General features: G+C 44.7%; 51 protein-coding genes and 4 pseudogenes (1 of these 55 running past the window's edge). 33 read left to right on the top strand and 22 right to left on the bottom strand.

Annotated elements, in window-relative coordinates; all coding sequences use genetic code 11:
* Positions 1 to 202, top strand: partial view of a formate transporter FocA gene (gene focA, locus AK965_RS00275; RefSeq protein ID WP_099077718.1) — the 3' portion only. The gene continues 1,250 nt to the left of window position 1, outside the view; the window shows 202 of its 1,452 coding nt (coding positions 1,251-1,452); its start codon lies beyond the left edge, outside the window; the stop codon is at positions 200 to 202.
* 91 nt (positions 203 to 293) lie between these two features.
* Here the strand turns inward: focA and AK965_RS00270 are convergent, their stop codons facing one another.
* The 3 genes from AK965_RS00270 to AK965_RS00260 all read right to left on the bottom strand — a co-directional run bounded on the left by AK965_RS00270 (position 294) and on the right by AK965_RS00260 (position 1,814).
* Positions 294 to 863 carry a YceI family protein gene (locus AK965_RS00270; RefSeq protein WP_099077717.1) on the bottom strand — a complete coding sequence of 190 codons (570 nt, stop codon included), beginning with the start codon at positions 861 to 863 and terminating at the stop codon, positions 294 to 296.
* On the bottom strand, positions 860 to 1,399 hold the full coding sequence (locus AK965_RS00265) for a cytochrome b (protein ID WP_099077716.1): 540 nt from the start codon (positions 1,397 to 1,399) through the stop codon (positions 860 to 862). The genes AK965_RS00270 and AK965_RS00265 overlap by 4 nt, the downstream gene beginning before the upstream one ends.
* Before the next feature lie 172 nt (positions 1,400 to 1,571).
* Entirely contained in the window at positions 1,572 to 1,814 is a 243-nt protein-coding gene (locus AK965_RS00260; protein WP_099077715.1) for a DUF2164 domain-containing protein, read from the bottom strand.
* Between the two features lie 130 nt (positions 1,815 to 1,944).
* Between AK965_RS00260 and AK965_RS00255 the strand changes: the two genes are divergently transcribed.
* Both AK965_RS00255 and AK965_RS00250 read left to right on the top strand, forming a co-directional pair.
* Positions 1,945 to 2,577 (top strand): hypothetical protein, encoded by a 633-nt coding sequence (locus tag AK965_RS00255; protein WP_099077714.1) that lies wholly within the window; start codon positions 1,945 to 1,947, stop codon positions 2,575 to 2,577.
* A 195-nt stretch (positions 2,578 to 2,772) separates the two neighbouring features.
* On the top strand, positions 2,773 to 3,561 hold the full coding sequence (locus tag AK965_RS00250; RefSeq protein ID WP_099077713.1) for an EAL domain-containing protein: 789 nt from the start codon (positions 2,773 to 2,775) through the stop codon (positions 3,559 to 3,561).
* A 30-nt stretch (positions 3,562 to 3,591) separates the two neighbouring features.
* Here AK965_RS00250 and AK965_RS00245 read toward each other — a convergent pair whose 3' ends face one another.
* Both AK965_RS00245 and AK965_RS00240 read right to left on the bottom strand, forming a co-directional pair.
* Positions 3,592 to 4,845, bottom strand: a complete 1,254-nt coding sequence (locus tag AK965_RS00245) for a DEAD/DEAH box helicase (protein WP_172438023.1) — start codon at positions 4,843 to 4,845, stop codon at positions 3,592 to 3,594.
* Positions 4,846 to 4,920: 75 nt separating this feature from the next.
* A complete protein-coding gene (locus AK965_RS00240) occupies positions 4,921 to 5,517 on the bottom strand; it encodes an ACP phosphodiesterase (protein WP_099077711.1) in 597 nt (198 codons plus the stop codon).
* 658 nt (positions 5,518 to 6,175) lie between these two features.
* On the opposite strand from AK965_RS00240, the gene AK965_RS20870 reads away from it, so the two are divergent.
* Complete coding sequence (locus AK965_RS20870; RefSeq protein WP_099077920.1) at positions 6,176 to 6,391, top strand: hypothetical protein; 216 nt, start codon at positions 6,176 to 6,178, stop codon at positions 6,389 to 6,391.
* Between the two features lie 24 nt (positions 6,392 to 6,415).
* Here the strand turns inward: AK965_RS20870 and AK965_RS00225 are convergent, their stop codons facing one another.
* Together AK965_RS00225 and AK965_RS00215 are read right to left on the bottom strand one after the other, a co-directional pair.
* Entirely contained in the window at positions 6,416 to 7,084 is a 669-nt protein-coding gene (locus AK965_RS00225; RefSeq protein WP_099077710.1) for an HAD-IA family hydrolase, read from the bottom strand.
* Between the two features lie 1,020 nt (positions 7,085 to 8,104).
* Positions 8,105 to 8,614, bottom strand: coding sequence for a flavodoxin (locus tag AK965_RS00215; RefSeq protein ID WP_099077708.1), 510 nt, complete (start codon positions 8,612 to 8,614; stop codon positions 8,105 to 8,107).
* A 199-nt stretch (positions 8,615 to 8,813) separates the two neighbouring features.
* On the opposite strand from AK965_RS00215, the gene AK965_RS00210 reads away from it, so the two are divergent.
* From AK965_RS00210 to glgC, 4 genes are all read left to right on the top strand, one after another.
* Entirely contained in the window at positions 8,814 to 9,287 is a 474-nt protein-coding gene (locus AK965_RS00210) for a CreA family protein (protein ID WP_099077707.1), read from the top strand.
* A gap of 130 nt (positions 9,288 to 9,417) precedes the next feature.
* The gene (locus tag AK965_RS00205) at positions 9,418 to 10,722 is read left to right on the top strand and encodes an inosine/guanosine kinase (protein ID WP_099077706.1); all 1,305 of its coding nucleotides are present in this window, start codon (positions 9,418 to 9,420) and stop codon (positions 10,720 to 10,722) included.
* A 237-nt stretch (positions 10,723 to 10,959) separates the two neighbouring features.
* The gene (locus AK965_RS00200; RefSeq protein WP_099077705.1) at positions 10,960 to 12,708 is read left to right on the top strand and encodes a formate--tetrahydrofolate ligase; all 1,749 of its coding nucleotides are present in this window, start codon (positions 10,960 to 10,962) and stop codon (positions 12,706 to 12,708) included.
* A 371-nt stretch (positions 12,709 to 13,079) separates the two neighbouring features.
* Positions 13,080 to 14,294, top strand: a complete 1,215-nt coding sequence (gene glgC, locus AK965_RS00195) for a glucose-1-phosphate adenylyltransferase (RefSeq protein ID WP_099077704.1) — start codon at positions 13,080 to 13,082, stop codon at positions 14,292 to 14,294.
* A gap of 82 nt (positions 14,295 to 14,376) precedes the next feature.
* On the opposite strand, the gene AK965_RS00190 is transcribed toward glgC, so the two are convergent.
* Complete coding sequence (locus tag AK965_RS00190; RefSeq protein ID WP_099077703.1) at positions 14,377 to 17,529, bottom strand: glycosyl hydrolase family 18 protein; 3,153 nt, start codon at positions 17,527 to 17,529, stop codon at positions 14,377 to 14,379.
* A 274-nt stretch (positions 17,530 to 17,803) separates the two neighbouring features.
* On the bottom strand, positions 17,804 to 18,688 hold the full coding sequence (locus AK965_RS00185) for an AraC family transcriptional regulator (RefSeq protein WP_099077702.1): 885 nt from the start codon (positions 18,686 to 18,688) through the stop codon (positions 17,804 to 17,806).
* Between the two features lie 180 nt (positions 18,689 to 18,868).
* On the opposite strand from AK965_RS00185, the gene AK965_RS00180 reads away from it, so the two are divergent.
* The 5 genes from AK965_RS00180 to AK965_RS00160 all read left to right on the top strand — a co-directional run bounded on the left by AK965_RS00180 (position 18,869) and on the right by AK965_RS00160 (position 23,569).
* Positions 18,869 to 20,017 (top strand): iron-containing alcohol dehydrogenase, encoded by a 1,149-nt coding sequence (locus AK965_RS00180; RefSeq protein ID WP_099077701.1) that lies wholly within the window; start codon positions 18,869 to 18,871, stop codon positions 20,015 to 20,017.
* Positions 20,018 to 20,219: 202 nt separating this feature from the next.
* The gene (locus AK965_RS00175; protein ID WP_099077919.1) at positions 20,220 to 20,954 is read left to right on the top strand and encodes an amino acid ABC transporter ATP-binding protein; all 735 of its coding nucleotides are present in this window, start codon (positions 20,220 to 20,222) and stop codon (positions 20,952 to 20,954) included.
* A 3-nt stretch (positions 20,955 to 20,957) separates the two neighbouring features.
* On the top strand, positions 20,958 to 21,755 hold the full coding sequence (locus AK965_RS00170) for an amino acid ABC transporter permease (protein WP_099077700.1): 798 nt from the start codon (positions 20,958 to 20,960) through the stop codon (positions 21,753 to 21,755).
* A 10-nt stretch (positions 21,756 to 21,765) separates the two neighbouring features.
* Complete coding sequence (locus tag AK965_RS00165) at positions 21,766 to 22,584, top strand: transporter substrate-binding domain-containing protein (protein ID WP_099077699.1); 819 nt, start codon at positions 21,766 to 21,768, stop codon at positions 22,582 to 22,584.
* A 64-nt stretch (positions 22,585 to 22,648) separates the two neighbouring features.
* Positions 22,649 to 23,569 (top strand): amino acid ABC transporter permease, encoded by a 921-nt coding sequence (locus tag AK965_RS00160; RefSeq protein WP_099077698.1) that lies wholly within the window; start codon positions 22,649 to 22,651, stop codon positions 23,567 to 23,569.
* Positions 23,570 to 23,600: 31 nt separating this feature from the next.
* On the opposite strand, the gene AK965_RS00155 is transcribed toward AK965_RS00160, so the two are convergent.
* Positions 23,601 to 23,960, bottom strand: coding sequence for a hypothetical protein (locus tag AK965_RS00155; RefSeq protein ID WP_182852624.1), 360 nt, complete (start codon positions 23,958 to 23,960; stop codon positions 23,601 to 23,603).
* Between the two features lie 240 nt (positions 23,961 to 24,200).
* Between AK965_RS00155 and AK965_RS00150 the strand changes: the two are divergent.
* The 4 genes and pseudogenes from AK965_RS00150 to AK965_RS00135 all read left to right on the top strand — a co-directional run.
* A pseudogene (locus AK965_RS00150) lies at positions 24,201 to 24,710 on the top strand (calcium:proton antiporter); the annotation flags it as partial.
* Positions 24,688 to 25,017 carry a hypothetical protein gene (locus tag AK965_RS20570; protein WP_253252635.1) on the top strand — a complete coding sequence of 110 codons (330 nt, stop codon included), beginning with the start codon at positions 24,688 to 24,690 and terminating at the stop codon, positions 25,015 to 25,017. The pseudogene AK965_RS00150 and the gene AK965_RS20570, both read left to right, overlap by 23 nt.
* Before the next feature lie 160 nt (positions 25,018 to 25,177).
* Positions 25,178 to 25,348: a MarC family protein gene (locus AK965_RS00140; protein ID WP_253252634.1), complete on the top strand. Its 171-nt coding sequence runs from the start codon at positions 25,178 to 25,180 to the stop codon at positions 25,346 to 25,348.
* A gap of 320 nt (positions 25,349 to 25,668) precedes the next feature.
* Positions 25,669 to 26,646 carry a LysR family transcriptional regulator gene (locus tag AK965_RS00135; protein WP_099077697.1) on the top strand — a complete coding sequence of 326 codons (978 nt, stop codon included), beginning with the start codon at positions 25,669 to 25,671 and terminating at the stop codon, positions 26,644 to 26,646.
* 52 nt (positions 26,647 to 26,698) lie between these two features.
* On the opposite strand, the gene AK965_RS00130 is transcribed toward AK965_RS00135, so the two are convergent.
* From AK965_RS00130 to AK965_RS00115, 4 genes are all read right to left on the bottom strand, one after another.
* On the bottom strand, positions 26,699 to 28,483 hold the full coding sequence (locus AK965_RS00130) for a mechanosensitive ion channel family protein (protein ID WP_099077696.1): 1,785 nt from the start codon (positions 28,481 to 28,483) through the stop codon (positions 26,699 to 26,701).
* Positions 28,483 to 28,686, bottom strand: coding sequence for a hypothetical protein (locus tag AK965_RS00125; protein WP_099077695.1), 204 nt, complete (start codon positions 28,684 to 28,686; stop codon positions 28,483 to 28,485). Before AK965_RS00125 ends, AK965_RS00130 begins: the two co-directional genes overlap by 1 nt.
* Before the next feature lie 75 nt (positions 28,687 to 28,761).
* A complete protein-coding gene (locus AK965_RS00120; protein ID WP_099077694.1) occupies positions 28,762 to 29,805 on the bottom strand; it encodes an alpha/beta hydrolase in 1,044 nt (347 codons plus the stop codon).
* A gap of 395 nt (positions 29,806 to 30,200) precedes the next feature.
* The gene (locus tag AK965_RS00115) at positions 30,201 to 30,740 is read right to left on the bottom strand and encodes an RNA-binding S4 domain-containing protein (protein WP_099077693.1); all 540 of its coding nucleotides are present in this window, start codon (positions 30,738 to 30,740) and stop codon (positions 30,201 to 30,203) included.
* 137 nt (positions 30,741 to 30,877) lie between these two features.
* On the opposite strand from AK965_RS00115, the gene AK965_RS00110 reads away from it, so the two are divergent.
* Positions 30,878 to 31,831, top strand: coding sequence for an endonuclease/exonuclease/phosphatase family protein (locus AK965_RS00110; protein WP_099077692.1), 954 nt, complete (start codon positions 30,878 to 30,880; stop codon positions 31,829 to 31,831).
* On the opposite strand, the gene cra is transcribed toward AK965_RS00110, so the two are convergent.
* Positions 31,828 to 32,820 (bottom strand): catabolite repressor/activator, encoded by a 993-nt coding sequence (cra, locus tag AK965_RS00105; protein ID WP_099077691.1) that lies wholly within the window; start codon positions 32,818 to 32,820, stop codon positions 31,828 to 31,830. The genes AK965_RS00110 and cra overlap by 4 nt on opposite strands.
* Positions 32,821 to 33,157: 337 nt before the next feature.
* On the opposite strand from cra, the gene fruB reads away from it, so the two are divergent.
* From fruB to fruA, 3 genes and pseudogenes are all read left to right on the top strand, one after another.
* Positions 33,158 to 34,291, top strand: a complete 1,134-nt coding sequence (gene fruB, locus AK965_RS00100; RefSeq protein ID WP_099077690.1) for a fused PTS fructose transporter subunit IIA/HPr protein — start codon at positions 33,158 to 33,160, stop codon at positions 34,289 to 34,291.
* An 11-nt stretch (positions 34,292 to 34,302) separates the two neighbouring features.
* Positions 34,303 to 35,304 carry a 1-phosphofructokinase gene (pfkB, locus tag AK965_RS00095; RefSeq protein WP_099077689.1) on the top strand — a complete coding sequence of 334 codons (1,002 nt, stop codon included), beginning with the start codon at positions 34,303 to 34,305 and terminating at the stop codon, positions 35,302 to 35,304.
* 19 nt (positions 35,305 to 35,323) lie between these two features.
* Positions 35,324 to 37,057, top strand: a pseudogene (fruA, locus tag AK965_RS00090) (PTS fructose transporter subunit IIBC).
* Between the two features lie 182 nt (positions 37,058 to 37,239).
* Here the strand turns inward: fruA and AK965_RS20185 are convergent.
* Positions 37,240 to 37,339: pseudogene (locus AK965_RS20185) on the bottom strand (AcrB/AcrD/AcrF family protein); the annotation flags it as partial.
* Positions 37,340 to 37,526: 187 nt separating this feature from the next.
* Between AK965_RS20185 and AK965_RS20565 the strand changes: the two are divergent.
* A pseudogene (locus AK965_RS20565) lies at positions 37,527 to 37,727 on the top strand (TetR/AcrR family transcriptional regulator); the annotation flags it as partial.
* Between the two features lie 178 nt (positions 37,728 to 37,905).
* Here the strand turns inward: AK965_RS20565 and gcvT are convergent.
* Together gcvT and AK965_RS00080 are read right to left on the bottom strand one after the other, a co-directional pair.
* On the bottom strand, positions 37,906 to 39,024 hold the full coding sequence (gene gcvT / locus AK965_RS00085) for a glycine cleavage system aminomethyltransferase GcvT (protein ID WP_099077688.1): 1,119 nt from the start codon (positions 39,022 to 39,024) through the stop codon (positions 37,906 to 37,908).
* Between the two features lie 260 nt (positions 39,025 to 39,284).
* Positions 39,285 to 39,908, bottom strand: coding sequence for a helix-turn-helix domain-containing protein (locus tag AK965_RS00080; RefSeq protein ID WP_099077687.1), 624 nt, complete (start codon positions 39,906 to 39,908; stop codon positions 39,285 to 39,287).
* 380 nt (positions 39,909 to 40,288) lie between these two features.
* On the opposite strand from AK965_RS00080, the gene AK965_RS00075 reads away from it, so the two are divergent.
* From AK965_RS00075 to folM, 7 genes are all read left to right on the top strand, one after another.
* On the top strand, positions 40,289 to 41,584 hold the full coding sequence (locus tag AK965_RS00075) for a serine hydroxymethyltransferase (RefSeq protein ID WP_099077686.1): 1,296 nt from the start codon (positions 40,289 to 40,291) through the stop codon (positions 41,582 to 41,584).
* Between the two features lie 51 nt (positions 41,585 to 41,635).
* The gene (gene gcvH / locus AK965_RS00070; protein ID WP_099077685.1) at positions 41,636 to 42,016 is read left to right on the top strand and encodes a glycine cleavage system protein GcvH; all 381 of its coding nucleotides are present in this window, start codon (positions 41,636 to 41,638) and stop codon (positions 42,014 to 42,016) included.
* Positions 42,017 to 42,141: 125 nt separating this feature from the next.
* On the top strand, positions 42,142 to 45,006 hold the full coding sequence (gene gcvP, locus AK965_RS00065) for an aminomethyl-transferring glycine dehydrogenase (RefSeq protein WP_099077684.1): 2,865 nt from the start codon (positions 42,142 to 42,144) through the stop codon (positions 45,004 to 45,006).
* A gap of 547 nt (positions 45,007 to 45,553) precedes the next feature.
* Entirely contained in the window at positions 45,554 to 46,069 is a 516-nt protein-coding gene (gene folK / locus AK965_RS00060; protein ID WP_099077683.1) for a 2-amino-4-hydroxy-6-hydroxymethyldihydropteridine diphosphokinase, read from the top strand.
* 42 nt (positions 46,070 to 46,111) lie between these two features.
* Entirely contained in the window at positions 46,112 to 46,507 is a 396-nt protein-coding gene (gene folX / locus AK965_RS00055; protein WP_099077682.1) for a dihydroneopterin triphosphate 2'-epimerase, read from the top strand.
* Positions 46,501 to 47,139, top strand: coding sequence for a GTP cyclohydrolase I FolE (gene folE, locus AK965_RS00050; protein ID WP_099077681.1), 639 nt, complete (start codon positions 46,501 to 46,503; stop codon positions 47,137 to 47,139). The genes folX and folE overlap by 7 nt, the downstream gene beginning before the upstream one ends.
* Entirely contained in the window at positions 47,136 to 47,852 is a 717-nt protein-coding gene (folM, locus tag AK965_RS00045; RefSeq protein WP_099077680.1) for a dihydromonapterin reductase, read from the top strand. The genes folE and folM overlap by 4 nt, the downstream gene beginning before the upstream one ends.
* Positions 47,853 to 48,523: 671 nt before the next feature.
* On the opposite strand, the gene AK965_RS00040 is transcribed toward folM, so the two are convergent.
* Positions 48,524 to 49,018: a YcxB family protein gene (locus tag AK965_RS00040; protein WP_099077679.1), complete on the bottom strand. Its 495-nt coding sequence runs from the start codon at positions 49,016 to 49,018 to the stop codon at positions 48,524 to 48,526.
* Positions 49,019 to 49,227: 209 nt separating this feature from the next.
* Complete coding sequence (locus AK965_RS00035; RefSeq protein WP_099077678.1) at positions 49,228 to 49,488, bottom strand: DUF5062 family protein; 261 nt, start codon at positions 49,486 to 49,488, stop codon at positions 49,228 to 49,230.
* Between the two features lie 358 nt (positions 49,489 to 49,846).
* Between AK965_RS00035 and AK965_RS00030 the strand changes: the two genes are divergently transcribed.
* The 4 genes from AK965_RS00030 to AK965_RS00015 all read left to right on the top strand — a co-directional run bounded on the left by AK965_RS00030 (position 49,847) and on the right by AK965_RS00015 (position 55,722).
* On the top strand, positions 49,847 to 50,461 hold the full coding sequence (locus AK965_RS00030; protein ID WP_099077677.1) for a PolC-type DNA polymerase III: 615 nt from the start codon (positions 49,847 to 49,849) through the stop codon (positions 50,459 to 50,461).
* 405 nt (positions 50,462 to 50,866) lie between these two features.
* Complete coding sequence (locus AK965_RS00025) at positions 50,867 to 52,483, top strand: NAD(P)/FAD-dependent oxidoreductase (RefSeq protein ID WP_099077676.1); 1,617 nt, start codon at positions 50,867 to 50,869, stop codon at positions 52,481 to 52,483.
* A complete protein-coding gene (locus AK965_RS00020; protein WP_099077675.1) occupies positions 52,456 to 53,715 on the top strand; it encodes an FAD-dependent oxidoreductase in 1,260 nt (419 codons plus the stop codon). Before AK965_RS00025 ends, AK965_RS00020 begins: the two co-directional genes overlap by 28 nt.
* A 246-nt stretch (positions 53,716 to 53,961) precedes the next feature.
* The gene (locus AK965_RS00015; RefSeq protein WP_099077674.1) at positions 53,962 to 55,722 is read left to right on the top strand and encodes an ABC transporter ATP-binding protein/permease; all 1,761 of its coding nucleotides are present in this window, start codon (positions 53,962 to 53,964) and stop codon (positions 55,720 to 55,722) included.
* Positions 55,723 to 55,808: 86 nt separating this feature from the next.
* Here AK965_RS00015 and AK965_RS00010 read toward each other — a convergent pair whose 3' ends face one another.
* Complete coding sequence (locus tag AK965_RS00010) at positions 55,809 to 56,495, bottom strand: glutathione S-transferase (protein WP_099077673.1); 687 nt, start codon at positions 56,493 to 56,495, stop codon at positions 55,809 to 55,811.
* A 44-nt stretch (positions 56,496 to 56,539) separates the two neighbouring features.
* Positions 56,540 to 57,544 carry a metal-dependent hydrolase gene (locus AK965_RS00005; RefSeq protein WP_099077672.1) on the bottom strand — a complete coding sequence of 335 codons (1,005 nt, stop codon included), beginning with the start codon at positions 57,542 to 57,544 and terminating at the stop codon, positions 56,540 to 56,542.
* Between the last annotated feature and the right edge of the window lie 127 nt (positions 57,545 to 57,671).

Genomic DNA, 57,671 nt, shown 5'->3' with positions numbered 1-57,671 from the left:
GGGCATGGCTACTCGCTTTACCTCTCTTTCTCTAGAAGAACGAGTGAAAAGCATGAAAGTAAGCAAGCCACAAGTACTGCCTGTCCTAGAAAATGGCCACATGGTCGGTGTCATTACTCGTAACGAGGTTCTACAAGCACTACGCCCTGTTTACGGAGAGCGTCTAAATCTAGTTGAAGAAAAAGTCCTAGAAACGGCATAAACACGACAAACTATCAAAACAAGTTGGTACAAAATAAAAAGCGCTCTTGGTTATGAGCGCTTTCTTCGTTTAAGCGATAAAAGATGAAGAATTACTTTTTGATACCTTCAATATGCAGTTCCATATCAACGTAGCTTGAAGACCCCATTACTGGGATTTTAAAATCAGCAAGCTCTAGACGAGTTTGGCCGATAAAACCAGCACGCTCTCCCCCCCATGGGTCGTTACCTGCACCAACAAACTCAGCTTCAATGGTAATTGGTTTCGTTACACCGTGTAGAGTCAGGTCGCCGGTTACATCGAGTTTACCATTACCCTTATCGGTCACTTTAGTGCTCTTAAACGTTGCTTCGCTGTATTTGCTCGCGTCGATGAAATCATTACTACGAATGTGCTTATCACGTTCTGCGTGATTAGAATCAAGGCTAGTTGTGTCTACTACTACGTTTACTTGCGCATCAGCAATGTTGTTTTCATCGAAAGAGAAATCACCAGAGAATGTATTAAAACGTCCCTTGATGAAACTGTAGCCTAAGTGACTAACTTTAAAGTTAATCGATGCGTGAGCACCTTTCGTATCGATAACATAATCCGCAGCATTTGCACCGAATGGTAATGCAAGTGCGAAAGCTAATCCTGTAGCAAAAAGTGACTTTTTCATTGTGAAGCTCCTAGCATTTTTCTTAATGTGTTGTCTTTATCGATAAAGTGATGTTTGAGTGCAGCGACGGCGTGTACACCAGCCATTAGTATCAGAGCCCAAGCGGCATAAAAGTGAATTTCCCCAGCGATGTCTGATTGTCCCGGAAATAACTCTCCTACCCCAAGTATCGTAAACCAGTTAAACACATCGATACCACGACCGTCAGAGGTTGAGATGAGGTAACCTGAAATAAAGATAACAATAAGTAGCAGATACATCACACCATGAACCGCTTTTGCAGCAACCACTTCATAAGGTTTCCCTTCCACTTTAGGTGACGCTGTCACACACTTCCATACGATGCGTGCCAAAGTGAGTATGGCTAATAGAATGCCCACAGATCGGTGATAATGTGGTGCGGTTCGATACCACTCGCTGTAATAGCTAAGGTCCACCATCCACAAACCCACAGCAAACAAACCGATGATGCAAAGTGCAGATAGCCAATGCATAAATCGTGCAGTTAGGTTGTAATTCTTTACTACTGTTCCCATTTCATGTTCCTAGATATCTTTCTAAGTTAATATTATTCGAAAACATAACATTAACTTACCAACCTTGAATGAAACAGATTATTTACCATCATTTACACCCAGCCAACAACCCCCGTTCAAACAACTTGTTCGAAAAATTAGAAGAAGACACAAATTATCTAGAAACCGATAGTTAGAGTTGAACATCTTGCTCGATTTCATACAGTTCATCGGCCATTTCAAGCATCCGTCGTTCAATGAGCGCTTTTGCATCGTCAACCCCTTTATTGTAATAAAGTGGTGCTAGTTTCTCGGTGATAAAGTCTATTAAAAACTCGCTATCAAATTGACCGATATCGATACTCAACTCATCTTGCATGTAATCTTGAATTGCATTTGCAAGCGCCTCTTTTTGTGCTCTCTCTAGTTTTATCATGTCATCCCTCTTATGTAATAGTGCCAAAATTGTAGTTTAGATCAAGAAGTTGCCTAACTAAATTAGTCTATCCTCAAAGGACTATGCTAACCTTTTGCAGTTTATATTATTAACTGTGAAGGTATATTCTTTGCTGCTCGACTTAGTCATCCAAAGTGTCAATGATTTTCAAGACGATTGTCTTAAACTGTGCGAGAAGCATTATCCTGCGGTTCATAATCAAGGCATGAGTGAACATCACTTAGGCCTCGCTTTTTCCAGACGTATGGAGCATACCTTTCGACATTTTGGGTATAACAGTATCATCAAGCCTATTGAGGTGCTTAATGCGCCAGATCTACCTCATCACTATCGTATCTCTTCTGAAATAGGCACAGTTTGGGTTCTGAGTCATCATATGGTCAGCGCAGGTAATTCTTGTCGTGAGAATCTATTGTCTTCTATCACAGAATGGCAAAGTGAGTATGGCTATGCGTTACAACCAAACGATTTGTTGTTTTTGGTGACTGATCACTGGATAAGCCGCAGTAAAACCAGTCGTGAGTTACTGCATTGGTGGATGGGGGAACTACCCGTACCCATCGATGAATACACAGAACAAGGCATCACTTTGTATACCAGCGAGTCTCAGTTGACCAATTCACTTGATACACGCTTCGGTATTAGCCCGTGTTACATAAAGTCAGGCCATCCATTACGGCGTTCAAATAAGCAACAGTTGGTTAGAAAGTATCTTCAATTGTATGCCGTGTTACAATGGTAGTCTGCAAGTTCGCTGGACCCGTTATTAACTTATTTATCGATTTGTTTGATATGGGTCGACTATTCTATTTAACTAACACAAACTCTCTTGCTTTTGGTGTATTCGTCAGCGAAAATTTTCTACTCCGTCGTAAAACTAATTGCAAACAATCAGTAAAGTAACGAATGAATAGCATTAGTCTAGGTTGTAACAATAATGATGAGCATCTCGCAGTTGCTTGACTGCATTTTAAAGCAAGTAGATGGACAGTACATCGCACAATACAAGCATCTGACATTGCGAAGTGTCTTCCAGCCTATCTATCATAAAGATCTTTCCATTGTCGGACTCGAAGCATTGGTCCGTATCAGTAATCAAGATGGGTTATTGATAAGACCAGATCAATTTTTTCAGTCCAACTGCATTCCAGCCGAAGACCAAATTAATGTCGAACGTCTAAGCCGTTTGATTCACATAAACAATTTCAGTCAATCAAAATTCAATAACAATAAGCTGTTTCTCAATGTATTGCCGACAGCGGCAGAATTACTAGCGCAAGATATCGCTTATCGTAACTTACTCAATCGTACGATCTTTCAAGCTAACTTACGAAGGGACCAGATCGTGATTGAGTTGGTTGAGCTGGATGCCCGTAATGAGACACTGCTGTATAAAGCAACCAGAGACTTAAGTAACAATGGCTACTTACTGGCAATAGATGACTACGGCATTGATGCTTCAACAATTGAGCGAGTAAGATCGGTGAAGCCGAACATCATTAAGATCGATCGCTCCTTACTTTTAAGATACGAAAACGGAGATCTTTCTTGCTTGATGGAAGCATTGGCTCTCGCTCAAGAAACCTCCTCAAAAACAGTCATGGAAGGAATTGAAACCGAACATCAACTAAATTTAGTTAAAAAGCTCGGTTTCGATATGTATCAAGGCTACTTATTAGCCATGCCGCAAGCACTTGAAGCATTTCAAAAAGCAAAAACGGCTTAATCAACATTGTTGATAGCCATCATCACCTTTTTATCGGCGCTTTTTCCCACGATTTTTGTGAATCGCGAGTTTCGCCTTTAGCTTACGCTTTTCTGATGAGCGACTCTTACGTTGTCCTAAACCATTGAGTTCGGGCTCAATATCTTCGATCAAACTCGGCTCAAAGCCTTCTAACCACTCTTGAGGCAGGCGCTGATCGAGTAAGTTTTCTATTGCGTGCAACAGGTACTCTTCATCACGACTCATCAATGAGATGGCTAAACCTGACTTACCTGCACGTCCAGTACGGCCAATTCGATGAACATAATCTTCCGCCTTGAATGGCATATCAAAGTTGACTACCTGCTCTAACTCTTGAATATCTAAACCACGCGCTGCGACGTCTGTTGCAATCAAAGCACGAACTTTACCCGCTTTGAACTCATCCAGTGCACGTTGACGGGCACCTTGAGATTTATCCCCGTTTATTGATACCGCTTTAATACCGTCAAGCTTTAACTCTTTCGCAAGCTCATCACTACCTTGTTTCGTCTTAGTGAATACCAACACTTGTTGCCAGTTGCGAGAGCCAATCAAATACGCAAGTAATTCACGTTTGCGCTTCTTATCCACTGGATAAACCATTTGCTTCACAGTTTCAGCTGTGGTATTCGCCGGGGAGACTTCTACTTCTACCGGAGAATCCATCAATTTGTACGCGATCGTTTTGATGCGCTTTTCAAACGTCGCAGAGAAAAGCATGATCTGCTTGGTTTCTGGTAAGCGACGAAGAATGCGCTGTAAGTCAGGCCAAAAACCCATGTCTAACATTCGATCGGCTTCGTCAAGAACAAGAATGCCTGTTTTTGAGATGTTTACATTGCCGTTAAACAAATGGTCAAGCAAACGACCAGGGGTCGCTATAAGGATATCCGCCCCTTCTCTCAGATTCTTCTTTTGTACACCAATGCTTGTACCACCATACACAGATACGATGCGAAGCTCTGTATTAGCTGCATATTGCGCTAGATTATCAAACACCTGTTGTGCAAGTTCACGAGTCGGAACCAGTATCAACGCTTGTGGGGTTCCGTTAAGTTTCTTTTGCTGTACCGCTTGAATAATAGGCAATCCAAACGCCGCCGTTTTACCGGTTCCCGTTTGCGCAGCAGCAAGTAGATCTTTTCCCGATAATACATGCGGAATCGACTTTTCCTGTACAGGTGTTGGCGACACAATATTCAAACCACTTAGGGTTTCTACCAACTGTTGATCAATGCCAAGATCAGCGAAATTAACGGACATGATAAACCTCATAAATTTTGGAGCGCAGAGTTTACCAGAGCCACCTTAGTCATACTACTTTTAGAAACCGTCAACCTAAGATTTGTTCAGTTGTTGATGGTATTCGTACGCTTGGTTCAGAACATCTTGATAAAGCGACGGAAACTTCGCCTCTAAACTCATATATTCATTTTCTAGCACTTCAAATGTTGTGGTTAAATCCGCCATTCGAGGGCTTCTCTGAGACATTCGATGTAAAGCAAACTCAATATTCTCAAGTGCTCGATACGATAGAAGCCATCCCTCCCTCCACATACGGCTGTGAAGCAGCAAAAAACGAGGTGGTAATGTGTCAACCACTTGAGCGTTGACGTTTTGAAAAGCGAAATAGACAAACTCGTCAAGCGAGTCAGGATGGAATGCATTCCAGTGTTTTGCTAAGCAATGATCCCAAAACATATCAAGGGCGATGGGAGCAAAGCGGCGTGCAACGCCAGTAAAGTGTGGTTTGCACTCTTCGACAATGGCGTGTTGATCGGTAATACGATCGACAAAGCGATGAAGTTTTATGCCATTGGAAATTTCAGTTTGATACTGCTTGCTTGGATCTCCCTTTACGAAATCTCCAAGCAAGTTTCCCATTAAATGGCTATTACAGTGATCTGCAATATGCAGGTGGGCTAGAAAGTTCATTAGACGCTGTGAGTGGTCATTTAGCTCGTCTTACATGAACTTAGTATAACGTCTGTTGTGACACGGGGGAGTACTAATTGTACTTATTCGTCTTCTGAGCCAATGTAATCCGACAAGATATACCGTTCTCAAGTGCATCAAGCATCTCTAGGCATTCATCCTTTTGGTATTGATCGCTCATTGTGACCTGCTGTATTTTACATCTCCTGAAGCAAATCTGCTTCACACTTCACTGCCACAATTCCTAATTTTCAGTGACAGCAACTCCTATTTTATAGCCTTTATATGACACATATATAACAGTGAGAAATAAAAATTTAAAAAGCTATAACAGGAGTCATAAGTAAACGAATGCATTGTATTGACGACGAATTGCCACCGTTTTATTACACAACGTGAGCAAGTGGCAGGCACGAAGGTAAACCGTTAGTCCAATCCACTCTCAACGAAAAGACGCCACACTGGCCCTTTTCGTTGCTAGTAACATTAACTCACCTTTGATGTGATACCTGTTCTCAATCATGTGAGCTGCCCTGCTTGCACATTTTATTTTGAAGTGAATCGAAATAATTTTCTGTATTTGATGAAAAAATGTCTTAAAGGTAAGCCTTCAGCTATTCTTGATGATGCCAAATCCATTTTGCTGCTAGTGAATAATATGAATAATTACAACAACACAAAAAATACTGACGACCTTCAATGCCCACTCTGTCAATGTGATGAGTATATGATCTCATCCAATGGCGAAAAATTCACATGCGCTTCATGTGGGTTCCATACAAAACACTTTTCTTCCATCCAACGTGTACATCACACCCCCTATCTACAAACTAAATTCAAACATGTTCATAGTTTGAGTAACGTGTGCCATTAAACGAGATTAAGAATTAGCGCATCGCTATACCGAGCAGCCTAACAGCTGCTCTTTTAGTTCGTGCAAGTGGTTAATACGAATGACTCGTTCATCGTCAACAAGATTAATAAGTACACCGTTATACAACTGAACCGTCTTAATGCCTGCATTAAGGCCCGCTTCAACGCCTTTTGGTGTATCATCAACGTATAAGCAATCACTTGGCAGGAAGCCCATATTCATCGCACTGTACATGATGAGATCCGGCTCAGGCTTCCAACTGTTTGCATCAAACGCAGAAAAAACCTTACCTTTAAAAATATCAAGTAAGCCCGTTAATTCAAGTGCATATTCAACTTTATCTTTAGGTCCATTCGACGCTACGCAGTATTCAATATGGTGTGAGTCGAGAAAATCGATCAACTCTTTCACGCCTTCCATTGGCTTCAAGTGACGCACAAATAGCTTTTGCACTTCTTCTCGATATTGTGGCTCGAGTACATCGATTGACACATCCATTGCCATTAACTTTTTAGCATCAATCAAGATATCTGCTAATTTACCGCCTTTGAAATGGACGATACAGTCATCGATGGTCATTTCTGTTCCGTGCCGACCGAATACGTTAACTAAGGCCTGGCAACACAAACGCTCACTGTCAACCAATGTTCCGTCACAGTCAAATATGATGCATTTAATCTCGTTAATAGCCATGGCATGCCCCCAAACCTTAATTTTTGTGTCAACCAATCATCTTGGTCTTTTCCACCTGCTGCTCAGATTTCAACATGATATTAAAGTTTAGGTCGCTTTAAACGAGAGAGTTGGCATTTCTCAAAAATGACAAAGAGCAATTCACTTTTTTTCGCACAAGATCACCGAAAGCGCCCTCAAGCTCAAAAAAGATGCGATATAAAACAACATAACCTTATCGTTAGTCTTCACAACCTGGATATAAATAACGCTCCTAAACGAAACGTTCTAAATAATCAAACACGAGTTGACACAAGGCATGGTCAAATGTTGGCCCCTTCCACGTAACAAAAGCTCTGCCGCTTCTGATAAACTTTCATCCCGAATTTCGACAAAATTAATTTGAGGAAACTTCTCCATTTCTACGGTCACGCGCTGGCGAATTAATTCGGAAGTCATACTTCGAACGGCAAGATAATATTGATTTTTAATACTTGGTCGTAGAAGATTAATCAGTTTAATATTTTCCTCTACACGATCGCATTCATACAATACCGTGCCTGTGTGTCGTATTGACTAACGACGCTTGTTCGTCATTTATTCCTACAGCAATCCACTGAGCAACACGTTGAAAATTAGGTAGATAACGCTGAAAAAATGGTAGCGCCGTATCGTCTGAAATGATAATGCCATCAAAAATATAGTCTTGAGATTTGAATAACATGTACTGAGCTATTTACGGTAAATAGCCATCAGAGTGGATTCGCTGTGCATCTAGATATTCGATAAACAGCTTGACTTCGTTATCGGTTTGCTCGAAGCCTTTTACATGACATTGGTCCATTGATAAGATGGTTCATAGGCATATAGAACCAGTATTCGTTTGAGTTCCCCTTTCAGAGTCGTGAACATTGACTACTGCCGTCCCTAAGCACAACAACAGCGCCATTACAGGCTCAAAACGCTTAATCGTGTTTTACCCAGCTTAAGAGAAATGTTGCGTCGATGAAATGTTGAATTCCGGACAGAACTCCACAAAAATCAGTGTTCTAACACAATCGTCTCACACATTTTTTTATCTCTATCGAGTTTTTTAGCTAAATCTGCTGCAAACTGCTGCTTGTCTAAGTGTTGAGAAACAGCAATATCCGAAATTAGGGTGTTCCCTTCCAGATGACTCACAATGGCCGCACCGACCGCCTCTCCATCACTAAATCCGACATACAACTCAAACTCAGGAACCAAAATTATCTGGGTCAAATACTCAATGATCATTTCTTGATCGCGCTGCTCGTCCCAACGTTGTGACTGAAGGATAGAGAACATCACCGTCAGCCTATGAAAATCGACAAGGAAAATATCCTTTGCTTCCAGCACATTATCTTTAGTAAGTAACAGTGATTTATCGATAACCTCATGGCTTAGCGTTTCAAGAGTTTGGAAGTAAATTTCACGCCCTTCGAGACTTTCTTTTGTCGGAAACTCCACTTCGACTAAATCATGTAGCCATGCGTTTTTTCGTTTTATGATATCTAACTGTTGTTCATTCATTTTGTTACCTTAAGTGCCACATTCATCAACCTGCAGCGAGTAAATACGGGACTTTGATTACACTACCCGTTATTGAGAGGTACATTAGCATGAAGCCTCTAACAAACCTAGCTAAACTCCTGAGGTAACGCCAAATTTTGTTTTCAGTTCGTCTGTCTGATAAATTGAACTAATAACTTGCCGATTTTAAGGATATAAAATGAAAAAACGCTTGCTTGCTTTAAGTTTAGTTACCGTCTTAGCGGGATGTGGCGATAACGAGGTTGGTGATGTATCGCTAGGTATGTTCACGATGAAAGATATTAAAATCGGCCACCTACAGGATGAGGAAGTCACTGGTGTTACTTGCCATATCGCCTCTATCGAAGCGAATTTAAGCTTATCCGATCCAAGTGACAGCTCCATATCTTGCCGTCAAACCGGTGATATTACCCCAGAAATGATAGCCAAAATCGACAAAAGTAAATCAGGAGAAGTGGTGTTTAAAAAATCAAAGAGCATCTTCTTCAAAACAATGAAAGTAAGACGCATCTTTGATCCAGAGAGCCAAACATTGCTGTATTTGTCTTACACAACCAAAGAGACCGACGGTAGCTTTAAGCACAGCTTATCAACGGTTCCACTATGGGGCACTAAAGCTTACGTAGAACCGGCTGTAACACAGGAAAAGTAATCCTAAATCGCTTGTAATAACATCAGCCCGCTGCATTTTTCAGCGGGCAAATTTCTTTGTGATTTAGGTAATGAATTTCATTTTTTTGTGATATAATTTCGTCTCTTTTTTTTCTCATTAAAGAACAAGCATGAAGTTTCCTGGTCAGCGTAAATCTAAACACTACTTCCCAACTCACGCTCGAGATCCATTAGTTAACCAAATTCGACCAACTCCGAAATTGTACCGTCCAACGGTTGTTGGTGTTGGTCAAACCATCGTAGATATCGAAGCACGCGTTGACGATGCGTTTTTAGAAAAATACAAACTAAGCAAAGGACACTCGCTCGTTCTTGAAGAGAGCAAAGCGGATGCACTATACGAAGAGCTAGTCGAAAAAGGCCTGATTACCCATCAGTACCCTGGTGACACGATTGGTAACACGCTGCACAACTACTCAGTATTGGCAGACAGCAAATCGGTGCTTCTAGGTGTGATGTCTAAGAACATCCAAGTTGGTTCATTTGCATACCGCTACCTATGCCGCACATCTTCTCGTATGAACCTAAACCACCTCCAAACGGTTGATGGTCCGATTGGTCGTTGCTATACACTCATTACTCAAGATGGTGAACGAACTTTCGCGATTAACGAAGGTCACATGAACCAACTGCTTCCTGAAAGCATTCCAGAAGAAGTATTCAAAAAAGCCTCTGCTCTTGTTGTTTCTTCTTACCTTATGCGTGGTAAAGAAGAAGATCCAATGCCAAAAGCGGTTCAGCGTGCAATCAACTTCGCTAAGAAGCATGACGTTCCTGTAGTTCTGACGCTTGGCACAAAGTACGTCATTGAAGGTAATGCTGAGTGGTGGCAGGAATACATCCGTGAAAACGTGTCTGTTGTCGCGATGAATGAAGAAGAAGGCGCGGCGTTAACCGGTGAATCTGATCCTCTTACTGCCGCCGACAAAGCACTAGAATGGGTTGATCTTGTACTGTGTACCGCTGGGCCTGATGGCCTATACATGGCAGGCTACACCGACGAGATAGTAAAACGCGAAACGACACATGATATTCTTGAAGGCTCCATTAAAGAGTTCAACAAATTCGAGTTTAGTCGCGCGATGCGTCAAGAAGACTGTAAGAAGCCAATGAAAGTGTATTCTCACATCGGCCCATACCTTGGCGGTCCACTTGAGATTAAAAACACAAATGGTGCTGGTGATGCAGCACTGTCTGCACTTCTTCACGATATGGCAGCAAACTCTTTCCACCAGAAGGAAGTACCAAACTCTGAGAAACATGAAGTACGTTGTCTAACTTACTCTTCTCTATCCCAGATTTGTAAATACGCAAACCGCGTAAGCTACGAAGTGCTTACTCAGCACTCTCCTCGTCTATCTCGAGCGCTACCAGAGCGTGAAGATAGCCTAGAAGAGACCTACTGGGATCGCTAAAAACTAAGTGCTTAGAGCAAAAAATTGGTAAAGGCCACCATTTGGTGGCCTTTTTGTTTTGATCTAACGCAGTATTTAGTGTTTTTTGTTATCATGTAGCACGCTACCGCGCATGAACTGCTTTACAGCTTTTATTTTACCAGTATCATCCCCACGCAAACGTTTGCGCAATAACAATACTGTCTATTCGATTGTTTATGTTGAAAGCGACGTGTTAGCCATTTTTTTGGAGTATCCATGCAGTCTGATATTGAAATTTGCCGAAACACACCGTTGTCTTCTATTGTGACCGTTGCTGCAAATGCTGGTCTTTTGCCGCACGAGTTCGATACACACGGAAAACACAAAGCTAAAGTTCATCCCCAATGTCTTGAACGCTTAAATACCAACCAAGATGGTAAATTGGTGCTGGTCACTGCAATTACACCTACCCCTTTGGGTGAAGGAAAAACCGTAACAACCATCGGTCTTGCGCAGGGCCTATCAAAAATCACCCCATCAGTGATGGCGTGTATCCGTCAACCATCCATGGGGCCGGTATTTGGTGTGAAAGGTGGTGCTGCGGGCGGTGGCTACTCTCAAGTTGCGCCAATGGACGAACTTAATCTTCATCTTACTGGTGACATTCATGCTGTCACAGCCGCCCATAACCTTGCCTCTGCAGCGCTTGATGCTCGCTTATACCACGAGCAACGTGAAGGCTACGATGCATTTGAAGCGCGTACCGGGCTCAACGCACTAAAAATAGACGTTGAGCGCATTACGTGGAAACGCGTAATGGACCATAACGACCGTGCGCTGCGCATGGTTAAGATTGGCCTGAACGAAGAAGGCAAAACCATCAATGGTTTTGAGCGCGAAGAAGGTTTCGATATCTCAGCGGCTTCAGAGCTAATGGCGATTCTTGCGCTGTCGCAAGACCTAAAAGATCTCCGCCAGCGTATCGGTCGTATCGTTGTTTCTTACGATCTAGATGGAAAACCTGTCACAACAGAAGACCTGCAAGTTGCTGGGGCAATGGCAGTAACACTCAAAGAGACGATTGCACCAACCTTGATGCAAACACTTGAAGGCGTCCCTACTCTTATTCACGCAGGTCCGTTTGCCAACATTGCTCACGGCAACTCTTCCATCATCGCAGACCAGATTGCACTTAAACTTTCTAGTTACGTTGTCACTGAGGCTGGTTTTGGTTCAGACATGGGCTTTGAAAAAGCGTGCAACATTAAAGCGACGGCAGCCAACCGTGCACCTGACTGTGTGGTGATTGTCGCAACATTACGTGGTTTAAAAGCGAACTCGGGTCACTACGACTTGCGACCGGGAATGGCCATTCCCGATACCATATTCAATCCGGATCCTGCAGCGTTAGAAGCTGGGTTTGAAAACCTTAAATGGCACATCAATAACGTACATAAGTATGGTATCCCTACCGTTGTCGCGATCAACCAGTTTCCACAAGATTCCGCAGATGAGTTGGCGGAGCTAACATCCCTAATCAACAGCTTCAATCCTGGTGTTAAAGTGGCAGTAAGTACGGCGTTCGGCCTAGGTGGTGAAGGCGCGATTGAACTGGCACAACATGTGATCGAGACTTGTGAGCAACCTTCTGAGTTTCGCCCTCTTTACACCAAAGACCAATCTTTAAAAGAGAAATTGATGGCCGTGTGTGAAGCAGGATATGGTGCATCGAGCATTGAGATGAGTGAGTTGGCTAAAAAGCAACTGGCAGATTTTGAAAAACTAGGCTTTGATGATCTCGCCGTGTGTATTGCCAAAACACCATTGTCTATCACCACAGATTCTGCGATTAAAGGTGCGCCAAGCGGGTTTACTGTGCCTATCCGCGAGCTACGCTTATGCGCTGGTGCAGGTTTTATTTATGCGCTTTCCGGTAACGTGATGACCATGCCAGGCCTTCCAGATAAACCTGCATTTATGAACCTTGACCTAGACGAGCATGGCAATATTGTTGGTTTGTCATAATCTATCAGAGAAGATCACTAGTATTTCTTTCTTCCATTCATTCTCCTTTTAATAGTTCATACTAAAGGATAGCTTTGTACCCAAGTGGCTTCATCAAGGCACTTGGGTACTGATCGTCATAACACAGACTTCCTCACCAACTATCGCCCCAATACAGTGCAAGACAAGGTGGTCACCCCCTAAATTAGTGCAATTGCCTGATGTCCCCTCTCTACCACATTGATTTTGCTTAATACACTCTATGGCTCGATTCTTGAACTAAAGTTTAAGAAATGGACATTCGATTACCAATTCATCGTGCAGATTTAGGATAAACCCACTCCCCGGGTTTAATGCTGTTTCGAAAATAATACAAGGGAAAGGGAAGATTTATGCAAGATGCACTCGCAGTAATTTTGGCCGGTGGAATGGGCTCTAGGCTAAGCCCCCTTACTGATGACAGAGCCAAGCCTGCCGTACCATTTGGTGGTAAGTACCGAATCATTGACTTCACACTGACTAACTGTCTTCATTCAGGTTTACGAAAGATTCTCGTCCTGACACAGTACAAATCACATTCACTGCAAAAACACCTTCGTGACGGTTGGTCCATATTCAACCCTGAACTTGGTGAATACATCACGGCCGTACCTCCGCAGATGCGCAAAGGTGGTGCATGGTATGAAGGGACGGCCGATGCGATCTACCACAATATGTGGCTGTTATCTCGTAATGATGCGAAGTACGTCGTGGTACTTTCTGGTGATCATATCTATCGAATGGATTATGCAGCCATGCTAGAAGAGCATAAAGAGAATGGTGCAAAACTCACGGTTGCCTGCATGGATGTTCCTGTAGAAGAGGCCTGCGCCTTCGGCGTCATGGGGATCAATGAAGATGGTCTGGTCCAGTCCTTTGTAGAAAAACCTGATCAACCACCAACTCTCCCTGAGGACTCAACGAAAAGCCTTGTTTCTATGGGAATCTACATTTTCGATATGGACGTTCTGCAAGTTGCACTGGAAGAAGATGCCAAATTGGAAACTTCAAGCCATGACTTTGGTAAAGACATCATTCCGAAATTGATCGATACCGAGTCCGTTTACGCCTACAAATTCTGTGGTAGTAAAGGTCGAGTAGACAAAGATTGCTACTGGCGTGATGTGGGCACTCTTGATTCTTTCTACGAGGCGAATATGGATCTACTAGAGCCAGTCCCACCAATGAATCTCTATCAGCCCAACTGGGCAATTCGTACCTACGAGGGACAATTTCCACCAGCACGTACCGTCTCTTCCGCTACGGGGAATGAAGGTATTTTTATTAACTCCATTATTGCAAATGGTGTGATTAACTCCGGAGGCTCTGTGCAACATTCTGTGATTTTTTCAGATGTTAGTATCAACGACAGCGCTACTATTGTCGATAGCATTATCTTTGACAACGTTGAAGTCGGAGAAGGTTGCCAGCTGGTTAGCTGCATCATCGACAAACATGTGAAGATACCACCTCATACCCAAATTGGAATCAATAAAATTGAAGATGCTAAACGCTTCCATGTTTCCGAGAAAGGCATTGTTGTAATACCAGAGGACTACGAGTTTTAGCGCTTCAGATGCCTGAATTAAAGCAGCAAAAATAAAGCGCGCGATGTACATCGCGCGCTTTTTCATCTCCATTTAATTTGGATTAGATATTACACACTGTTGACCAACTACCATCACTACCTGGTTCCGATGCTGTCCACCAGTTCGCCTTGTATACCACACCGTTATGAATCACTTTATCACCTTGGTTTGCGTGGCTTGGGTTACCTTGCCAATCTGTTTGAGGGAAGTCTGGGTAAGTGACCAGTCCAGCCGTGTCACAAGTACCAGGTTCCGCACCGCCAGTGCCAGAGTTTAGCTCACCGATTGGTAATTCTGGTTGCTCAAACTTGAACGCAAACTCTTTACCACCAGAAATCACCGTGTAATTAGCAGGACCAGAGATTGGTAGGTAGTAAACCATATCAAGCTCGTAACTCCCTCCCGCAGGCAGGTCTTTCCATGCAGGTAGAGAGAAGGATGCGCGGTGCATTACACCGTCCAAACCACCGATGTTGTTTGCACGAGTATGCCCAGACGCAATCACACTGAGGCCACCACCAGACTGATCTTTGGCGTTATCCGGTGCAGATACAGGAATATCGAACTGGAACTCTGTACCGCCAGGAATCGCTTGACCCGTGTTGTTTGTGAACGTGATCTTCGGATTAATTGGGTAGTTTTGGTCACCCACTTTGAAGCCACCAATACTCACTGCGATGTCGACTGCTTCTGTCGGGATAGTACCTATTGCGATCTTGTTGCCGTAAGGCGTTGCAGACTTAAACTTGTCGTAAATAGCTTTAGTCATAGTGTTACCCATGTGGTACTCACCATTACCAGCCGCACATGCCTGTTCAGTTGCATCAATCGTCGTACGGTTACCGTTCGCGTCGAGTACGTAACAGCTATAGTCACCTGCTAGTTCCCAGAACATGATACCGCCGATTTCTTTATCAATGACGTAGTCCGCTTTCACTTCAACAGACGCTTTATCTTCTGTTGACAGGAACACGCTCTTCTCCGCATTCCATAGCCATGGAGCAACTGCAATATCATCGTAGTGACGAGTATAAGAGCCAACGAATTTGTCGTCAGGATCGTTCACTGGATCCAGTCCATATGCTTCTGCGTAAGAACCCCAGATACCTTTCTCTAGGTTCTTAGCGTGCCACATTGGGTTTGAACCTGCGCCCATTTCGTTGCCTTTAGGGTCAGTATCATGCCACATGTTATCGATACCGATAGCGCCGTGACCACAGTTGTTCTTCTCACCTTCACCAGTGCCCGGCGCACACTCAGATTGGTTAGGCAGTGCTGCGCGACCCCATAAGCCATTATCACCACCTGTTACACCTTGCCAACCACGGGTGTAGTAAGGCACACCAATATTAATACGACCAGCAGGCATAGAGCCACGGAAGTAATGGTAAGCCCAATCCGTATTCAAATAGCCAATGCCACCGTATGCCGCCGTACCGTACACGTTCCATTGAGCAAGCTCAGAGTCTTTACCTGTATCAAACAGTGCCGCGTTGTGACCAACGTGATCGTTCCAGGCACCATGCAAGTCGTAAGACATGATGTTGACGTAGTCTAGGTACTTGGTAACATCGAAGGTTTCCATACCACGCAGCAGGTAACCTGAAGATGGCGCTGCAATCGTCAGCATGTAATGAATGCCGTCTTGATTAGAGGCAACATCTAGCTTCTCACGCAGAACCTTCATCAACTCTTGGTAAGATGCCCATAAGTACGGACGACGTGGTTCCATGAAGTCTTTATCGTATGGGTTACCCGCACCAGCCATAGACGTGGGGTATTCGTAGTCGATATCTAAACCATCGAATTTGTAGGTACGCATCATCTCTACGGCAGACGTTGCAAACTTCTCGATACCTGTGTAGTTGATTGAACCGTCTGCGTTGGTTGTCATGGTGTAGAAACCACCATCCGCTACACGATTACCGTCTGCGCCGAAGTGACCACCAGTTTCCGCCCAACCACCGATAGAAATCAGCGTTTTAACGTCATGTTTTTGCTTATAAGTGGCAAGTGCACCGAAGTGACCTTTGAAACCTAGAGCCGGGTCTACTTCAACACCAGGCCACGTTTTACCTGTTGCTGGGTTACTTGGATCGTTGACATCACCGACGTTCACTTTACCATCAGAGCCAATGCTCACGAATGCATAATTAATATGCGTTAATTGCTCCCAAGGAATATCTTTGACGAGGTAAGTCGCTTGCGGATCATCACCACTACGCCAGCTTGTGAAGTAACCAATGACACGGCGTGGGTGATCGGTGCCCATTAATTCACGACCTTCTTCGTCGTAAATTGTACAATAAGGAACATCCACACCAGCCGTTTGGTACAAGCCGTCAGGACGACAGTTTGAAGTCACTTCACCACCATTTACTGATAGCGATACAAGGGAAGAATCCGTTGTTGCGCCAGCGTCGTCTGTCGCTTTAGCATATATAAATACACTGCCTGCTTGTTCCGGAGTGAAATCAACAGCGTAAGGCGCTGCGGTTGCCGTACCAATAATCGTACCTGCCGCAAAGAACTCAACTTTAGCAACCGTGCCATCCGCGTCAGCCGCGTTAGCTGAAACCGTTAACGTACCACCAAGTTCAACAGAAGTTGCTGATAGTGCCACGTCTACCGTTGGTGCTTCATTTCCCGGTTGACCTGCGTTTACAGTAAGAGTGACTGCACTGACTGTGCTCGCGGCATTCTTGTCGTCGTAAGCTGTAGTTGAGAACTCGTGATTACCCTCTGTTGCCGTCCATGATGCAGTGAAAGGCGCTACTGTTGATGTACCAACCAGAGCGCCGTCAACGAAGAACTCAACTTTACTGACTGTACCATCAGTGTCCGTAGCCTCTGCTGCTAGGTTTACTACGTCACCTGCCGTGATAGAAGCCGACGCAGAAGGTGATGTTAAAGTGACTGTCGGTATTTCATTTAATGGGGGATCAATGACGCCACCATCACAAGCGCCAAGCTTTTTCCACTCTCCCCATTCGCCAGATTGTGAAGGGTTGTTGTTTTGCGTCCAGTAACGCGCTTGGTATGCGTTGTTTTCAAACTGAACTTGATCGCCGCCATGATAAACTTTTGACGAATCCCAAGTATCTAAAGGGGTACAGTCAACGGCTGCGTAGCTGTTGAATGCCATTAGGTAAGAAGCAGTCAAAGTGCTGAATGTAAAAACATTCTTTGCTGCTTTCCCATTTCTAAGGTGCATAGCGCTCTTCCTTAAGTTATTGTTTACACGTTATTATATGAATTGCATAAGCTGCATTCACACTTTTGTTTTGACGTAAAATAACTTAAGTACAACTTTCCCATTTCACACTAAATATTTATAAATTTTCAACAGCACTTCTCAACATTCCACTAAAACGTTGCAACAAAGTACGGCTTATTTTGCACCGATAAGTAATTTTATAGACCGAATAAATAAGTCGATCGCAAATAAACAAAAACATCTAACCAAAGTTCAATATTGGGTCTATGGGTCAAGTAATTTTTGTCGCTCTCGGCGTTTCATTGAAATGTCTTTTGTATTCTCGACTGAATTGTGAAGGACTGCTGTATCCAACTAAGCGTGCTGCATCGTTTACCCTTCTTCCCTCCAGTTGAATTAATTCTCGTGCTTTGTTTAACCTTACTTTTTTGATGTATTGTAATGGAGATTCGAGCGTTACATTACGAAAAGCCTGATGGAACGCAGAAACGCTCATATTGGCTTCTTCTGCCAAGGTTTGAACATTCAGTTGTTCGTGATACGCCTGATGAACACGGTTTAACGCTTTTGCTACCCTAGCGTAAGATCCTTCCTGATGTGCTAATTCAAACAGTACGTGCCCTGATTCACTTACAAGTGCACGATAAACAATTTCTTCAAGTAACATATCTCCTAGCATCGCAATATCTAGTTCATTGCATAACATGCTCATCAAGCGCTTGCATGCATCAAGCATGGCATCGTTCATACGAACCGACTTCAAACCGCACTGAGCAGAATCCTCGACAACGTTACTAAAACGTTTCGCTTCGAGTTTCTTGACTAACTTTTGTAAAAGTGCTGGTGAGATATCTATCGAGATCCCATATAAAGGCGCATTATTGGTTGCAATTGCCTCACACTCCAACGGCATAGGTACCCCTACAACCAAGTAGTCATCAGGCCCATAACGCACTGGCGTCGTGCCAATATGGATATTTTTGTCCCCTTGACCAAGAACGATGATGCCAGACTGATAAATAAAGGGCTGACGCTGATTGCCCCTACTGCTTCGATAAAACCAAACGCCTTCTAAAGCGGTTTCTTTAATACCTTCGAGATCATGCAAGTCATGACTCTCAGCGTATTGCTGCATAAGCTCTGCAAGTGTGTTCATTGCGCTACTCCATCGATTATGGGGCACTATACTTTGAGTTCTGAATAGAGTTCCAGCATAAGACCTGCAATTTTGTAGGAATAGGCAATAAATTTACAGAAATCGACCTACTCCCTCCCCTTTCATCGTACTAATATGCATGCATTCACTCTCCTCACAATGGAAGAAATAGGTAAAGCAATGAACTTTTCATACGTAAACCCAACTCAAATTTTCTTTGGTCAACACCAAATTTTAGCGATCAAAGACGCCATTCCTATGGGTCAAAAAGTACTGGTTATCTATGGTGGCGGTTCTATCAAAAAGAACGGCGTATACGATCAAGTAATGCAAGCACTAGAGGGACGAGACTGGTTGGAGTTTTCTGGCGTTGAGCCAAACCCAACGAAAGAGACACTAGACAAAGCGGTTACCATCGTGAAAGAACAAGGCATTGATTTCATTCTTGCTGTAGGCGGTGGTTCCGTTATCGATGGATCTAAATACGTTGCTGCATCTTCTAAGTACGATGGTGATGGCTGGGACATCATGGTGGGTAAACATCAAGTAACACAAGCGATCCCGCTAGCTGCGATTCTGACTTTACCAGCAACAGGCTCTGAGTCGAACATGGGTGCGGTCATCACTAAAGCAGAAACGCAAGACAAACTGGCTTTCATGGCACCTGCGGTTCAGCCAAAATTCGCCGTGCTTGACCCTGATGTCATGAAAACACTGCCTGAACGTCAACTTATCAACGGCATTGTCGATGCTTGGGTTCACGTTTGTGAGCAATACCTAACACAGCCAACCGGTGCGATGGTTCAAGACGGTTACGCAGAAGCACTACTGAAAAACCTACAAGTATTGGGTGAACAGTTCGCTGAACGCGACAACGATCAATGGCGTGCGAACCTGATGTGGACAGCAAACCAAGCGTTAAATGGTCTCATCGGTAGCGGCGTTCCTCACGACTGGGCAACGCACATGATCGGCCATGAGCTGACCGCACTATGGCACGTTGACCACGCACGTTCGCTAGCGATCATTCAACCATCATTACTGCGTAACCAAATGACGTTCAAGCGTCCTAAACTAGAACAAATGGGACGCAATGTATTCGGATTGGCTGACGGTGGTGATTTGGCAGAACGCACGATCGAAGCAATCGAAGCCTTCTATCACCAACTGGGCGTAGCAACACAGCTAGAAAACTACGGCGGCGATCGTGACGAGGCAATCAATGCCATTATTGATCAGCTAAGTAAACACGGCATGACGATACTAGGAGAAAACCAATCTATCGACCTAGAGAATAGCCGTAAAATCCTCGAACTAGCTGTCGCATAATCACTATCGGTTAAACCTCTGACGGCATTGTGTCTTTACGGACGCAATGCCGCTTTTTATTGGCGTTGAACACTTTTTAGCCTCACTTTGGTTAACTGTTTATCTCGGCTCATGTTTTCCGTGCACTTTATTATTTTTGGAGGTGCAATAAGGTAATTAAGTTGTTATTGTTAAAAGAAACGTATTGCAAAAGTTGTCGCCTTTGAAAGAGAGAAACATCGTTGTTGAGTTCAGCGGCGTAAACAAATGGTATGGTGAATTCCACGCTCTAAAGGACATCAATTTTTCGGTCCATACTGGAGAAATCGTTGTCGTCTGTGGCCCTTCGGGTTCAGGAAAATCGACTCTGATTCGTTGTATTAACCATCTTGAATCTATTCAAGAAGGTGAAGTGAGCGTTTTTGAACAACCCGCAGGCTCGAAAAAACAAAAGCCTGGAAAGGTTGGGATGGTGTTTCAACACTTCCACCTTTTCCCGCATCTTACTGTCCTAGAAAACCTCATACTTGCTCCTGTCCGCACGCTTAAGCTATCCAAGCAAGAAGCAGAACAGCGTGCTCGCCATTATCTAAAACGCGTTAATATCGAAGAGCAAGCCAACAAATACCCTATTCAGCTTTCTGGTGGTCAGCAGCAGCGTGTTGCTATCGCCCGTTCTCTTTGTATGGCGCCAGACTTGTTATTGTTTGACGAGCCAACATCAGCACTTGATCCAGAAATGATCAACGAAGTGCTCGATGTCATGGTTGAACTCGCCCAAAGTGGCATGACGATGATTTGTGTCACACACGAAATGGGGTTTGCAAAAAAAGTCGCAAACCGAGTCGTGTTTATGGATGAGGGTGAAATCATTGAAATGAACTCGCCAGTTGCGCTCTTTGAGACGCCTCAACATCCGCGAACACAAGCATTCCTTGAACAAATTTTGAGTTACTAATCTATGGTGATTCGAATCATCAAACCGGTTCTGCAAGCAATATTACAAATGGCCATCCTCTTGGTTGTCATTGTATGGGTACTCGATTCTGGCGCTCAGGCCATGGGGTATCAATGGCAGTGGGAGCGCGTGCCGGACTACATTGCCTTTTATGAAGATGGCGAATGGTGGCCCGCTGAATTGATTGACGGATTAATCGTCACCTTAAAAATCTCTGCGATAAGCCTCTTTTTTACCTTAGCCATCGGGTTAGTGACGGCGCTTTTGCGACTCAGCGATTCAAAAGTAGGCAACGCAATTGGCTCCGCCTATGTAGAGCTCATTCGTAACACCCCACTGCTCGTCCAAATCTATTTGCTTTATTTTGTATTTGGACCCGTGATCGGTTTAGACCGCTTCAGTACCGCCGTTTTAGCGCTGTCCCTTTTCCAAGGGGCATACACCGCTGAGATCTTCCGTGCGGGCTTAAACAGCATTCCAAAAGGGCAGTTTGAGGCAGCAAAAAGCTTAGGGCTATCCCCTTTCTTTGCCTACAAAGACGTGATTCTTCCTCAGGTACTTCAACGTACTCTGCCACCACTGACGAACGAAGTAGTTTCACTGATTAAAAACTCTTCTATCGTCAGCGTGATGGCGATTTTCGACCTGACAACAGAAGCGAGAAACATTGTATCTGAGACGGCGATGCCGTTTGAAATTTGGTTTAGCGTGGCAGCAATCTACCTTGCTCTCACATTGTCACTATCTGGCTTATCCGCTTGGCTGGAACACAAACTGGGAGCCAGTTGGCGCAAATTATAAGGAGATAACGATGAAGTTATTCAAAGCGACCATCATCGCATTATTGGGACTTGCTATTGCTTTGCCTTCGCTTGCACAAGAAGAAGCAACGACCCCAAATGTGGACCAAATTAAAGAGCGCGGCACGCTTCGCGTCGGTATGTCGACTTTCGTACCTTGGGCAATGCGTAACAAACAAGGCGAATTGATCGGTTTTGAAATTGATGTAGCAAAACGCCTCGCCGCAGATTCGGGCTTGAAAGTGGAGTTTGTACCAACCGCTTGGGACGGGATCATCCCTGCTCTACTTTCTAAAAAGTTTGATGTCATCATTGGTGGCATGTCGATCACACCAGAGCGTTCCAAGAGCGTATTGTTCACCCAACCTTACTCTCATTCTGGCGTTCAAATCGCTGCAAACAAAGAGTTAGCTTCAGGCTTTAGTGAGTTTTCAGACTTTGATTCTCGCCGTGTAAAAATTGCAGCTCGACGTGGTGCGTTCACAGTGCAAGTCGCACGTGAGACATTCCCGAAAGCGAAAATTCTTCAATTTGATGATGACGCTCAAGCATTCCAAGAAGTCCTGAACGGTAATGCTCACGCTGTCATTGCTTCAAGCCCGAAACCAGAACATGAAGCAATCAAGCACGCAGACAAACTGTTTATTCCGTTTACTGAGCGCCTATCAAAAGGGAACGAAGCGTTTGCGGTTCGCTTAGGTGAAGAAGATAAAAAAGCACTCTTCAACCAATGGATTGAAGATCGTACACAAGATGGCTGGCTAGATGAACGTTACGAATACTGGTTCTCTACATTAGATTGGCAAGATCAAATCGCACAAGGTCAGTAACCCTTGATGGCTCGTTGTTTGAGCGAGCCACTCTTTTACCACGTTCACATCGGAGTTTAAGTTTTTGAGCGGACAAACCACCACACGCCTTGCACCTAACAAAGTAAAATCAGGCTTTTTCTTGAGTCGTTTTAATCTACTTGATTGGGTGCTGCTTGCCATCTGTGCATTAGTTGGGGGTTGGCTCTATCATCGCTCCACCGTAGGGGTGAACTACATCTGGCATTGGAAGGAAGCGCTGGAACTGCTATTGACGCCAAGAGCAGACGGCAGCTTACCCTACTTCTTCCAGGGGTTGATTTCGACTTTACGTCTGAGTTTATGGGGCATTGCCCTGGCAGTCGTATTTGGTACCGTTCTTGGTTTGGCGCGTTTTTCTGATTCTGTTTGGTTACGCACACCTGCGAATACATTCATTCAATTGGTGAGAAACATACCTCCATTGGTGTTTGTATTCATTTTCTATTTCTTTATTTCCAACCAATTAATTCCCCTGCTCGGATTAGAAGATCGGTTGCGTAACTATCGTGGCGAACCTAACGCGCTTCAACTCTTCTTATTTGGTCCTGCTAACCTTTGGGAAAACCTCGCGTCTGGGGTGTTATGTGTTGGCTTACTTTCTTCTGCTTACATTGCAGAAGTCGTGCGTGCTGGATTGCAAAGCGTCGATAAAGGCCAATGGGAAGCCGCAGATTCACTTGGCCTTTCTCGCTGGGTAAAATACCGCTTTGTCATTGCGCCACAAGTGCTAAAAGCCATTACACCCGCACTTGCCGGGCAAACTATCGCCTTGGTGAAAGACACGTCAATCGTATCGCTGATCTCAATTCAGGAGATGACTTTTGTTGGCACAGAAATAGCGAACTCGTCTGGCTACATTTTTGAGATCTGGCTTATAGTGGGATTGGTTTATTTCCTCATTTGCTTCGGGCTATCCCTATTTTTTAGATACATCGAGAAAAAATCAGCATCCTATTCCAATTAGCAATTAGCAATTAGCAATTAGCAATTAGCAATTATCGCGTGTTTAGCATCTGTAATTTTCGAAAGTAAAACTTATCAAAAAGACTAATTTCAAGGGATTCATTTTTGCATTCAGTCATTACTTTCACCTCATCAAGCCAATAAACATCTGCTAATAATTGAATGTCTTTGGCCAATAATTCACATTCTGCCGTAGTCATTTCCTCTAGCCTCTGACTCCAGCAGCGTGATATGTCTACTATCAATACCCTTTCCAACTCCAAGTACAAATGGCTATAGCTATAAAACAAGGATTCGACATCATCAGAATAGGTAATGACCAAAGTGCATTCCCCTTCCCCGATATCACAAATTCGGTATTTTCTATCATTTAAGTAGATGGCACGTTCCATAGTTATTTCCTCAGTAAGCGTTGTTTACCCCCTTATTATTATTTTTTGTTTTTCAACGATACGAATTAGAGAAATTCATAATTGATGATGCAGATATGAATTTCTCTAAACCATTTCAACACGATTTCATTGCCTTTATTGTTACCACATCGTTTTACCGCAGAGGAATTGCAGTATTCATCCGATATCTCCTCGTTAAAGGAACATAACGAGCCTTCGGCAACGCAATAAAGACTCAACATGCTTAACCTACTCAAACAAGAATACAAATTGCCTTTAGGTATTCTCGCCGTACTGTTTTTTAAGCTTATTGGCGACAACCTTCTGACTGGCGGTTTAGCACCAATTTCCTACGTACTGACAACGGGTGTCCTGTTCTATGTGGTCATGGTCGCGATCTTCTCGGTGGTACGCCACTCTGACGCGCTTGCCATCAAACTAGGCGATCCTTACGGCACTCTCATCCTTACCCTTTCCGTTGTACTGCTCGAAGTCATCATGGTCTCATCCGTCATGCTTACCGGTGATTCAAACCCGTACTTAGCAAGGGACACTATGTTTGCTGTTGTTATGGCAGTGTTGAATGGCTTTGTAGGTATTACCTTGCTGATCGGAGGTTTGAAGTATCACACTCAAACCTACAATCTAGATGGCATCAAGGCCTACTTGGTAGCAATTATTCCACTGGCGCTACTTTGTTTGGTGCTGCCTAACTTCACCAGTACGGATGCCTTCGGCAACAAAACGACAATGCGAAAAAACTGCACAACTGATTAGTCAGGCAGAGTCTCAGCAACTCGCCTCGATTTTCCACAAGCTCACAAACGAAGAACGTATCGCGATTTGGGAAATGCTCATAGATGTTAACCCGAGTTTAGCGGCCAATCTGCTCGATCATTTTTCTAACTCGGAGTTGGTCAGTTTGATGAGTCAACTCACTACGAGCACAACGATTTGTTTGTTTCAATACATACATTCAGCAGATCGTCGATTGCTTATCAAAGAATTGCCTCACGATTTACAGGTGCAGTTAAGAGCCTCATTGCCAGAAGCATAGAAGTATGAAGAACGCGATGCGTTAAGTTACCCGCTTTACTCGGCAGGCGGTATTTGTAAAAGCGAAGTACTCAAAATCGACTCAAACGCAACAGTCGACACCTTAAGCACCATGCTAAGCGCGGAAGAACAAAATCTGGATAGATTAGAATGGCGTTACGTTGATTGCGACCTTTACTCTAACCATGGCGTACCCTCTACTTAAAGCGCTGGGCCAAAACGGAATTGATGCATTTACGCGTATCATGGGCTTTCTTCTAATTTGTATGGGCGTACAGTTCTTCACTCTAGGCATTGAAGAAATCGTTCTAGAAATAAATCATTTGCTGTAACTTTAAAAATACAAAAACGAATCTCCATAAAATATTACACCCAAATAATTAAACCATATATACCCCGTCGATAATTCGTCGGGGTATTTTTAATTAAAAAGAAAAACATGAAAATTTGAACTGCTGTAATTCATAGATTATCAAGTACCAAACCAATAATTCCTCACTCATTAAATTTTGCTCCCAGCCTAGTTTCAGTGATTACCTTGTCGATTTATCATCATCTTTTGTTATTCATTGCTTACAAAATGAACCATTGAGTTTGTCAACGATTCACATATGCTAATAAGCACGATTCCTATTTATTGCTGTGAGGGTTTATGATTGATTTAAAAGATTTGGATCTCAATCTTCTCAAAATACTGAAAGCTGTCGTCGAGACTCAAAATACTCATGCAGCGGCAGATATGCTCGGCATCTCTCAAACAAGCGTGAGTCGAGGTCTGGCTAAATTAAGAGATACATTTGGAGACCAACTTTTTATCCGCAAAGCACATGGTGTTGAACCATCGGAACTGGCAGAGAAACTTGCTGAGGCATCTGATGAAATGCTCAACCCTATAATGAAAGTCGTTGAGTCGTACCATCACTTCGAGCCATTAGAATTTACAGGCGAAGTGACCATTGCAATGAATGTTTTTTTACTCGAACAATTTGGTGACGGGGTATTTAGCGCACTTAGAGAAGCGCTTCCTAAAGCAAGCTTTAAAATGCTGTACTGGCAAGAGCACAGTTTGTTAGATGTCCTTAGTGGGAATATTGACTACTTAATTCATTTTGCAGGCATGCCGTTGCCACAAGATATCTATCAACACAAACTTCAAGACATCAAAATTAGCCTTGTCGCACGCAAAGATCACCCGATCTTAAGCCAAGGTCAAGACTGGGAGGATATTCATGATATCCCTGTCGCTCGAATACTCCTAGACGGTATTAATACCAAGCGTTCACCGATTGAAGAACTATATCTCTCTAAAGGGTACCAAGTACAAGTCACACTCGCGACACACAGTGTCTCTGTCTTAATTAACAAAATCAAAAGCTCTGATGCTTTGTGTTTTGGTAGCACCTTTATGACAGTGAATGAACCTGAATTGCAGTGCTACCCTCTTCCAACGCTCCCTAAAGAAATGCACCAAGTTCAGCTTAACGGGGGTTACTTGCAATCTAAGCGCGGCTTTCCGCTTAACCAGCATCTACACCAAGCAATACAAAGCTACTTCGATTCCATTGAGCAGCCTGATTGCCTCCATGGTTTAAAAAGTACCGTTGGAACTCACATTTTACCTACACGCTAAAAATAGTAGTGATACGCAATCACTACTCTTTTGAAGATAACAAGCCAGAAGCTTATCGAACTGAAGAGGTTTTTTGGGGGTATAAAATGGTGTCTTTGATTTCATGTTTGTATTCATAGCTGAAATCAGGAAACGGAAACGCACCCTCTTCATGCCATTTTGCTACAACTTGAGCGGCTTTTGTCTTTCGCTCCTCATCATCCGAGCCCTGCTTCTTCACTAACTGGTATTGGTTGGAGTGTGCGATTTTCGCTCCAATACTTTCTACCTGCGCTAATACGGCAAAAAGAATATCTTCTTGCACGGCCATAAACTCTTCATTGTCTCGGCATCTAATATACGCCATGATGTTGATGTTGATTGAGAACTCCCCAACTCCAATTAACCTCACACGAACAGGTTCCGCTTCTGTCATTGGATGTTGGAGTAACAATCTCCGAATATTAACTATCAGAACGCGCAATTGCTCTAAACTGATCTCCGAACGTAACCTCAATACATGATCCATCCGACGTTTATCGCGCCTTTCTAAATTATCAATTTCCATATTGGCGAACTCTGAGTTCGGTATCGTAATCAAAGATCGCTCTAACGTTCGGATCCGAGTCGATCTCAACCCGATGCTTTCGATTGTTCCAAGTTTTTCACCATAACGGCAAAGTTCACCAATTTTGATTCCACCATCGGCATAGAGCGTCAACCCGTTGATCACATTCTCCAACACCGGGCGAATTGCAAGCGCGACCGCCAAACCACCCACACCTAAACCAGCAAGTATGGGCGAGATTGAGAATCCCATATACTCAATGACATAAACACCAAGCACCACAATCGTCAATCCACCGACAATTCTCGCCAAGACAGTGATGAGAGAAGAATCTACGTGCTTCCCATTGTGTTTTTTAAATACATAGATCTCTGCAAAATAGTTAAATATTGCCATGATCAACCAAGACACAGAAACGAACTGCGCAACTAAGAAAGAAGTAGCGAAAAACTGATAAATACCCCCGGTTAACCAAACACCATCATCAATGAACTTTCTGGTCATCATCAGTAGCAATACCACTGACACCAATGAAATTAACCTGCCTACTCGCCACTTGAGCCCTTTACTTTCCCACTTATCGTTCCAGCGATCGCCAAACATAAAGCTGATTTTAATCATTACTTTACATAATGACAGAACACAGGCTAATGCAAACCACTGCCACAATGGAAGTGGTCCATACAACTGGTTAAACAAAGATGGCAACGCCTGTATGTACCGCTTAGAAATCAAAGGGCCTGGGCTGGCTAAAAACGTTTGATAGTGATCATCTCTCGGCTCCACGGCGTAATCATTCGAAGCTAATGTCCGATACCAACGGGGTAAGCTCTGAACCGTCGCGGCTGAAAACAAAAATTGGTCAACATTATCTCCACTCAATTGCTTGGAGATAACAATATCGGAGTTTCCAAGACGCCAATACGACAAATCATTCTCTCTGACTTGATTAAGATCTGGCGAGCTTTCACGAACATCCAAATCAAATCGGTCAATAACCTCTCGCAGTAAAATGATTCTTTCCATCGTTACGACGGTGCGGCTGCGGTTAGGTACCAATGAGAGATCCATGGTTCTTAGAGCCTGAGCATAAGCCTGTTGAGCTTCAGGAAGTTGTAAGGTCTCATCTTGCCAATGTTTGATCACCACATCCGATGCGTACATAAAACTGGCTAATGTATCACTTGGGCTCGATGTGTCAGCCAACTTCACCGGTTCATTTGCTCGGGAGGATAAACTGATAGAAATAAGCAAAGCATAGAATAAGATTGCAATATAACGATTTAACATTATTTCTCTTCCTCCCCGTTGACTGGCTGTTTTAGACCACCGCTAGGTGCACCCTGAGTATTATTGGCTGGCTGTACCTTGGCTTGTTCCATTGGGGTTATGGAATAACCATGATCAATCAAAGATTGGTGGGTGGAATAATGGCTGACCGCTTTTAATAAAGTCGATGTACAAAAAGAGAAAAATTTACGTACTTGTTTCATGGCTGCCTCCATCAAACGAGTCACGTCCTTGTGATATGAAAAGTCAATTAGTCGAACTCAAAGCTTCAACTCTCACTAGTTAATGTACTTATCGAAGAACAAACCAAGCTCTTTCAGTGCATCGTCTGATTCTGGCATATCCACAATAAGGCCATTCATGTAATCACCGTGGGCTTGACCATCGTATACATGCAAGTGCGTGTCAACGTCTGCACTACGCAATAATCGATGCATTCGAACGGTGTCACTCAATAGAAGATCGCGAGTACCTGAGATGAAAATCGTTGGTGGAAAAGATTCTATTTCTGCATTGATTGGTGATAACAGCGGGTTATCCAAAGGCTCCCCATTGGCGTACAGATCAAATGTGCCTTGAATCACGCCTTCGCGTTGGCCAAGTGGATCAAGCCCTTTCAATGTGTGCCATGTGTCTGACGTCTCTTTTAGATCGACTGCCGGCGTCCCTGCGAACAAAGCACCTGGAGTAGGCAACCCAAGCTCTTGAAGCTTAAGTGTTGATGCCAGGGTCAAATTACCACCAGCGGACGTACCAAACATGGCAGTCGCTTCAGGAGCCTGCGTCTTTATTAGCTCTTTCCATACCGTCACCACATCATCGATAGCCGCTGGGAACGCGTGATGTGGCGGCTGGCGGTAGTCTATCGAGATAACTTGAGCACCTAAGCCGTTTGCAACCCAAATCGCTTCTCTCATTGCAGACTCTCCACCACCAAGGACAAAAGCACCACCATGGATGTGGACAAGCCACTTATCTTTGTATTCTGGTGCTATATTTTTTGGGGTCACAAGGAAGGTATCTACACCTCCAATCTGCTTCGTTTCAAACGTCGTCCCTGTCTGCTCTAGCGCGTAATGCGCAAGCTCGATACCAGATTGGTCATACATCGTTTGAAACTTTATCCATTCTTCTTTTGTGGTTGGTACAGAAACATTAAGTGGTGATTGAGTGCCTCGTTGTTCTATTAGGGCGGAAAACTCATTAGAAACACCAGTCGGGGTAGGAATAGTACGTTTGTCCAACACAGTATTTGCAAATACTGCAGAACTTGATAGTCCGATTAAAAGAGTAGGAATAAGAGTTGCTAGTTTAGATTTCATGGTCGCTCCAGTTGTTGGTTTTGGTTAACTGAAGCCATTATTCATTGAGCAAACCATAATGCCCATGAATTAGAGAAATTCAAATTTGCCCTGTCAAACCCTGCAATAATGAATTTGTCTAATTCATTAAATTTAAGGGATTCTCATGAGATAACGAACACCTAGCTTATGAGGAGGTTCCATGAAATATCTACCGATCATCACCATATTTTCTGCGTACTTAGTATTTTTCTTTTTGCTTGTAATGAGGCTTAGTCGCTAATCACATGAGTTGTTGCCTTTGATGCAGAACTCACACTCCTACATTTACCAATAAACTATCGGCGTTAATACCAGTCCAAATAAAAAACGCCGAACTGTTGTCGGCGTTTTTGTTTTGATTTGCAGAAAATGGCTTAGAAAAAGTCGATCGAGTTACGACCACTCTTCGGATCGCGCACGGCTTGAGGCTTTTCTGCTTTCTTGCCTTTTTTCGCAGATTGAGACAACGCGTTTTGTTGCTCTTTCCATTTTTTATCCGCCGCTTTACGACCCGTTGATTGAGGGCCAGTACCCTTTACATTAGGTTGCTTCTCTTTACGTGGCTTTTCTTTACGAGCAGGTTGCGCTTCTTTCTTCGCTTTCTTTTGTGCTTTTTGCTCTGCGGTTTCTGGTTCTGTTACTGGTGCGTCACACACAACCACGTAGTACTCTTGATTGAACTCAAAGAAATCACCATCGTACATCTTGCGGCGTTTACGCGTTTCTAGCTCACCATTTACAGCCACGTAACCTTCATCGATTACATGTTTAGCTTCGCCACCACCACTGACCAAGTTTGCGATTTTGAAAAGCTTGTACAGCTCAATTGGGTGCGCGTCAACGTCGATGCCAATCGCTTCGATCTCAATCTCTTCGCCTTCTAAATACTCTTCGTTTTCGTAATCTTGGGTCATGTTGTTTACTCATTTGTCTTGATGCACGGAGTTTAAACGGAATACGGCCAAATAGAAACGTGATCTTGGCGTATTCTCGCACCTAGCGGTTACTTGAGTATATACTGACCCAATAACTCTTTGAACGAGCATAAATTTTGTCCAACCCCTGCCAAATGACTTTTGCAACTGCGAACCTGTTTAATTTTATCGCACCACCGAATGCGTATTATGACTTTGAGAACATCTACTCATTTGAGCAGTGGCAAGACAAGCTCGCTTGGACCGCATCACAAGTTAACCATCTGAATCCCGACATCATTGGCTTACAAGAAGTATTTAGTATTGACGAAACCAAAACATTTTTCGCTGAGATGGGTTATGAATATTTTGCCACGGTAGACACACCACATATCGAAGGGGATTACATATACTCTCGCCCTGTTGTTGCAGTAGCGTCTCGCTTTCCTATTGAACATTTTGAACCGGTAACATTCGATGAAGAGACGCTCGATGCCTTCGGTGAAGTCGACGCGCCTCTTTTCAGTCGCAAACCGATTCGAGCAATCATCCTTCACCCTATCATGGGGCATATCGCTGTTTATGTTACGCATCTAAAATCGCAACGCCCTGCCGATTCTGACACACCAGAAGAAGCAAGCAGACCCATTGCTCGCTGGCTTTCCACGCAACAACGCGGCTGGGAGGCAGCAATGCTGCGCGATGCCATGCAAAAGCAATATGCTCTCACCCCAATGCCGACTGTGTTGATGGGCGACATGAACCAACCCATCACATCAACAAGCGTAAATCGTGTCTTAGTCGAAAAATTCGGTGACAGTGTCATCGACCTAAAGCTTAGTGATGGTTGGGAACTGCAAATCGCGCCAACATTAGAACCACGCCCAGCAACCCATTACCACTTCGCAAAAGGAAACGTGTTGGATTACATCTTATTGTCGCAAGAGTTCAACTCGCATGCAGATGTATCGATTGCAGAAGTGACGAGTTACCAAGTACTTGATGCGCACTTAATCAATCCGTCTTTTGAGAGAGATAAGAACGCCAGCGACCACGCATTTGTGGCGCTGACGGTAGAGATTAAGCTTTAAATTGCATCTCGATAACGCTTAACAATCCTACGAGGGATAAGCTCAATACCCGCTTTATAGCGTTTTGCCGATGCATTTAAAGCCAACTCCATCGCGCTGTCGGCAATCAGTTCGAATTGCTGAGGCAACGAGTTAATTTTGATTGGTAGGAAGTCCAGTAAACGGTTGTCGCCAAACGTCGCTAAACGCACTTTTCCCATGAGATCCGGCTTTTCTAACATCACGTCTAATACACCTTCAAGCAAGGTGTAAGACATGGTCACAACCGCATCTGGAAACTTGCCTTGTGCAATCCAGCCTTCGAGCACTTTCTTACCTTCTTCCCGAGAGAAGTGCTGGCCGTAGCCAACCGAAACGGTTTTACCTTCTTGCTGGCATGCTGAACGAAAACCCAACTCACGCTCTTTCGATACTTGTAGCTCTTCCAATGCACCGATAAGGCCGATCGTTTCAATATCAGAAGAGAGGACCGATTCGGTAAGTTCAAACGCCGCATCAAAATCTTCACTGATCACGCAGCAGAAATGCTCATCGTCCATCGGGCGGTCAAGTGCGATAACGGGCGTGCCTGAGTTTTGTAACTTCAAATAGAATTCACTTGCGGTTGGCATACTGCTCGCAACGAATAACGCATCGATTCGGCGACTCACTAGAGCTTCAGCCACCTTTTCTTCGGTTTGCGGATCATCATCTGAGCAACCAATTAAAATCTGGTATCCCGCTTTACGCGAGTTTTGTTCAATCAGTTTCGCCAACCTTGCATAACTGGTGTTCTCTAAGTCGGGAATGATTAACCCAAATGAGCGTGAGTTCCCCGCACGTAAAGAAGAGGCCGCGTGATCTGGTTTGTAATTATATTGCTCAACAACCGCCATCACTTTCTTTTGTGTCTTCTCGCTGATGCGGTACTTCTGCGCTTTTCCATTTATTACATAGCTTGCTGTGGTCTTAGAAACCCCTGCTAATTTCGCTATTTCATCCAGTGTCATATCCTAAGCCTTACTATGTGCGCCGGATCATATTAATACATCAACGATCCTAAGATAAGTTGAATTATACGCTGAACCGATTCAGTATAAAAGCTGAAAGGATTCAGCAAAACTTAAAAGTTGACGGGAGTCACCTAAATCAATCGTTAAGCACTGACAGGTTAACATCTGATTTTAAACAGTTTCGCTGAATGCTTTAAAAATTTAATTACCTGCCGAATCGATTCAGTTTGATATTAAGCGAATAGACACGTTCAGCAAAAAATACACTCTCGGCGTTGCGCGCTGCGTAACCAAGATGAATTAGAAATAGAGACCTTAAGGCTGGAGAAGCACCATGCTTAAGCTAAATAAGAACGATATTACCCTTTCACAATCTGCGACAGATAAATTTGAAGCGATCAAAAGCATCGCTCAAAGCCTAACTAACAAAGGTCTGGTTGAACAAGGTTATGTAGAAGGCATGCTAAACCGAGAAAACCAAAACTCAACATTCTTGGGTAACGGTATCGCGATTCCACACGGTACAACCGATACACGTTCAATGGTGAAAACCACTGGCGTAGCCGTTCATCACTTCCCTGAAGGTGTTGAATGGGGCGATGGCAACCAAGTCTTCGTGGCTATCGGTATCGCGGCAAAATCCGATGAGCACTTGGGCATTCTTAAGCAGCTAACCAAAGTATTAGGTGCTGACGGCGTGGAAGCGCGTTTACGCAATGCGAAAAATGAAGACGAGCTCATTGCCCTACTTCATGGTGACGTTCAGCTAGAAGCCGATTTCGATGCTTCCCTTATTCAGCTGCTATTCCCAGCAAGCGACATGGTTCAAATGAGCGCGGTTGCCGGTGGTTTACTAAAGAATACTGGCTGTACCGGTAATGAGTTCGTCGCTGATCTAGTAACCAAAACACCAACGCATCTTGGTCAAGGTCTATGGCTAGTCGGTAGCGATAAGCAAGTGACTCGCACTGGCGTTTCTTTTGTTTCTACTGCTAACGACTGTGAGTTTGAAGGCGAGAAAGTACGTGCGCTGATTGCATTCGCCGCTTGCAACAATGCTCACCTATCTATCCTAAGTACGATCTCAAAGCTTGTGTTCAACAACGAACACAACAAACTACTGGATGCGACTGTAGAACAAGTTTTGGCGCTATTCAAAGGTGAGGAAATGGCAACCGAAACAGCTGAAGATGGCAACACGGCAACATTTAAGATCAAAAACGCACACGGTCTACACGCTCGTCCAGGCGCAATGCTGGTTGCAGAAGCAAAGAAATTCGAATCAAACATTCGCGTAGCAAACCTAGATGGAGATGGCAAAGCCGTCAACGCGAAAAGCTTAATGAAAGTGATCGCACTTGGTGTGAAACACGGCCACCAGCTTCAATTCTCTGCTGACGGTTCAGATGCAGCGCAAGCACTTGAGTCTATCGGTAAAGCGATCGCGTCTGGTCTTGGTGAAAGTTAAGGAGCGGATTCATGACAGCAACATCTCACTCTATAACGGCAACAACAACTGCAACAAATAAGGTCGTTACCATCACGCTTAACCCAGCGCTTGATCTAACAGGTTCGCTAAACACGTTAAAAGTCGGTTCAGTAAGCCTTGTAGAAAACAGCAACCTACACGCAGCAGGCAAAGGCGTAAACGTCGCCAAAGTGCTGAGCGATCTTGGTGCTGATGTGACGGTGACCGGTTTCCTAGGTAAAGACAACCCAGAGCTCTTCCACCAGCTATTTGCGGAAATCGGTGTGAACAATGAGTTTGTTGAGGTGGAAGGTGCGACGCGCATCAACGTAAAACTGGTTGAAGCCGATGGTCAAGTCAGTGACATCAATTTCCCTGGCGTTCAAGTAACCGCAGAAGAAATCGTGCGCTTTGAACAAACCCTATTCCGTCTTGCAGAAACACACGACCACTTTGTGCTTGCTGGCAGCCTACCAGGTGGTGTGACTGCTGAGCAATGTGCAGAGTGGATTGAAAAGCTGCGTCAACAGGGCAAAAAAGTGTTGTTCGATAGCAGCAAAGCCGCTCTTCGTTCAGGTATCGATGCTCATCCATGGCTTATTAAACCAAACGATGAAGAGCTAAGCGACTTTGTAGGCGATCACCTAGAAACACCAGAGCAATGCCAAGCTGCCGCGCAAACGCTAAGCGACAAAGGCATCGAAAACATCGTGGTTTCAATGGGAGCAGACGGCGTAATGTGGCTAAACCAAGGTGAATGGCTGCGCGCACAACCACCTCGTATGAATGTGGTAAGTACAGTAGGTGCAGGTGACACGCTCGTTGCTGGTCTGTGCTGGGGCCACATGCAGGTGATGCCAAAACACGATTTGCTGCGCTTCGCGACGGCGCTTTCTGCCCTAGCAGTGAGCCAAGTTGGCGTTGGCCTAACCAGTCAGGAAGAACTGGAGAACATTAAGCTCCAAACACAAGTAACCGAGCTTTACCCTAATACGAACTTAGACAATAACTAAGGAACAGAAGGTTATCAGTATGAATATTGCCATTATTACAGCTTGCCCAAGTGGTGTTGCGAACAGCATCATTGCGGCAGGCCTACTAGAACAAGCAGCAGCTAAGTTGGGTTGGAACGCAAAAATTGAGTGTCAATCAAGCGTGGTTTAGCCAACACGGCTAACAGACGCTGACATTGAACAAGCAGAAGTGATCGTCATTGCGGCTAACACTCCAGTTGATACTTCTCGTTTCGTAGGTAAAAAAGTCTACCAAGCAGATATCAGCACCGTTGCAAAAGACGCATCTGCATTCCTACAAACTGCGGTAGAAAACGCAGCAACGCTAGAGCAAGCAATCACCGTTGCAGCGACAGTAGAAAGCGCATCAGCAACAAAGAAAATCGTTGCGATCACCGCATGTCCAACAGGCGTTGCACACACCTTCATGGCAGCAGAAGCGCTAGAAGAGGAAGGTAAACGCCGTGGTCACCAAATCAAAGTGGAAACGCGTGGTTCAGTAGGTGCAAAAAACCAACTGACTGACCAAGAAATCGCAGACGCGGATTTAGTTATCATTGCGGCTGACATCGAAGTGCCGCTTGATCGTTTTAATGGCAAAAAGATGTACCGCACGAAAACCGGTCCAGCTCTGAAGAAAACCGCAGAAGAGATGGATAAAGCATTCGAACAAGCGACCGTGTACCAGCACTCTGGCGCATCTAGCGCTTCATCAGCCACAGACGAGAAAAAAGGCGCATACAAACACCTAATGACAGGTGTATCACACATGCTTCCTGTTGTGGTTGCTGGTGGTTTGATCATCGCCCTATCCTTCGTATTCGGTATCGAAGCGTTTAAAGAACAAGGTACGCTTGCAGCCGCGCTAATGAAAATCGGTGGTGACTCTGCATTCGCTTTAATGATTCCTGTACTTGCTGGTTACATCGCATTCTCTATCGCTGACCGTCCGGGTCTGGCTCCGGGTCTGGTTGGCGGTATGCTAGCAAGCTCGACTGGCGCGGGTTTCCTAGGTGGTATCGCTGCGGGTTTCATTGCAGGTTACGCAGCGAAGTTCCTTGCAGATAAAGTAACACTTCCCCAATCGATGGAAGCGTTGAAACCAATTCTGATCATCCCATTTGTTGCAACGCTATTTACAGGCCTTGTGATGATTTACATCGTAGGTGGTCCGGTTTCTGGCATCATGAATGCCCTGACTGACTTCCTGAACAACATGGGTTCTGACAGCGCAGTGCTACTAGGTATTATCCTTGGCGCAATGATGTGTTTCGACTTGGGTGGTCCGGTGAACAAAGCGGCTTACGCGTTCGGTGTTGGTCTGTTAGCTTCTCATACTTACGCACCAATGGCAGCAATCATGGCGGCGGGTATGGTCCCTGCGCTAGGTATGGGTCTGGCGACGTTTATTGCGCAGAACAAGTTTGAACAAACTGAACGTGAAGCAGGTAAAGCATCGTTCGTGCTGGGTCTGTGCTTCATCTCTGAAGGTGCAATCCCATTCGCTGCGAAAGATCCAATGCGTGTTATTCCTGCGTGTATGGCAGGTGGTGCTCTAACCGGTGCTCTATCAATGCTGTTTGGTGCAAAACTGATGGCACCACATGGTGGTCTGTTCGTACTGCTCATCCCTAACGCTATCTCTCCAGTATTGATGTACTTGGCAGCCATCGCAGCAGGTACAGCGGTAACGGGTTTCACTTACGCATTCCTAAAGAACAAAGCAGAAGCAAAACAACAAGCAGCCGCTTAATCAATACTGAGCAGCTTATGCTTACCTAGTTTACGAGTGCTTAGCCTTTATAATGCCTCTCTCGATTTGGCATTCGACACCTCCCTCTAGCTTCGGCTTAGGGAGGTGTTTTTTATTGGGTGCATAAAACACAAAGGGCGACACACTTTTCACTATTAGTGGTCGCCCTTTTCTTATGCTCTCTATGCAGTGGTCGGTTTAATCCTGAACAGTGGCAAACATGACTGGCACAACGATCAGTGTCAGCACGGTAGAAAAACCAAGGCCCGCCGTAATCGTAATCGTAAAGGTTGGAGCTTCTAATCACCCAAGTGCGAGAAACGTCGTTACTCCGCCAACCGCGACAAGATCGATGAACAGCTGGCTTTGACCATATCAGCCGCGACAAGATCGTTAACGACAAATAACTTTACCGGTTTGATGAGTGGTTCCTATGGTTCTGATACGGCTTTATTACAACCCGCTAGCATCACTGAGAGGCCCAATGATGCAAGAGACCTGGCCACAAGACGCCCAGCACCGTGATAAATTGCTGAACAATCACTGAGGTCTGTTCAATACGATCATGGCAAACCAGTTTGGCATCGCAAAAGAAGACATGCTTCAGCCAGCGAAACTAAGCGATATTGTTATTGAAGTACGCTGCCCTATTGATGAGTTAATCGCTTAATCAACGTCTTTCAAACGAACATAAAAAATGCCGAGCTTGCTGCTCGGCATTTTTATGTATTTATCATTTCAGAGAGTGCGACACGGCGGTTATACAGCGCGTGGAGAGTAGATTCCTAGTCTCGCTTGAGCTCGCTGGAATGACAACACTAGTTTAATAAATCAATAAATTAAGCTAATTAACCGCGGTAGTAACGTTGTGGTACGAATGGCATTTTCTCTACCGTCATTGGTAGCATTTTGCCGCGTACTTCTGCAAACAGCTCAGTGCCAATAGCGGCTAAATCCGCACGCACATACCCCATTGATACTGGCTTGCCCGCATTAGGACCCGCTGTACCACTGGTTACCACACCAACCTTGTTGCCGTCCGAATCAAACAACTCAGCACCTTCACGCACTGGCGCTTTAGTTTGACCAACCAAGCCGATGCGCTTACGTGCCACATCTTTCGTCTCTATCTGCTTAAGAATGATGTCTGCCCCCGGGAAGCCCCCCGCACGTTCACCGTCCGTACGACGCACTTTTTGAATACCCCATAGCAGGCTTGCCTCTACAGGTGTCGTTGTGGTGTCTAGGTCGTGACCGTATAAGCACAGACCACACTCAAGGCGTAGTGAGTCACGCGCGCCAAGGCCGATCCACTCGACTTCTTCTTCGCCCGTCAGTTTACGTGCAAGTTCTTCTGCTTTGTCAGCTGGTACCGAGATTTCGTAACCATCTTCGCCGGTGTAACCACTACGAGAAACAATGCACTCTACGCCAAGCAGTTCAACTTTACGTACATCCATAAACAACATCTCTGCCACTTCTGGAGCAAAACGCGCCAGCACTTGTGCCGCTTTAGGACCTTGAATCGCAAGCAGTGCGCGATCATCAATGATTTCCAGCTCAATACCAGATGGAAGATGCGCTTGAAGGTGTGCAATGTCTTGCTCTTTACAGGCAGCGTTCACAACAACAAACAGATGATCGCCAAGGTTCGCCACCATCAAGTCGTCCATGATGCCGCCTTGCTCATTGGTAAAGAACGCGTAACGCTGCTTGCCTGCACCTAAATCAACAATATCCACCGGAACCAATGTTTCTAGAAATGCTGCTGCACCATCACCAATCAAACGAAGTTGACCCATATGAGAAACATCAAACAGACCTGCCGCGTCGCGCGTGTGTAAATGTTCTTTCTTTACGCCCAGTAGGTATTGAACAGGCATGTCGTAACCCGCGAACGGGACCATCTTTGCGCCTGCTTCAACATGAAGTGCATGCAGTGGTGTTTTCAGAAGTTCTTGAGTCATTTTCGTCTCCATTTAGATAGACCCGATGATGCTGTCGGCATTCATTGTATTTCCAATAATAAACACGGCTGATTCAATTTTGCACGAACAAGACATCACTCGACGTTCAAAAATGTGATTTTTAACATTTTTATCACAACAAAGCGCACAAAAAATACGCTTTTATGAGTGATATACCATCAACAGAGCGTAATATTAACGTATTCAAAACGAATAGCAATCGTTTGCTTTCACTATAGGAAATTTACAACTACTTATCACTATTTGGCCGTTACCCACAAAATGTGCGCATCTTCCTCACTCACACTGGTCAACATATGGCCCATGTTCGCATCGTAATACACACTGTCGCCTTCGCTTAATACAACAGGCTCATAGAACTCAGAATAAAACATAACCTCACCGGATAAGATGAGCAAAAACTCTTCTCCATCATGGCGAACCCAATCTTTGTATTCATCAAAACTGCGAGCTCGAATTTGGCTCTTAAACGGCATCATTTTTTTATGGGAAAGTTGCGTCGCCAGCAGCTCATGTTCATAGGTTTGCGTTGGGTGCGGTTTACCCTCTTTCTTTTTAGTGACATCCCTACGCCCTGTCGCCACCTTTTTTCTCGGCGGTTCAAATAGTTGCGGCATGTCAATTTGTAAGCCATGCGCCAATTTTTGCATTGCTTGGAAGGTAGGAGAGATCTGCTCGTTTTCAATCTTACTCAGTGTAGAGCGCGCAAGACCAGTACGTTGGCTCGCCTCTTCTAAAGTAATACCAAGTTTTGAGCGGATATCTTTAATGCGCTGACCGAGCTTAAGCGGCTCTATGTTCTTATCATTATGCTCTTTCGCCAACGTCATCGACGGGTATTCATCGTATACACTTTCTGCCATAAATCCCTCTTTAAAAATTCCATTATCCCTTCCTATTTAGCATTGTGCATGAACCCTATAGTGGATAAAAGTCCACCACGTTAATTAAAGCGTGCTCTTGTTAACAAAACCAGAAATCTTGTTTCCTATAGGAAATTTCGGGTTGATTATTCATACTGCAAACGCTATGTTACCAACTTGTTAGATGCGGAGATGCACATTTCTGTAAGAGATTGGATACGAGAAAGCACAATCCGACGGCGTGTGCCCACTTATTTCGGGCCGAAGTTCACTCTGTTCTGCTTTGCAGTTCAGCTGTTTTGAGGATAAATGAGCCACCATCGCAATCAAACAACTATTTCTACTGCGGGTTCATTTTACAATTTGGAAGGTCAACTACCATGAACAAGAGTTACCCTAACTACAGCTTGGAAAACTTTTTCTCTACCAACCTCTCTGCGACAGATGATGCGGTTTTTGCAGGCATTCAGGCAGAATTCGCTCGCCAAAACGAACAAATCGAACTTATCGCTTCTGAGAACATCGTGTCTAAAGCGGTAATGCAAGCTCAAGGCACATGCCTAACCAACAAATATGCGGAAGGTTATCCAGGTCGCCGTTACTATGGTGGCTGTGAGCACGTTGATACTGTGGAAACCATTGCTATCGAACGTGCAAAAACGCTTTTTGATTGTGAATACGCAAACGTTCAACCACACTCAGGCGCACAAGCAAACGGCGCAGTAAAACTGGTACTGCTACAACCTGGCGACACCATTCTTGGTATGTCTCTTGACGCTGGCGGCCACCTCACTCACGGAGCACGCCCTGCGCTTTCTGGTAAATGGTTTAACGCAGTGCAATACGGCGTGGATCGCGAAACACTCGAAATCGACTACGAAGACGTTCGCCAACTGGCACTTGAGCACCAACCTAAAATGATCATCGCAGGTGGTAGTGCTATTCCACGTACTATCGACTTCGCAAAATTCCGTGAAATCGCCGACGAAGTTAACGCGATTCTAATGGTCGACATGGCCCACATCGCCGGTCTTGTTGCGACAGGCGCGCACCCTAGCCCACTTCCTTACGCACACGTCGTAACAACGACCACACACAAGACACTGCGCGGTCCACGTGGCGGTATGATTCTGACCAATCACGAAGACATCATTAAGAAAATCAACTCAGCGGTATTCCCAGGCTTACAAGGCGGTCCACTGATGCATGTCATCGCGTCTAAAGCGGTCGCATTTGGGGAAGCGCTTGGTCCTGAATTTAAAACTTATATTGATTCGGTGATCAATAACGCAAAAGTTCTAGCGGAAGTATTGCAAACTCGCGGGTGCGACATCGTAACTGGTGGTACTGACACGCACCTCATGCTGGTTGACCTTCGCCCTAAAGGCTTGAAAGGCAACCAAGCAGAAGAGGCGCTAGAGCGTGCAGGCATCACATGTAATAAAAATGGCATCCCATTTGATACAGAGAAGCCTATGATTACATCGGGCATTCGTTTAGGAACGCCTGCGGGGACAAGCCGCGGCTTTGGCGCTGAAGAATTCAAACTCATTGGTAACTGGATTGGCGATGTGCTGGATGGTTTGGTTAACAACCCTGAAGGTGACGCAGAAGTCGAAAAACGCGTTCGCAAACAAGTCAAAGAACTTTGCAACCGTTACCCTCTTTACCAATAAAACGATTTATTAGATCAGAATATTCCTGACAAGTTATTTGGAGATTAAGCAATGGACAAAACACTGAAGTTTACAGATAGCCATGAGTGGGTACGTGACAACGGTGACGGCACAGTAACTATCGGTATTTCAGAGCACGCGCAAGAGATGCTAGGTGACGTGGTATTCGTTGACCTGCCAGAAGTGGAAGATGAAGTCGAAGCAGGCGAAAGCTTTGCTTTGGTGGAATCTGTAAAAGCCGCTTCAGACATCTACTCACCAATCACAGGTGAAGTCGTTGAAATCAACGAAGAACTAGAAGACAGCCCAGAGCTAATCAACGAAGAACCATACGAAGGTGGTTGGATTGTGAAAGTGAAGCTTTCAGACCCATCTGAGTTGGATGACTTAAAAGATGCGGAAGAATACCTAAGCTCTATCGAAGAAGAGTAATTAGGACAATACGAAAGCTGTCCCCTTAACACCAAGTGGGCAGCTTTTTTTCTAGGTTCGGACGTATAATTAAATGTGTCAGATGACCATTTCCGATACCCGAACCAAGGAGTAGGTAAAGGACAATGACTGAATTACTTCAAAGCCTCAGCACACAAAACGAGTTCGTTGCTCGCCACAATGGACCAAACAAATCTGATCAACAGAAAATGTTGGAAGCGATCAACGCCGTTAGCCTTGATGCGCTTATCGACGAAACCGTACCAGCGCAAATTCGCCTAGAACAACCACTCACACTGGCAGAAGCAAAAAGCGAAGCCGACATGCTGGTTGCAATGCGCAAGTTCGCTGATCAGAACCAAGTTAAACGTACCTTCATTGGTCAGGGTTACTACAACACCTTCACGCCTAACGTGATTCTACGTAACGTGATGGAAAACCCGGGCTGGTATACCGCTTACACCCCTTATCAACCAGAGATCTCACAAGGTCGTCTAGAAGCCCTTCTAAACTATCAACAAATGGTGATGGATCTAACGGGAATGGAAATCGCGAATGCGTCATTGCTGGATGAAGCAACGGCAGCGGCAGAAGCGATGACACTTTGTAAGCGTGCGGGTAAGAGCAAGAGTAACGTATTCTTCGTTGCTGACGACGTTCATCCACAAACCATCGAAGTGGTAAAAACGCGTGCGAAATTCATCGGTTTTGAAGTCTTAGTTGGTTCTCTAGACTCACTACCAGAGCAAGATGTATTCGGCGCACTCGTTCAATATCCTGGCACAACGGGTGAAGTTCGTGACCTAACGGATATCATCGCAAAAGCACAAGCGAATAAAACGCTGGTAACTATCGCGACCGACCTATTGGCTTCTGCCCTACTAAAACCTGCGGGTGAAATGGGCGCAGACGTGGCAATTGGCTCTGCACAACGTTTCGGCGTGCCTATGGGGTACGGCGGTCCACACGCAGCCTTCATGGCAACACGTGACAAGCACAAGCGTACTATGCCAGGTCGTGTTATCGGCGTTTCTATCGATACTAACGGCAACCAAGCACTGCGCATGGCAATGCAAACGCGTGAGCAGCACATCCGCCGCGAAAAAGCGACATCAAACATCTGTACCGCTCAAGCACTGCTAGCCAACATGGCTTCTTTCTACGCGGTTTACCACGGCGCAGAAGGTCTACGCACTATTGCACGTCGTACGCACCACATGACAGCAATCCTAGCGGCTGGCCTAACAAAAGGCGGCTTTGAGCTTGCTCACAACAGCTTCTTCGACACCATCACCATCAACACAGGTTCACAAACCGAAGATCTATACGCGAAAGCACTAGCCGCAGACATCAACCTGCGTAAGCTTGGTACTCAGCTAGGTGTGAGCTTCGACGAAACCACAACTGTGGCAGACGTAGAAGCCCTATTCGCGGTATTCGGTGTGAAAGAAGACGTGGTAGCACTATCAACTGAAATCGCAGGTAACGAGTTTGCAGCCATTCCAGAAGCTCTGCGCCGCACAACAGAATACTTAACTCACCCTGTGTTTAATACGCACCACAGCGAAACACAGATGATGCGTTACCTGAAACAGCTAGAGAACAAAGACTTCTCGCTCACGCACGGCATGATCCCTCTGGGCAGCTGTACGATGAAGCTGAACGCAGCAGCAGAGATGATTCCGGTAACTTGGCCTGAGTTTGGTTCGATCCACCCATTCGCACCAGCAGAACAAGCCGCTGGTTACGCAGCGCTAGCAAAAGATCTTAAAGAGAAGCTATGTGAAATCACAGGCTACGACGCATTCTCACTGCAACCAAACTCTGGTGCATCGGGTGAGTACGCAGGTCTTATCGCGATTCAACGCTACCACGAAAGCCGTGGCGAAGGTCACCGCAACGTATGTTTGATCCCAAGCTCTGCGCACGGTACGAACCCTGCGACAGCGTCTATGGTGTCAATGAAAGTTGTCGTGGTTAAGTGTGATGACGAGGGCAACATCGACATCGACGACCTAGCAGTGAAAATCGAAAAGCACAAAGACAACCTATCAAGCATCATGATCACTTACCCTTCTACGCACGGCGTATATGAAGAGCAAGTGAAAGAAGTGTGTGAAATGGTTCATGCAGCGGGCGGTCAGGTTTACCTAGACGGCGCAAACATGAATGCACAGGTTGGTCTCACAACGCCGGGCTTTATCGGCTCAGACGTTTCTCACCTAAACCTACACAAAACCTTCTGTATCCCACATGGTGGTGGCGGTCCGGGTATGGGGCCTATCGGTGTGAAATCACACCTAGCGCCTTTCCTACCAGGCCACATTGAAAATGGTGCAGACGGCGAAAACTTCGCAGTATCGGCAGCGGATATGGGTAGTGCATCTATCCTGCCTATCTCTTGGGCTTACATCGCAATGATGGGGGAAGCAGGCCTTACTGACGCAACAAAAGTGGCGATTCTGAACGCCAACTACGTGATGGAAACGCTGCGCCCACACTACCCTGTTCTTTACCGTGGTACGAATGGCCGCGTCGCGCACGAATGTATTATCGACATTCGTCCACTGAAAGAAGAAACAGGCATCAGCGAAGAAGACATCGCCAAGCGTCTTATGGACTACGGTTTCCACGCACCAACCATGTCGTTCCCTGTAGCAGGCACGCTAATGGTTGAGCCAACGGAATCGGAAGACCTAGAAGAGCTAGACCGCTTCTGTGATGCGATGATCGCAATCCGTGAAGAGATGACGATGGTTAAGAACGGTGAATGGCCGCTGGATAACAACCCGCTTGTTAATGCGCCACACACTCAAGTTGACCTTGCTAAAGAAGAATGGAATCGCCCTTACTCTCGTGAGCTTGCCTGCTTCCCTTCTAAAGCAACCAAATCTTGGAAATACTGGCCAACAGTAAACCGCGTAGATAACGTATATGGCGACCGTAACCTAATCTGCTCGTGCCCAAACATCAATAACTACGAAGATTAATTTTTGCAGTGATCACAGATAACCAAGTTGGAAACTGTGATAACCGAGTTGGAAACCGATAACTAAGTTGGAAACTAACTTGAATAACAAAAGGCGAACCAAATGGTTCGCCTTTTGTCTATGTGCCGTTTTTAGTCTCGTATGACTTCATATTTGAGGTACTAAGAACTCAGGTCGTTCTACCCCATAATCATAATCAGTGAAAGAAACTAATCCACAGCTAACAACCTGATTATAAACTTCATCACTTAAGAGTATCGACGCGTCTTTAATAAAATAAGCGCTCTCTTCAATAGCAACTGACAAATTAAATTCAAGAAAATAAAATCATTAACGCTCAGTGTTAATAAATAACCTATGTCCATTATATCGTTCAAGATTAGTAATCTTATCTCATTTCAAGAGCTCATTCTGGCACAATCTGAACACTTAGAGTAAAATATGGAAAGAGAAAAAGTATTGGTTCAGGTGTTCGGAATCAACCGTAAATAATCGCTCGCAATCACCGAAATACGCAACAAAGTTGCTTAAAGGGGATGATAATAATATGGCCACCGTCTATGTAAGCATTGGAAGCAACATTAACCGCGAACATCACATCACAGAATCTATCCATGCATTAAATAATCGCTTTGCACCTCTGCGCATTTCTAATTTCTACGATTGCCAGTCTGTTGGTTTCGAAGGGGATAACTTTCTAAACCTCGTCGTTGGATTCGAATGTGACCTCCCTGTCGCACAACTGGCTAAGGTTTTACATCAAATCGAATTAGAGAATGATCGCAAGCGTGAGACGAAAGCGTATGCTTCACGTACTCTAGATATCGATATCCTTCTTTATGGTAATCAAGTGGGCATTATCGACGGAGTCGAGCTGCCTAGATGCGAAATCACCGAGTACGCTTTTGTGCTTCGACCTTTAGTCGATGTTGCCGCGCAAGAACTTCACCCCACTCTAAACATCTCTTTTCAGCACATCTGGAATAACTTCGATCAGTTGAGTCAGAAAACCGAACTTATCCCTTTTAAGCTCAGTTTCACTGAGTCCTTGCAACTGCCGTAAGAAAGAACGACTGACATTTACTTCTAAGGATCGGAAACTGCTATGAATCACAACGCCATTATTACCATTACAAATCTCAGACTAAGAACTTTTATAGGTTTCAACGAAGAAGAGAAAACTAAGCAGCAAGACATCATTATAAATGCAGAAATCCATTACCCCGCGAACAACCTTTGTCTCGCAGACGATGTGGACCATGCACTTAACTACAAAAACATCTGCAAAAAAATTATTCAACATGTCGAATCCGGAAGATTTTTGCTTTTAGAAAAGTTAACCAGCGACGTACTCAGCATTTGTATAGATCATCCATGGATACGATACGCTCAAGTTAGAATTGATAAACCTCATGCTTTACGTTTTGCCGACTCCGTCTCGCTCACCCTGAGCTATGAGGCAGACCACGACAATAATTCAAAAGGAGCGAATAAATGCTAACCACTGAAGCTGAAAAAGTAAGAGAAGCTTTGCTCGCAAGAGGACTAGAAACACCGATGACACCAAGCAAAATGGACAATGATGAGAAGTACAGCCGCATCAAAGGACTTTTAACTGAAGTTGTCAGTACTCTTGGACTGGATTTAACCGATGACAGTCTCGCTGAAACACCTCACCGCATTGCAAAAATGTACGTTCATGAGATATTTTCAGGGCTCGATTACAATAACTTTCCAAAAATCACTGTGATAGACAACAAAATGTCTCTTAATGAAATGGTTAAGGTATCAGACATAGATTTAACATCGACGTGCGAACATCACTTCATCACCATCGATGGTTTAGCACAAGTTGCCTATATCCCTGAATCCAAGATTCTCGGGCTGTCTAAAATAAACCGTATTGTTCGATTCTTCGCTCAGCGCCCTCAGGTCCAAGAACGCCTTACTCAGCAAATTCTGGTCGCGATACAGACTCTAGTTGAAACAGAAAATGTTGCCGTAACTATAAAAGCAACTCACTATTGCGTTAAATCCAGAGGCGTCATGGATGCAAACTCAGAAACCTCAACAACCGCTCTCGGTGGTATTTTCAAAACTAATCCTCAAACTAGAGCTGAGTTTTTACGATGAATGAAACGATTCTAGTAACTGGTGTGGGAAAGCGACTAGGCTTCGCACTGGCGCAGCAACTGTTATCGGACGGTTACAATGTCGTTGGTACCTACAGAAGCTGCTATCCTCAACTGCAACTATTGCGCGACAATGGGGCAGACTTGCAACAGGTAGACTTTTATCAACAAGGTAGCCTAGAGGGCTTTCTTCATTACGTTGGTCAAGAATATAAAACACTTCGAGCCATCATACATAATGCATCCGACTGGAAGTCGGAGAACAAGAATAATCCCATTGAGAACGCATCACAAATCATGAGCCAGATGATGACGCTTCACGCTACCGTGCCTTATCTGGTCAATTTAACACTCAAAGACAATCTGATGTCTGGCGATAAAACTTCGGACATTATTCACATCAGTGATTACGTTGTGGAAAAAGGCAGTAAGAAACACATCGCTTACGCTGCAAGCAAAGCCGCACTCAACAACCTGACGCTTTCGTTCTCAGCGATGCTGGCTCCAAAGGTGAAAGTCAATACTATCTCTCCAGCCATGCTTAAGTTCAATGAACATGACGACGAGACGTACAAGTCCAAAGCTCTGCAAAAAGCACTGATCCCCAAAGAGGCGGGCTTTGAGGAAGTGATAGATGGCATCAAGTTTGTTTTGGCTAGTCACTACATGACAGGAAGAACTTTGCACCTTGATGGCGGCAGACATTTGAAGTGAAGAAGTCCTTGTATTTTAAGCTTACGGTCAACATCTCTGCGAAAACCTAATTCTGGACAAGGCTTTACTGATGCCGTGGAAATGTATAGGAAGCAGAGAGCAGATTACATCATGGCGCGAGCAGTAAAAGCTCATAGGGACATCGGATATATGTCAGCGAACCGAATCAGTTCTTGCAATCACATGGGCATCCATATATATCCAACTGCGATTTATGCCTTTCAATGATATTGTTTATCAATGATACCGCATAACAATGCAGGTGGAATTTGGTGGTTAGAAATGCCGATTTTGCGCGAGAATGGGAGAAAGCGAGCATCGATGTGCGTAGTCTGCCATTAGCACAAGTCGGGTTATTTTCTGACAGGGATTATCAGTGTTCTGTTGCGCAAGCTTGAAAAGGGGCAAATATGAGTTGAAAGTACAAGCATCGTTAGTCAGTTGTTTGGATCTCGTTATTCTGAACCGCAAGGGAACGAGCATGATTGAAAATCTACTAACCACATACTGTGTGGCTCAGTTTGCCTATTAGCTTGGAAGCGCGTTTTCTGATATTCCTTGCCTCGCTTAGACTCGCTAGAATACCCGAGAATAGATCAAACAAGGCGACCCAAATAACTCGCCTTGCACAAAACTCGGTTTTGGGTAAAGCCCCATTGCGCGCGATAAGGTTAATTAGCTTTTGATGCCGCGTGCTGCTCTAACATGAACCCGATCACTTCTTCATTTAAGCAAGATTTACTGACGTATTGACGTTGCTTACCCAGATGGAGGATAAGGCCCAAATCGGTTTGTTCTAGTTGGTCGATTTCTTTCCAAGCAATGCTGCGATCGATTTTACCGCTTTTGTAATTCACACCGTTCTCGTTCACTTGAAACACCACTTTTTTGCCGCGGTTTGAGCTGATGGTTTGTCGCCATAACCACCAAGTTCGCTTAAAATAAACACTGAACGCTTCAATAACACTCAATACGATAAAGAACCAACCGACGTAACCGTTAGGTAGCAGCTCAAATTCCAATAACACCACACCGAAGATAAGAAAGAGGATCCCTTTCAGATAAGCTTGTGGGAACTTAGGTGGCTGACTAGTTTGATCATAACACTCCGCAAAGAAAGGCTTGTCGAGTGTGTATTCTGTGGTGAATTCGAAATCTTTAGACATGTAGGGTTACTTTAAGTTTTCTGTGAATGAGAATTCTTGGTTATGCTATTGCAATACGAGCATTGTAGCGCTTCTCGAGACTAATCTTTAGCTATTTTGATTCTGTTTTGTAAGTCAATAATACCGAAAGCGCTAGAAGACCGTGTTGAACTTGCCAAGAGCAAACAAGGCGAACCATTCGATTCGCCTTGTCACCACTCATCATGATTTTATTTTAGTGGGTCATTGTCTGGCAACGCACTATGAATCCAAAGAGCCAGTCTGTGTTTGATGTTTGCGCCGTCGAGCTTGTTATCAGGTAATGGCGTGATCTGCTTGGCATCGACCAAGAATAGGTAAATCGCTTTTACTCTAACAGGTTGTGGTGACTGAGGAAGATCAAAGCCTTGCAACTTCGCCATCTTCCCGCCAATCTCTAGTGCCTTTTTAACCAGTTTGTCTTCATTGTGAAGCTTGGCGCTTTTTGCCATTAATAGAATCCTCTTCTTCGCTTGGACTAAGCATACATTAAGTGTCGCCAACGGCGTGTTATTAAGCTCTCATATTGATAAGATTTCGCCACATTATTCAGTAAGCGATTAAAACGCCCGAATCAATCAACTTATCTATCGGGAAGAACGCGTTAAGTTGCAACGGTCATCAAATACCGGACACAGTTTTTATCGATAGCTTAGAAGCGCGCTGTGTGAGATTCCTAGTTTCGCTTGGACTCGCTTGAATGACCGCCTTGAGTAGTGCGGTGTTGACTCCTCAAGAGTGCGCCGTGAGCTTTCTTTTTCTATCGCTTTCGATGATACTCTGCACATTCTTGATTGATTGGAAAACGTCATGCCTCAAGCAAATTCCGTGGTCGTACTCGACTTTGAAACCACTGGCCTCTCTCCTAATATGGGCGATCGTGCCATTGAAATTGGTGCGGTGAAATTAGTCGATGGTGAGGTTATCGATAGTTTTCAGCAGTTGATGAATCCTGGCTTCAGAGTAAGCTCATTCATTGAAAATTACACGGGTATCACCAATAACATGTTACGCACTGCACCCGGTTGTGATGAAGTAATGGCATCGTTTAGTGAATTCATTGCCGGGGAGAACCTTATCGCTCACAATGCATCGTTCGATAAACGATTTTTAGATGCCGAGCTTGAGAGAATCCACTCTGGTTATTCCGGCGAGTTCGCTTGCTCCTTGCTGGTGGCAAGACGATTGATCCAAGATGCGCCATCGCACAAACTGGGGGAGCTTATTCGTTACAAAAACATCGTCAATGACGGTGTTTTTCACCGCGCTTTAGCCGATGCCCAAATGACCGCCAACCTTTGGCTGAAAATGATAGAAGGCTTAGAGCAATCAGGCATCGCCAAGCCAAGTTTTCAGTTTATGCAGACCATTAGCAAAACAGCAAAAGGCAAAGTAGATCTGCTACTCGCTAAACACCTCGCTTAATTCATTCCCACTCAAACGCTTCTCTAGTAAGCATTAGAGGGCGTTTGAGTTACCTTCTCAGGCGTTAATGTGAATTTCAAGGTGCTTTTGGGGAGTCACCGTTTTAGAGCATTCATACCTATCGCAGCAAGTACATGATCAGAATTCGCGTTCCAGCAATCTAGGGTGAGCAGTTATGTACTTCAATTGGTATCACTTAGTATTTAACGGTTTTTCGCCACTCATTGGGGGTGACTTGGCATTTTTTTCTTGAATTGCTCGCTGACTACAATTTTTGCGCTAGCCTCCTAATTTTACTGCTATTATTAGAACGGATGTCTTTTTCGTTATTAGTATTGATTGATGAAATTGCCTAGCCCCTAGGCACTTTGATAATAATGCAACCTTAACCGAAAGGTGCGCAATATGATTGGCAAGGGATACAAAAACTACATTAAATCAGCTCAAACTAGAGACGCTCGCACCTTTGATATTATTATCATTGGCTCAGGAACCGGAGGCATGAGTGCAGCCTCCTTTTTAGCCCAGACAGGAAAACGCGTCCTTCTGTTAGAGCAACACAACGTACTCGGGGGATATACCCATACGTTTGGCCGCAAGGGATATTCCTGGGATGTGGGTCTGCACTATGTGGGCCAAGTTCATATCGAGGGAACGACATTAAACAAGGTCTTTCGCTATATTTCGAAAGACACGCTCAAATGGGCTCCCCTTGATGACATTTATGACCGAGCGGTCTTTGGCAAAGATGAATTCCAGTTCCCTAGAGGACGAGAGAACCTTAAGAGCAAGCTAAAGCAATACTTCCCAGAAGAACAGGATAAAGCCTCAATCGATACGTACTTCTCTTTACTCGATGAGGCACAAAAACTCGGTAGCGGTTATTACATTGAAAAAACCCTCCCTCCATTTCTGTCAAATCTCTTTGGCGATTTTCTTCGTCGCGGCACGCTCAAATTCTCCGACAAAACCACATTAGAAGTATTAAGTGGGATTACCGACAATCCCAAACTGATTGGGGTATTGACCTGTCAATATGGCGATTATGGTTTAGAACCGTCAAAAAGCAGTTTTTACATGCATGCATTGCTTGCTAATCACTATATCGAAGGGGCCGCTTATCCAGTAGGCGGAGCATCGAAACTTGCCGAGTGCATCGTTCCGATTATTGAGCAATCGGGAGGTGTGGCCTTAACACAGGCCGACGTGCGTGAAATTATCATCGAGAACAATAGAGCTGTTGGCGTGCGTATGAATGACGGGGAAAGGTTTTACGCCACGACGATTGTTAGCGCCACTGGTATTGTGAACACCTATTCGCATTTATTGCCCAAAGAGGTGTGTCAGAAGCATCAGTTAGACAAGCTTATTGACAAGTTAGAACCTTCAACGGCGCATGTCGGATTATATATTGGTATCAAAGAGTCCTCTTCAACGTTAAATTTACCCAAATGCAATTACTGGATTTTCCCGCAGCAGTACAATCATGATCAAGGGCGAGCCGAATACAAGGATTTTGCCTCCACGCTTCCAGTATCTTTTGTCTCATTCCCTTGGGCAAAAGACCCATCAGCAGAACAAACTCATCCCGGAAAAAGCACCGCTGAAGTTGTGATTTTGGTGCCCTATAACTGGTTTAAACAATGGGAAGCGACCAAATGGCATAACCGTGGCGAAGAATATAACGCACTTAAAGAACGATTAGCGCAGCAAATGTTGAAGCAGCTCTACCGCGTGGCACCGCAGCTTGAGGGCAAGGTCGATTATTACGAAGTCTCTACCCCACTCAGTACGCGTCATTTCTCGTACCACGAGCAAGGAGAGATCTATGGTATTGCCCATTCACCGCAGCGCTTTAGGCAAAAGTTCCTGCGCGTTCAAACACCGATATCTGGACTATTTCTTTCGGGGCAGGATGTCATGACAGCAAGTATCGCGGGGGGCACCATGGCAGGGTTGCTGTGCGCGTCGACAATTTTAAAGAAAAACCTTCTATGGACAGTCCACAAAACAATAAGATAGATCTCAATCAGCGTATTGCCATCCTTGGTGCGGGTGCGGCGGGGCTCAGTGCTGCAGAAGCCCTGAAGCAAAAAGGCTATAAACACATCACGGTCTTCGAGCGTACCGATCACGCTGGCGGAAAGTGCCTGAGTGTCGAGCTCGGCTCAAAAACCTACGAACTCGGGGCGGGTATTGTCACGGAGAATAACACCGTACCGCTCCAGCTAGCCAAACAATATGGGATCCCCATCGAGCAGGTTCGTTTCGGCCAAAGTATTTATGTCGACAAAAACGGCCAACAAATCGCGACACAGTCACTGACGTTCAAGCTCAAAGTGCTCTGGCAACTGTTTTTCCGTTACCGGCGTATTCTCAAGCAATACAGAGCGCTGGAATCACCCGGGTTTCACAATCTTTCCCCGGAGATTACTGTGCCGTTCGACCAATTTGCCAAAGAGAAAAAAATGACTGACTTGGCCAACATCTTCAGTCTGTTTCTTTCCGGGTTCGGCTATTGCTACTCCGATCATGTGCCAACGGCTTATGTATTGAAATATGTCAACAGGAAGACCATCGTAGCTTACTTAAAAAGCCAAGTTTATCTCTTTCCCGATGGTATCCAGGAGCTATGGACACGAGTCGCAAAAGAGCATGATGTCCGATTTGAGGCTGAGATTACCCAAATCAACCGAGGCGATGTCATCACCATTCATTCGCAGGCAGGTGCAGAAGAGTTCGATAAGCTTATCGTTACCTCACCATTGGATGAGACGGCGTTATTTATGGACTTGAGTGATCAAGAGCAGATGCTATTCGAAAAAATCATGTATCTTGATTATCAAACCATTCTTTGCACGGTGAACCATTTCGTTGAAAAGACAGGCTACGTACCTGAGAACTTCATTCGGGAGCGAGAGGGTCATCCCGTTTTCTGGTATTACAGACAAGCCGGACAGCCAATCTATTCTTTTTATGTTCTAACCGATAAAAACATCAGCGAAAAAGATGTCACTGATAACCTAAGAACGTTTGTTCGCCAAATGGGCGGGGAGATAGAGTCTATTCATCAATTTATTCATTGGAAATACTTCCCTCATGTCGATTCCGCTGAAATGAACGACGGGTTTTATGACAAACTCGATAAGATGCAAGGAAATCAGCACACCTACTATGCTGGCGAAATACTCAATTTTAGCTGCGTGGGATTTACGAGCGAATATGCTGACTATATCGTACACCGATATTTTTAATTGAACGGTTCTTAATGGCCAATCAAGCCTTATCCCCAAGTAACCTCGAGATGCTAAGTTCATCGAGAATGCGTTGCTTGTAGACGAGGCAACGATTTGAAGATCTAGGGATTCTAAATTAAAAATCGTTAACAATGTATACAAGCCAAAGTAACTCATCCCATCACTTAATCGTGGGTGCTCACTGGTCTAACTCTCCAAAGTCGCATACTATGCCAAGTACCTACAAAGCTTTGTGAGCCACTCATGGGCAGTAAAAATAAAAAGAACCTCGGTATTCTCCTTAAACTCAGCGCCTTTGTGTCACCCTATAAATGGCGGGTTTCCGCTGCCTTAGTAGCACTGGTTGCGACGGCAAGTCTCACCTTATCGGTTGGCTATGGCGTACGCATTCTGATTGACCAAGGATTTGCTCAGCAATCATTGCAAGAGCTCACTAATGCGATTCAGTTTATTGTGGGTGTCACGCTGTGTATTGCGGTAGGTACGTTCTTCCGTTTCTATCTTGTTTCATCGGTGGGTGAACGCGTAAGCGCCGATATTCGCCTTGCGGTGTTTAACCATGTGATCACACTGCACCCTAGCTACTTTGAGACCAACAGCAGCGGCGATATTATGTCGCGCCTCACCACGGATACCACGTTGCTACAAAGCATTATTGGCTCGTCGTTCTCTATGGCGATGCGCAGCGCCTTAATGTGTTTTGGCGCGATCATTATGTTGTTTGCGACCAACTTTAAGCTCACGTTGATTGTGCTTGCTTCCGTGCCATTCGTGTTGGTTCCTATTTTGGTTTACGGACGACGAGTACGTGCCCTATCGCGCCAAAGTCAAGACTCCATGGCCAATGTCGGCAGTTATGCGGGTGAAGCGATAGAACATATCAAAACGGTGCAAAGCTTTAGCTCAGAACAACATGAGAGAGCCGCCTTTGCCGTTGAAGTAGAAAGAGCCTACGAGGTAGGTAGACAACGAGTAAAGCAGCGCGCGATTCTGATCTCTGGCGTTATTGTGATTGTGTTCAGTGCCATTGCTGGCATGCTTTGGGTTGGCGGTAGTGACGTAATTAATGGCAAGATGTCGGCGGGTGATCTAGCCGCATTTGTGTTTTACGCCATTATGGTGGCCTCTTCTACCGCAACCATTTCAGAAGTGTTAGGCGAACTGCAACGAGCCGCAGGCGCAACCGAGAGATTGATTGAAATTCTACAAGTGGAGAGCGATATCAGCGCGCCAATCAACCACTTGCCAATCAGCGAAGATATGCCTGCTGAAGTGAGATTTCACTCAGTGAACTTTAACTATCCTTCTCGCCCTGACCAACCTGCTATCAAGGGGTTAAACCTGACGGCAGAACAAGGCAAGGTGTTGGCGTTGGTTGGCCCTTCTGGTGCGGGTAAAACGACACTATTCGAGTTACTGCAACGTTTTTACGACCCGCAGCAAGGGCAAGTGCTATTTGGAGGAGAAGACATTCGACAGTTCGATCCAAACGATCTTCGCCGTCAAATGGCGTTGGTACCTCAGCAACCAGCGTTGTTTAGCCACGATGTGTTCCACAACATTCGCTACGGCAACCCAGACGCCACAGACGAGCAAGTGATTGAAGCGGCAAAGAAAGCCCATGCGCATGAATTTATCGAGAAACTGCCTGATGGCTATCGTAGCTTTTTAGGTGAGCGCGGCGTAAGACTGTCTGGCGGCCAAAAGCAGAGAATTGCCATTGCTCGTGCGATTCTTAAAGATCCGAAAATCTTATTGCTTGATGAAGCCACCAGCGCACTCGACAGTGAAAGTGAACACCATGTCCAGCAAGCGCTTGAGGCGTTAATGGAAGACCGTACGACCTTGATCATTGCACATCGCCTATCCACCATCCAACATGCGGATAAGATTGCGGTATTAGACGGTGGCGAGCTGATTGATATCGGCAATCACCAATCATTGATGCAAAGCTGTGAGTTGTATCAGCGATTGGTCGCGTTGCAATTTAAACATTTAGATTAACACTTGCTTAAGCTCGCTATAAACAATCCAAATTTAAAAAGGCGAAACCAATTGTTCGCCTTCGTTCTAAGTTTATATATAACGCATTAAAAATACTCATCTTTATTTCTGCCCTCCCATAGCTCATAATTTTTCATAACTCTGGAAAACTGCGGACTTTGTATGTAACCATTCAGCCAAACTTTTAACTTCACGTATGGGCTTTGACGAAACCACTGCTTATCAATGCGAGCATATTTACGTAGAAATGGCAGTAGTGCGATATCGACTAAACTCTCTTGATCCGAGAACAGAAATGAATGCTCAGTTAAACGCGCTTCAAGCTTGGCAAGTTCGATTTCACACGCTTTACGTAATTCATCCGTATTGTCTTCATGGTAGCGTTTAGCACACCCAAAGATATTGAGTGCCGGGATGAAAGTTCGTTCGAAGTCTTCGATTATAGAGCGCATTATAGGCAAGGCTTTTGGATTATCACCTTGTAACAAGCCATCCGGATCGTTTTGAGAAAGCGCCCAAATCATGATATCTAGACTTTCTTCCAACACCTCAGTTGCTTTTGGTGTATTTCTATTCCCTAATGTGGATTTGGGCATGACTAAAACGGGCACACTCCCCTTTGGTGATGCTTCTAACATCTCTGTTGGTTTGTTATCGAGCTTGATTGACCGAATGAGTACGCTCTGATGCGCCTTAAGCAGAGCAAACCGAGCGCGAATGGCATAAGGGCAATTGTGCAGTGAATAGAGAATGGGGGCCGAGTTGTTCTCCATATGGGGCTCCGTCAACAGTTGCATCTCTCAATTTAACACCCACATCAATCAAAGTCGGTGAGCATACCGAGAAAAGCTTCTCGTGATTCTGAGCTATTATCACGATGCGTTTTGTATTCGGCGTGTGCATGGGCCGTTGCGATTGGTGATAACTGAATGCTCCATAGCGCATTGACCTCATTTGGTACGACTGAATAACGTACATCAATGATCCGCAGTTTATCGCTAGGATCTTGCGCAACATAGCCATTAGAAAACCATCGAAAGCGTTCGATGTCTTTGGCTTGTTGTGATTTTGGGTCAAGCCACGGGAAGTCTCTATTGACGTCTAGCTTGGCAACGGATTCTCCAGGATAGGATTTGACTGTCGCTCCTACCCTTACTGCATCGATGTGGTAGTGCCCTTCCGTTTCATACACGATTTTCCAAACCAATATGTTGGCAAACGTAGGTTTTGCCGCCAGCCGTATCGGTGTATGCTGCCTTTCTTGCGCTAACTCCCATCCTGCGACTTCAGCTTTGTCTCGCTGAATCATCCCTAACGTTAGGTAAACCAGAGCCCAAAGAAAAGCGATACGAGCATACCAAGGGTTTCGCTTCAATGTTGCAAAAGAAACGAGTATCAATATGGGCAATGTAAATGCAGGATCGATAACCGAGACGGTATTCCATGCATAACGTAGGTTGCTTAGCGGCCAAAATAGTTGGGTGCCATAACTGGTGCAAGCATCCAGCAGCGCGTGAGTGCCATAGCCTAACGTGCAATAAAACCAACTTTGTTTAAACGTGAGTCCACGCCTTTTTGCAAATAACGGATGTAAAACCAAAGTGCAAATTAAGCTACCAATGGGAATAAACAACAGTGAATGAGTAAACTGTCGGTGATACTCCAACACTAACAATGGGTCACTCGATGAACGGATAAGTACATCTAAATCCGGAGCCATTCCAGCAAACAATCCTAAAACGCCAGCGATAACCAACTGTCCCCTTTTACTTGCCGACTGTGGTAACGATGCACCCAGTAAACCCTGCGTTAATGGATCCATAACTTACTCACGCCAAGGTGTCAGCGCCGATGTAAAAATGACCCACTAACACCGATTTAAAATTGACCCACCTGAGGCAAACTATCCGTTCGTAAATGGACAAAGCGGCGGATTATGATCAATCAGG

The sequence above is a fragment of the Vibrio sp. PID17_43 genome (assembly GCF_002608565.1).
GTDB lineage: Bacteria > Pseudomonadota > Gammaproteobacteria > Enterobacterales > Vibrionaceae > Vibrio.
This window is presented reverse-complemented; position numbering and strand designations above follow the sequence as displayed.

Excerpts from the sequence above, each read along its gene's own strand:
- AK965_RS00250 (WP_099077713.1), top strand. The coding sequence starts at position 2,773 with ATGATGAGCATCTCGCAGTTGCTTGACTGCATTTTAAAGCAAGTAGAT.
- folK (WP_099077683.1), top strand. The coding sequence starts at position 45,554 with ATGGCCACCGTCTATGTAAGCATTGGAAGCAACATTAACCGCGAACAT.
- gcvP (WP_099077684.1), top strand. The coding sequence starts at position 42,142 with ATGACTGAATTACTTCAAAGCCTCAGCACACAAAACGAGTTCGTTGCT.
- fruB (WP_099077690.1), top strand. The coding sequence starts at position 33,158 with ATGCTTAAGCTAAATAAGAACGATATTACCCTTTCACAATCTGCGACA.
- AK965_RS00185 (WP_099077702.1), bottom strand. The coding sequence starts at position 18,688 with ATGAACACACTTGCAGAGCTTATGCAGCAATACGCTGAGAGTCATGAC.
- AK965_RS00005 (WP_099077672.1), bottom strand. The coding sequence starts at position 57,544 with ATGGATCCATTAACGCAGGGTTTACTGGGTGCATCGTTACCACAGTCG.
- AK965_RS00040 (WP_099077679.1), bottom strand. The coding sequence starts at position 49,018 with ATGTCTAAAGATTTCGAATTCACCACAGAATACACACTCGACAAGCCT.
- glgC (WP_099077704.1), top strand. The coding sequence starts at position 13,080 with ATGCAAGATGCACTCGCAGTAATTTTGGCCGGTGGAATGGGCTCTAGG.
- AK965_RS00015 (WP_099077674.1), top strand. The coding sequence starts at position 53,962 with ATGGGCAGTAAAAATAAAAAGAACCTCGGTATTCTCCTTAAACTCAGC.
- AK965_RS00020 (WP_099077675.1), top strand. The coding sequence starts at position 52,456 with ATGGACAGTCCACAAAACAATAAGATAGATCTCAATCAGCGTATTGCC.
- AK965_RS00155 (WP_182852624.1), bottom strand. The coding sequence starts at position 23,960 with ATGGAACGTGCCATCTACTTAAATGATAGAAAATACCGAATTTGTGAT.
- AK965_RS00210 (WP_099077707.1), top strand. The coding sequence starts at position 8,814 with ATGAAAAAACGCTTGCTTGCTTTAAGTTTAGTTACCGTCTTAGCGGGA.
- AK965_RS00170 (WP_099077700.1), top strand. The coding sequence starts at position 20,958 with ATGGTGATTCGAATCATCAAACCGGTTCTGCAAGCAATATTACAAATG.
- AK965_RS20570 (WP_253252635.1), top strand. The coding sequence starts at position 24,688 with ATGCCTTCGGCAACAAAACGACAATGCGAAAAAACTGCACAACTGATT.
- folE (WP_099077681.1), top strand. The coding sequence starts at position 46,501 with ATGCTAACCACTGAAGCTGAAAAAGTAAGAGAAGCTTTGCTCGCAAGA.
- AK965_RS00190 (WP_099077703.1), bottom strand. The coding sequence starts at position 17,529 with ATGCACCTTAGAAATGGGAAAGCAGCAAAGAATGTTTTTACATTCAGC.
- AK965_RS00165 (WP_099077699.1), top strand. The coding sequence starts at position 21,766 with ATGAAGTTATTCAAAGCGACCATCATCGCATTATTGGGACTTGCTATT.
- AK965_RS00205 (WP_099077706.1), top strand. The coding sequence starts at position 9,418 with ATGAAGTTTCCTGGTCAGCGTAAATCTAAACACTACTTCCCAACTCAC.
- AK965_RS00115 (WP_099077693.1), bottom strand. The coding sequence starts at position 30,740 with ATGACCCAAGATTACGAAAACGAAGAGTATTTAGAAGGCGAAGAGATT.
- AK965_RS00260 (WP_099077715.1), bottom strand. The coding sequence starts at position 1,814 with ATGATAAAACTAGAGAGAGCACAAAAAGAGGCGCTTGCAAATGCAATT.
- AK965_RS00265 (WP_099077716.1), bottom strand. The coding sequence starts at position 1,399 with ATGGGAACAGTAGTAAAGAATTACAACCTAACTGCACGATTTATGCAT.
- AK965_RS00130 (WP_099077696.1), bottom strand. The coding sequence starts at position 28,483 with ATGTTAAATCGTTATATTGCAATCTTATTCTATGCTTTGCTTATTTCT.
- AK965_RS00245 (WP_172438023.1), bottom strand. The coding sequence starts at position 4,845 with ATGTCCGTTAATTTCGCTGATCTTGGCATTGATCAACAGTTGGTAGAA.
- gcvH (WP_099077685.1), top strand. The coding sequence starts at position 41,636 with ATGGACAAAACACTGAAGTTTACAGATAGCCATGAGTGGGTACGTGAC.
- AK965_RS00225 (WP_099077710.1), bottom strand. The coding sequence starts at position 7,084 with ATGGCTATTAACGAGATTAAATGCATCATATTTGACTGTGACGGAACA.
- AK965_RS00270 (WP_099077717.1), bottom strand. The coding sequence starts at position 863 with ATGAAAAAGTCACTTTTTGCTACAGGATTAGCTTTCGCACTTGCATTA.
- AK965_RS20870 (WP_099077920.1), top strand. The coding sequence starts at position 6,176 with ATGAATAATTACAACAACACAAAAAATACTGACGACCTTCAATGCCCA.
- AK965_RS00080 (WP_099077687.1), bottom strand. The coding sequence starts at position 39,908 with ATGGCAGAAAGTGTATACGATGAATACCCGTCGATGACGTTGGCGAAA.
- AK965_RS00240 (WP_099077711.1), bottom strand. The coding sequence starts at position 5,517 with ATGAACTTTCTAGCCCACCTGCATATTGCAGATCACTGTAATAGCCAT.
- AK965_RS00135 (WP_099077697.1), top strand. The coding sequence starts at position 25,669 with ATGATTGATTTAAAAGATTTGGATCTCAATCTTCTCAAAATACTGAAA.
- AK965_RS00180 (WP_099077701.1), top strand. The coding sequence starts at position 18,869 with ATGAACTTTTCATACGTAAACCCAACTCAAATTTTCTTTGGTCAACAC.
- AK965_RS00075 (WP_099077686.1), top strand. The coding sequence starts at position 40,289 with ATGAACAAGAGTTACCCTAACTACAGCTTGGAAAACTTTTTCTCTACC.
- AK965_RS00200 (WP_099077705.1), top strand. The coding sequence starts at position 10,960 with ATGCAGTCTGATATTGAAATTTGCCGAAACACACCGTTGTCTTCTATT.
- AK965_RS00010 (WP_099077673.1), bottom strand. The coding sequence starts at position 56,495 with ATGGAGAACAACTCGGCCCCCATTCTCTATTCACTGCACAATTGCCCT.
- pfkB (WP_099077689.1), top strand. The coding sequence starts at position 34,303 with ATGACAGCAACATCTCACTCTATAACGGCAACAACAACTGCAACAAAT.
- folX (WP_099077682.1), top strand. The coding sequence starts at position 46,112 with ATGAATCACAACGCCATTATTACCATTACAAATCTCAGACTAAGAACT.
- cra (WP_099077691.1), bottom strand. The coding sequence starts at position 32,820 with ATGACACTGGATGAAATAGCGAAATTAGCAGGGGTTTCTAAGACCACA.
- AK965_RS00025 (WP_099077676.1), top strand. The coding sequence starts at position 50,867 with ATGATTGGCAAGGGATACAAAAACTACATTAAATCAGCTCAAACTAGA.
- gcvT (WP_099077688.1), bottom strand. The coding sequence starts at position 39,024 with ATGACTCAAGAACTTCTGAAAACACCACTGCATGCACTTCATGTTGAA.
- AK965_RS00215 (WP_099077708.1), bottom strand. The coding sequence starts at position 8,614 with ATGAATGAACAACAGTTAGATATCATAAAACGAAAAAACGCATGGCTA.
- folM (WP_099077680.1), top strand. The coding sequence starts at position 47,136 with ATGAATGAAACGATTCTAGTAACTGGTGTGGGAAAGCGACTAGGCTTC.
- AK965_RS00035 (WP_099077678.1), bottom strand. The coding sequence starts at position 49,488 with ATGGCAAAAAGCGCCAAGCTTCACAATGAAGACAAACTGGTTAAAAAG.
- AK965_RS00120 (WP_099077694.1), bottom strand. The coding sequence starts at position 29,805 with ATGAAATCTAAACTAGCAACTCTTATTCCTACTCTTTTAATCGGACTA.
- AK965_RS00125 (WP_099077695.1), bottom strand. The coding sequence starts at position 28,686 with ATGAAACAAGTACGTAAATTTTTCTCTTTTTGTACATCGACTTTATTA.
- AK965_RS00030 (WP_099077677.1), top strand. The coding sequence starts at position 49,847 with ATGCCTCAAGCAAATTCCGTGGTCGTACTCGACTTTGAAACCACTGGC.